The organism is Dyadobacter sp. CY347 (assembly GCF_021502655.1).
Taxonomy (GTDB): Bacteria; Bacteroidota; Bacteroidia; order Cytophagales; family Spirosomataceae; genus Dyadobacter.
Map to the genome: position 1 here is coordinate 1 of NZ_JAKFFT010000002.1, position 57,671 is coordinate 57,671.

The window sequence follows — 57,671 nt, forward strand, 5'->3', positions numbered from 1 at the left end:
TTCCGCGTGGCCTTCAAACCCATACACACACCCCCCCCCCCCCTCCGCTCAGGGTGACAGTTGCTTGTTACTATTATTATACTTCCCTAAGAAGCCTGCTTGTTAGACACAAGCAATGTTCTAACATCTACATTCAGGGCTTCGGCAATTTCAAAAAGCGTTTCCATCGTCGGTTGCATCTGATTTCTACACCATTTTGAAACGGTTGTCTTATTCATTCCTAATTGTTCAGCAAGCCAGTTGTTAGTTTTGCCCTGCTCCGCTAATACAGCTTTGATACGGTTAGTCGCCTTTTTCATTTTTCTGAATGTGTATAATTATTCGATCCCAAGTTACACACTGTGAAGCACATGCAGTTACCAAGATAATTGCATAAATCTCACATCAACCGACCAACTCCAACAAACTTCCGATAATATATCCGACTCGCTTTTGTTCTGAAAATTCAAGATTTGCACTTATCCACTCGTCGATGTATTTATTTTCGAGAAGCATGGAAAATTCGGTTTGTAGGTAGGATTTCACTTTTGGGCTTGCATTGTTGAACTCTTTCCAAATGGATGATCGGTTATTCAGAATGTAAACAATATCTTCAAAGTCAGTGCTGGTTCTGCCGTCGTTATTTCCTCGGTTTTTAAACGCTTCTAATTTGGAGGCTAGGAAATATTCGGGTTGGAATATTTTGATTATGTGTTTGTCATCGAGAGCATAGCGGATTGCTGTGCTGTAACCATCAGGATACCACTTGTTTGAAAAGCCCAGGATTTTATCGTCAGTTGGCATAACGTCAATAATTACTCCTTTCGCTTTGTAGCGACAGATAATACCTGATTCAGCATCATTTGAGAAGCCTTTTGACCTAAGCTTTTCTTCAATCCTGGCATAATCAGCGTAGTTAAGAATTTCAGTCAGAATGTCAACGTCATCTGTTGGGCGCATTTCCTCGGCTACGCGATCTGCATACAGGGAAACGGTTGCTCCACCAACAAATACAAATTCACCAGCCATTTCTTCCAGCGCATTATACACAATTTTCAGGCGAACTATATTTTGCTGGTGGCTCATAGGATCGCCTTTTCAAGTTCTGCAATAGCAAATTTTTTCTCTCTTGCTTTCCCCACACGAATGATGTCGATGCCTGCTAGCATTTTATAAAGTTGCTCGTCTTGCAATGCCGCAGCTGCTAATCCCTTGTAAAGTGGTTGAATAGCCTGCCCACGCAAATCGCCATTTTCATGCTCCCAGACATAATCTATTTCAGATTCGAAATGAGTCTGATAAAATGGATGGGAATGCGCGGTGGCAATTCCAGTTACTATTGCTCCCGGTCTTTGTGGGAAAACGTAATGCAGACCATACTTTATAAACTCCATAATGCTTAGACGATGAACTTTCTTCTTGGTCACATCTATCAGGCCAGCAAGATGACTTCTATTTAAAGATTCTGCTATCTCCGACACGCTTATTAATAGTGAGGCAGATAGGTCACGATATTGCCAGGATTCTTTTTCGGCAAGAAGAATTTTAAGTAAAATGACAATGTCCTGAGGGCGCATTCCATTATGTGCTTTCATAATGCAAGATAAATACTTCGTTCTTTGTTTGCAAATCGCGAACAGCGAACGAGATATATAGAACTATAAAAGTGTCATTACAAAAAAAAAGCGCTGCCGAACCTAAGCTTAGCAGCGCCGCATTCATTTAAAATAAACTCAAAACCTCAATTATACCCCGGATTCTGCTTCAACATCGCCGATCCATTCACCACACTCATATCAATCTGATACTGCGGAATCGGGAAGTAATTGTTCTTTCCATTGATAAATTTCCCTCCGGCGAGGTCGCTGGTGATCTTTGATTCGTAGCTGAAAAAGCTGTTCAGGGTTTTGTCGGCTTGGTTCCAGCGAACGAGGTCGAAGAAGCGGTGGCCTTCCATGGCTAGCTCTATGCCGCGCTCGAAATAGATGGCTTTCAATACATTATCCTTTCCTTTTGCAGCAAGTGTGCCCGCTGGATAGGGCTTTACGACGTAATTGGCAGCTGGCGTTGTCGAAAATCCGTCCATTGGGTTTTTGTTGTCAATGTATTTGTAAAGCCAGCCGGTTTTGTCTGCGGCCCTTGTTCTTACGCGGTTTACATATTCCTCGGCTTTGACCAGACTTCCTGCATTGGCCTCAGCTTCTGCGGCCATTAAAAGCACATCGGCAAACCGGATCAAAAGCACATTAATGGCGTTTCCAGGTGCCCAAGAGCTCAGATCAGCATAAAGGTCCTGCGTTTTTTGTCTGTGAATGTTCTTTTTAGGAGCATAAGGACCACCGTACTTTTGGTCGCGCACCCAGTTCATGCCCGGGAAAAGGCCCCAGTCGTGGTAAGGGATGTCGCGGCGGCCGACGGTCCAGTCGAGGCGTGGGTCGAGCGGGCCAGCATCGGTTGTGAATGCGGTTGAGGATGTAACGCCAAGGTCATTTTTTACAGCGTGGCTATTGAAATCATCCACATAAGGCAGTCCGTTCGCGTCTGTGCGATAGCTGTTTACTAGCATTTGGGATGGCTGGAAAAATCCGCAGCAGGCGAAAGGCGCGCCCGTTCCGTAAGGGAAATTGAGCATGCCGCCCATATTCGCATTGGTAATGTCAAGCGTTCCATCATTAGCCACCATCTGGATCGCGAAAACCGATTCCGCATTGTTCTTTGTAGCCGCATCAAAGTTGTCTTTGAACGAAACCAGATTGTATTTTAAGCCATTGGAAGTGACGCCGCTGCTGATTACGGTTGCAAAAAGCGTTGCCGCTTCTGCAAATTTGCGCTGATACAAATATGTTTTGGCAAGATAAGCGCCTGCTGCCCATTTGTTTGCGCGACCAACCAATGTCTGCGTCGGAGGCAATTTTTCATAAGCAGCCTTGAAATCCGCCTCGATCATCGGCCATATGTCCTTATCATTGGGCTGATTAAAATCCGTCGTGGTTTCGTCGATCCAGGGAACCATGTTCCACATTTTTTTCAGCTCAAAATAATAATGTGCACGCAGGAAAAGCGCCTGTCCTTCGATATTGGCCTTATTCGCTTCCGGAATGTCGCTTACCAATGCCAAAACTTTCAAAACCGCATTAGCGCGTGAAACTCCTTCGTAAAGCGCGCGCCATTTGGTGTTGAAAAAGCCGTTATCCGCGCCGGAAGCGAATGTTGCAATCGCATTTATAGGCGTCTGGTCACCGCCGTCGCTTCCTTTATGGGCGTCGCCGCCCGGAATGGAGCCGTAAACCCAGTTATCCGGCGGCGCTTCCCAGCCGCTTCCCCCGTTGAAATCGCCCTGTCCGTCCAGCGCCGCATAAGCGCCGGTCAGCAATCCGTCGACGCCCTTCTGGTTGGCAAGCACTTCGTCGCCCAATGCACCTTGCACAGGTTTATCTAAAAAATCGTCCTTGCAACCTTGCATCACCGAAAGGCTGGTCATCAGACAAAAAGCCATGATATATTGAAATCCCTTTTTCATGTCAGTCTCTGGTAAATGTTAAAAAGTAAGATTAATGCCCACAGTGTATTGTTTCGAAGAAGGATAGGAGCCTTCGTCAATGCCAAATACGGTCGGGTTGCCATCTGCATTCCGGCTCACTTCGGGATCAAGGCCCGAGTATTTTGTGATCGTAAACAGGTTGGTGGCCTGCACATAAATCCTGAATTGTTGTGTTTTGATCTTTTTCAAAAACGCAGGAGCGAATGTGTAACCCAGCTGGACATTTTTCGCACGCAGATAAGAGCCGTCTTCTACGAAATACGAGTTAGGCACATTGATCGTGCTGAACGAGCTGGAATTTTCCTGGATCGGCGCCTTAGCATTGTGATTCTCGGGTGTCCAGGAATCGTAAAGCGCTGTTTTGCTCTTCGCACCCGATCTGGATGAATTGAAATCGCTCCACCAAAGTGTCTGGTTCCAGATCTGATTGCCCTGCACGCCATAAAGGAACAAGCTGAAATCGAATTGTTTGTAATTAAAACCAAGATTCAGACCATAGCTGAAATCCGGGTTAGGGTTGCCCAAAATCGTGCGGTCGGCGGCTGTGATCTGTCCGTCTCCGTTTGTGTTTTGATAACGGAACCGTCCCAATGCAGCGCCATCCTGGAACACCGCATTAGCGTCGCCGGTCTGTGCAACAGCCTGTGCATTGGCCGCAGCAATTTCTTCTTCCGAATTCCAGAAGCCAACCACTTTATAACCGAAAAACTGTCCTATTGAGTTACCAACCTGGTTTCTTACAATGGAATGTCCGTCAAAACCGCGTCCTTCCAGATCAAAATAATTGGTGCTGTTGGTCACCTTCAAAATTTTGTTGTTGTAAGTCGTAAACGTCAGCGTAGCATTCATTTTCAGGTCTTTGGCAAGATCAAAGTGGGAGGTAAGCTGCAAATCGACCCCTTTGTTCTTCATCTGCGCAATGTTCACAAACGGAACCTGGCCGCCACCCGCTGTGCCGATCAAAGTTGGGTTATACAAAAGATCCTTCACGTCCTTAATATAGTAATCCGCGATCACGTCCAGTCTGCCTTTGAAGAATGTGGCATCGATACCAAAGTTTGTACTGATATTTTTCTCCCAAACTGCATCCGGATTTCCGATCTGACTTTTTTCAAAACCTTCCAATGCGCCCGTTCCGCTCGTTCCCGACAGGTCATAATAGGAGCTTCTGCGGTTCGAGCCATAAGTTGTGAATGCATTTCCAGACCGCACATTGATCTGATTGCCCATAACCCCATAATTCGCACGCAGTTTCAGGTCGTCCAGCCAGGTGATGCCTTTCATGAAATCCTCCTGCGAAACCCGCCATCCCGCGCTTACGGCAGGGAAAAGGCCATATCTTTTATTGATAAATTTCGACGAACCGTCGCGGCGCATCACAGCGCCGAAAAGATATTTATCATTATAGATGTAGTCCAAACGGCCTATTAACGAGAACAATGCATCGGCTGAGCGGCTGCTGGAATTGCTTCTTGTGCCCGATCCTGTTCCCAGGTTCATGTAATTGGGATCAAAAGAGAAATAACCCTGCGTGTCGCCGCCTATATCGTAACTCTTGCCATTATACGCTTCTGTTCCCGCGACCACGGTCAGATCATGCTTTTGCATGGTTTTGTGGAAAGTCACCAGATTGGTCCAAGTCCAGTTGAAGCCAGAGTAAGCGCCTTCGGAATAGGTGTTGGTGTTGCTGTTTTCCTTGTTTTCATAGGTTGGGAATGCAAACGAATTCCAGCGTCCAGAATAGTTTTCACCTCCGAAACTCGTGCGTAAGGTGAAATTTTTGAACAAATCCACTTCTGCAAACACGTTACCAAACAAGCGGTTGTCCAAACCTTTATCATAACGGGTACGATCCCGCATGGCCACCGGGTTAAACGCGTCACCCATTCCAGTCGCACGACTTCCTGCATAGTTGCCCATAATATCGCGCACAGGAATGATCGGCTGCATACGGAATGAAAACGCAATCGCAGATCCGCCATCAGAAAGCAAGCTTTTCGGATTATCGGAAACAGAAAATGCAAGGTTTTCGCCGATCCGGATGTGCTTGCCAACATTATACTGGCTGTTCGACCGGATCGTGTAGCGTTTCAGATAAGTGTTGGTCAGGGCGCCTTTTTGATTAAAATAATTTAATGAAAAAAGATAGCTTCCCTGGTCGCTGCCGCCGCTTAATGAAATATTGTGGCTCGTTGAAGGCGCGCGTTTGAAGATTTCGTGAAACCAGTCTGTGCCTTCTTTATTTGCTTTTACGATCTGGTTAAATTTATTAAAATCATCCACCGAAGTGTATTCGGGATTCACATAATACAGATCAGGATTCGTGCCCGGATCGCCTTCCTTAGCGCCTGTTGGCAGAATGTAATCGGGCAAAACAGGATTAGGGCCCGAGCCATATTGATCATCTCCCACGGTCGTTCCTTCATTCCGCTGCACCTGAAATTTCAGTTGCGCCTGTTCCATCGGCGATAATGTGTTCCAGACATTACCTTTTGGCGGCGTCTGCATGCCATACCAAGCGCTGTAACTCACTTTTACTTTATCTTTTCCTTTTTTGGTCGTGATAATGATCACCCCGTTCGCAGCACGCGAACCGTAAATGGATGCAGAACCCGCATCTTTCAAAACCTGCATGGAGGCAATGTCGTTGCTGTTCAGGTCGGCTATAGAAGTTGTGGGAACGCCGTCTACAACATATAAGGGCGAGTTATTTCCGAATGTGTTCAAACCCCGGATGCGCACCTGCGGCGTTTCGCCCGGCTGGCCGGAGCCGATAATGGTCACACCAGAAGCCCGCCCTTGCAACTGGTTAGCAACTTGTCCGTCAGGCGTTTGCTTTAATTGTTCCACATCCACAACCGAAACGGCACCGATCAAATCCTTCTTGCGTTGCGCACCATAACCTGTCACAACCAACTCAGAAAGTGTGGAAACGTCGGGCAAAAGTTTAATGTCCACTGTTGAACGCGAGCCCACCATTGTTTCCTGCGCCGTGAAGCCGATGAACGAGAAAATCAAGATCGACTCATCCCCAGCCACATCAATGCTGTAATTTCCATCCAGGTCCGTCATTGTTCCGTCGTTCGTTCCCTTCACGCGGATCGCAACGGACGGCAATGCTTCGCCTTTTTCGTCGGTAACCTTCCCTTTTACGGGCCGCAACAAATATTGCGACTGAATTTGCGCAGCCTCACGATCCATTTCCTGTTTCGTTTTCTCTGTTACGCCGATCATTTTACCAACCTGCCGAAATTCCAGCGAAGTCTGCTTTTCGATCATTTTCAGGATCTCCGGCACGGGCATGCCCATGGCGTAAAGCGTGATTTGCGGAGCATTGCGGACGAGCTTTTCGTCGAAGGCAAAAGTGACCCCGGTCTGTTGTTCAATTTGCCTGAAAACTGTCTTCACCCTCGACTGCCGCACATCCATATTGACGTGCTGAGCCTCGCTGGTGCCGGCCATCAAAAGGGCCGCAGTCAGCATGTTAATGCCCAAAATAAGCGTCGAAATGCGCATAAGTTTTTTGAATAAGGGGAGTCCCTTATGGTAATAATTCACCATATTTGTTTGATGTTTAATGGTTAAGCTGTTAAACCGAGCCCGTTCTGACTATTGATGGTTCGAAGCATTGCATAGCAGAGGGACATTCATTGGCCGGGGACATTCGCAGTGTTCCCGGTTTCTTTTTGTGAGCCCGCCTTCCTGGAAAGCCAGCTGCATTTTTGGTGCCTCTATTTTATTACAATCGTGCTGTCGTTTAATTGTGAATAATTGAATTTTTTGGAGAAACCCAACACTTTCAAAACATCGCCAATGGGCTGATCGTCGAGGGTCAGGGATATTTTTTCAGCGGATAAATCTGCCTTTTCGATGATAATGTGCTGTTTGTATTTTCTTTCCAAAGCATTAAACACCTCAGATAAAAGTTCGTCTTCAAACACCATTCTGTTGTCTTTCCATGGCGCTATGGCAGGCTTACTGATCTCTGTAACGTGTATTTGAGTCGTTTTTTCCGGAATGGTGGCTTGCTCGGCAGGGAGCAGCATTAATGCAGGGCGTTCAGGTTTGTCGCGCATGGTTACCCCCACTTTCCCGGTTTTGACGGTCACTTTAATGTCTTTGTCGTTGTGATATGCCTTCACGTCGAACGATGTGCCGAGCACTGTAATATTCAAAGTTTTTGCATGGACGATGAAGGGCTTGTCCGTCATGTGCTTTACATCGAAGAACGCCTGGCCTTCTTTTAAGATAACTTCCCTCGTTTTTCCTGAAAATTGGCTTGGGTAGGAGAGGCTCGAACCTGCATTGAGCCAGATGGATGAGCCGTCAGGCAATGCGATTTTCAATGTTTTGCCCAAAGGAGCCTGCACGAGTCTGATCCCCGTTTCAATGGGTTTGTGCTGATTGGTCCAAAAGATAAAACCGGCAATCACAAGCGCCGCCACAGCGGTTGACCACGAAACGAGGCGCTTAATAAGGGTGAAATCAGCTTTTTTGCGAACAGGCTGTTGCAGCGCTTTCATGTTGGCCAGCATACGCGCCTTTATCTCATTCGCTGATTCCGGATCGCGGGTAAACACGGTTTCTGTCTCGGGCACCTCCGGATTCAGGCTGTCGTACCACTTATGCAATATCTCTTTTTCCTCTTCCGAGGCTGTCCCGTTAAGAAACTTTACAGCAAGCTGTCTGATGTATTCCTGTGTCATTGCAAAGCAGATAAACCCTTTGCATAACTTAGAGGGGATAATGAAGTAAAACCCCTTAGTTGAAAAATAAAAAATTTTGAATTTTTATTGAGCCAACTTAAAATTTGGCAAAAAGCAGTATTTGCAGAAGAAGGTGCGCGACGCTGCTCAGGTTCGAACGCACCATTTTCAATGCTTTCGTCAAATGCGCCTCGGCTGTTTTGGGAGAAATATTGAGCTCTTCGCAAATGTCCGGTAAAGACCTGTCCTGCAATTTATTATATTGAAAAACGAGCCTGCATTTTTCCGGGAGACGGTTTGTGAGGTTCGTAATAATTTCCAAAAGCAATTTATTCTCAATTTCCTGGTCAATGGAAACCGAGGTGACCGCCTGTTGTTTGATCGTGGATTCCAGTTCCTGCTCCTGTTTGGATTTCGCAAGATAGCGATACACTTCATAGCGAAGCATTGCCGCCAGATAAGGTTTGAGCGACTGAATTTCCAAAGTCTCGCGTTTCATCCAGAACAGCATAAATGTATCCTGTGTAATCTCCTCGGCCACTTCCGCGGATTTGACCATGCGGTGCGCGGCATAAAAAAGCTTGTCCCAATGCCGGTTATAAATTTCATCGAATGCGCCTTCCTCGCCCTCCTTCATCAAAGCGGCAAGCTCGTCATCGGAAAAGTGTCGGAAGTCAGTCATGGTAAGGATTACAGTTAGCAGCGGTTACAATGCTTTATCAAATATAAAATAAATAAACTATCAGTGAATGGTGATTTAATATAAATACAATATTAAAAATGGCTTAACCTGCGCTATGGAGGATTATTTAACATAAATGCATGGAATAGCAATATTTTATTTTGGACTGCCACCAATGTTTCAGGAGCATGGTGCCCTAAGCATAACGTTTCGTCCCTTTCGGATGTGAATGGACTATTCAAAAAATTCAAAATGGACCATTTTGATAGTCCTGTTTGAAGGTAAGTTGGGTTTGTCAAGCAGAAAAAAAGTTGTTAACATGATGACAAAGCGGAGTTTAACATTGGATGTCGACCCGAAGGCTTATGCCGCGGTAAGGGGGCTGGAAAAATACATTTCAGAATCCGGGCTGGATAAAATTCATTACAAGCTTATTAAAATAAGGGCTTCACAGCTCAACGGCTGCGCTTTTTGTATTGACAAGCACACGAAAGAAGCGCGGGAGCTGGGCCTTTCGGAGCAACGCATTTATTTGCTCAACGCCTGGCGAGAAACAGCGCTTTACACAGAAGAAGAGCGCGCCATTTTAGCATTGACAGAAGAGGTGACATTTATTGCTGATAAAGGGGTTTGCAATGAGTCTTATAATAAAGCCGTGGAGCTGTTTGGAGAGCTTTACACGAAGGCAATCGTGATGGGTATTGTGACGATCAATGCCTGGAACCGCATTGCTATTACTGATCATTGGCCATTGAAGTAAGGTTATGCCGCTGATTTGCAGGGTTTGAAAATGAATATGCGCAGGATTCTGGCAACGGGCGTGGCCGGAATCAACATTGAGGACAGCGACCCTAAAACGAACGAGCTGCTGCCGTTGGACTTACAGGTCGAGCGTATCAGTCTGATCCGGAAAGTGGCGGATAAGGCGGGCGTGCGGTTGTTTATAACGGCCCTAATTTTCAAAAAGCAATGCTGTTAGCCATGAAAACATCGTTGAAAAACGTAAAAGACAAGTTTAGCCACAACCAGATCACGGATATGCTGGTTTAAGCTTAGCGATTACGCAACGTGTGGCAAATCTCCTGTTCCATGAGGCGGGAGATTTTGTTTTATACAGAAAATAAAAATTACCTTGTAGCATTATTTAAGACGAGTGCACTCAACTATTTAAGCGTAATGCAAGAGGATATTCTTTTTCAGATCAGCAATAAATTAAAGGAAGTAAGAAAGAACAAGGGCGTTACGCTGCAAGAGATTGCCAATGAAGCCGGTGTTACCAAAAGCCTTGTTTCGCAGATCGAAAATAGCCGCACCATTCCATCGCTTCCTGTTATGCTGGGCCTGATCAAGGCGCTTGATATTGATTTGAATGTGTTTTTTAAAGACATTATTTCAACTGCCCCGGGCGACAATGTGCTCATCCGCCGCAAGGAAGAATATCAGCCTTTTACCAAAGAAAATGCAAAGGGCTTTTATTATCACCGCATTTTTAGCAAACAATTCAAAGATAACCACATTGACGTGGTTATCCTCCGGCTCGAAAAAGACGCCAAACGACCAATGGTCCGCACGAATGCTTACGAGTTCAAATACGTGCTGCAAGGTTCGGTCGAATATACAGTTGGTAAAAACAAATATGTTTTGAACCAGGGCGATTCGATGTTTTTTGACGCCAATGAGCTCCATAATCCCAAATGCATTAATGGCGACGAGGTGCTGCTGCTCGTGATTTATTTCTTCAATGAAGCTTAACTTTTTCGGCTTTTTGGATTAAATGTTAAATATTAATTAACATTTACTTAACTTTATTTCTCAGGCATATCATTAGGTTTGTGCCATAGGAAGGTCGATTTGATCGTCCATGATGCTTTCACGCACTTTTCTAATTAAAGAAATCACCTAAACCCTCCTTTTTACAATTCAGTATTTGTTCACCAATATATAAGCAAGATGTTAATAGAGCTGGTTGTTTTTGACATGGCAGGAACCACTGTTAAGGACAAAAATTTTGTGGGGATTGCATTTCAGCAGGCGATGCAATCGCAGGGTTATGACATTGCCATTGAAGATGTAAACCCTTTAATGGGATACGAAAAGCCGCTGGCTATCCGGATGATGCTGGAAACGCGCGAAGCCGATAAGGACAAAATCACAGATGCGCTGGTTAACGACATTCATACGCATTTCGTGAACGGCATGATCCAGTTTTATAGCACGACCCAGGAAATAGGGCCATTGCCAAATGTGGAAGAGACTTTCGCAACATTGCGCGAGGCTGGCGTGAAGATCGCATTGAACACCGGATTTTCAAGGGACATTGCGGATGTCATCATCGCCAGGTTAGGTTGGGAAACTAAAATCGACTTTTTGGTTGCCAGCGACGAGGTTCCTTATGGACGTCCGTATCCCGATATGATCAATAAGATCATGCATGAACTCCACATTACATCCGCTGCAAATGTTGCCAAAGTAGGTGATACTGAGGTGGATATTAATGAAGGGATCAATGCGGGCTGCAAATATGTGATCGGGATTACAACCGGCGCATTCACGGCCGACCAATTGCTGCCTTATAAGCCCACACACATCATCGACGACATTGCTGACGTGGTTGCCATCATTTCAGAAAGCCCGGCTTATGCTGGTGAAGTTCACAAATAGCAAATTTTAACAGCATCAGGATGAGTAAATCTGCTATTGTTATTGGGGCAGGCATTGTTGGACTGGCCACGGCAAGAGCTTTGGTTACAAGAGGTTACCAGGTTACGGTGATCGAGCGTTCGTCGAAGGCGGTTGGGGCGTCTATCCGGAATTTTGGGATGGTATGGCCGATCGGGCAGCCGGAAGGAACATTATATAACAGGGCTTTGAAGGCCAAAAGCATTTGGAAAGAGGTTTTGACAGAGGCGAAATGTTGGTTTCACGAAGGCGGCAGCTTGCATTTGGCTTATCAGAACGATGAGCTGGAAGTGATCAAGCAGTTTGTGGAAGTGAGTGCTTACCGGCCCGTGAAAGTCCTGAATGCTGCTGAAACATTGGAAATGTCGCCTGCGGTGAATGGAAACGGCTTGTTAGGCTCGTTGTATTCGGCAGATGAAATGATCGTGGACCCGCGTGAAGCCATTGCCGGCGTCGCGCGTTACTTGCAGGAAAAGTGGAGTGTGACTTTTCATTGGGATACGGCTATTTCGCAAATCAATTATCCCAATGTTTTATCAGGCTCCAAAACCTGGTCTGCGGATGAAATTTTTGTTTGCAGCGGGCAGGATTTTGAAACATTATATCCAGCCGAGTTCGCAGCAGCGCCTTTGACCAAATGTAAATTACAGATGCTCCGCCTGGAAGCGCAGCCCAACGATTGGAAAATCGGGCCATCCTTGTGCGGCGGGCTTTCGTTGATCCATTATGACGGTTTCAAAGCCGCGCCTTCACTGGCTGGTTTGAAAGCAAGATATCAGGAAGAATACAGCGAATATCTCAAATGGGGCATTCACGTAATGGCTTCCCAAAACGGTCTGGGCGAGATTACAGTCGGCGATTCGCATGAGTATGCGCTCACATTTGACCCGTTCGACCGCGAATTTATCAATAAAATGATCCTCGATTATCTGGGCACATTTGCGCAGTTCAAATCGCCTAAGGTTTCACAAACCTGGAACGGGATCTATCCAAAAATGACCAATGGCAAGACGGAAATCATCTTAAAGCCCGAACAAGGCGTTACCATCATCAACGGACTCGGCGGAGCAGGCATGTCGCTCTCTTTTGGCCTTTGCGATGAGGTGATCGGCGGAACTTATAGTCAATCCTAAACCCTTAATTTATGTTGCTCAGAATTTCGTTACTAGTATCATTTGCAGCGTTTTCCGGTTTTTCTTTTGGTCAAAAAATGGATAAGCCCAAAGGCATTGAGCACGTGATCGTGATCGGTGTGGATGGGCTGAGCCCCGATGGGATCAACAAAGGAAAATCGCCGGTGCTGCACGATATGATCGCCAATGGAAGCGTGAAATGGAATGTGCGGACGGTTCTTACTTCTGCAAGCAGCCAGAACTGGGCATCCATGATCATGGGCGCGGGTCCTGAGCAACATGGCATTATCAACAACGACTGGGAAATTGACAAGCATACATTACCGGCCATTGTGCAGGAAAAAGACGGCCGTTTTCCCACCATTTTCAGTATATTTCATAAGGCAAATCCCAAGGCCGAAATTGGTGTGGTGTATCATTGGGATGGTTTTGGAAGGTTATTCCAAAAAGATGCGGTGAATTACGACAAGCGTTTTGGCACCGAAGATTCCACGGCAACTGATTTTATCAATTATATTAAAACCAAAAAACCGGCATTGGGTTTTGTGCATTTCGATCACGTAGACCATGCGGGCCACCACGGCGGCCACGGATCTGCTGAATATTATCAGTCCGTTGCAAAAGCCGATTCGCTAATCGGGAAAATCCTTTCGGGTCTGAAAGATGCAGGGATTATGGATAAAACGCTCGTGATTGTTTGGGCGGATCATGGAGGAGTGGGCAAAGGTCACGGCGGCGCGACGCCCGAAGAAGCCGAAATTGCGGGAATTTTTTATGGTAAGGATATTAAAAAAGGCTATAAAATCGAGCAGGAGGTTTACACTTATGATCTTGCTTCCACCATTGCATTCGTGCTCGGCGTGCAGCAGCCTTACGCCTGGATCGGGCGTCCGGTAAAACCTGCTTTTGAAGGTTATAAGGAGCCGGAAAATCTTTGGAAAAGCCAGAAATAAATCAATTTAAGATCATAAGCATTTCATAGTCAGTCAAAAATGGCCAGTCACAATAGAACGGAGGGGGATGTCAACTTATCGGAAGCACGCCGTGACTGGTATGCTGTCATGAGCGACCCCGAAACGCTTTCCTATCTGGAAGAAGACGCTGAGCATTTCCTGCACCAGTCGCTCTCGACGCCTTGTCTGGATGTGCTGGCTTCCTGTGAAGGAATTTATCTGACCGACATTCAGGGCAAAACTTACATGGATTTCCACGGTAACAATGTGCACCAGCTCGGTTACCGGAATCATTATATCATTGAAAAATTAAAAGAACAGCTCGACATCCTGCCTTTTTCGCCAAGGCGCTATACTAATGTGCCTGCGATTGAGCTGGCGAAAAAACTGGGAAGTCTGCTTCCTGGCAACCTTAACCGCGTGCTTTTTGCACCGGGAGGCACTTCGGCGATCAGTATGGCGCTGAAACTGGCGCGGATCGTGACGGGGAAGCATAAAGTCGTTTCGCTTTGGGATTCATTTCACGGCGCTTCGCTGGATGCCATTTCTGCGGGCGGTGAACTGGATTTTCGCAAGGATATGGGCCCGCTGATGCCTGGCGTGGAGCGCATTCCGCCTCCTATGACTTACCGCGGACCATTTGCCAATGCCGGAAATGGCGATTTGGCTTATGCAGATTATCTGGAATATGTCATTGAGAAAGAAGGCGATATAGGGGCTTTTTTAATCGAAACCATCAGAAATACAGACGTTCAGATTCCTTCGCAGGCTTATTGGGACAGGGTCAGGGAAATTTGTACAAGACACAAAGTTCTGCTCATTCTCGACGAAATCCCGATCGCATTCGGACGGACGGGGAAAATGTTTGCATTTGAACATTATGACATTGAACCGGACATTATTTGTCTGGGAAAAGGCCTGGGCGGAGGCGTCATGCCAATGGCCGCCATTGTCGCCCGCGATACGCATAACATTGCCCAAAGCGTCTCGCTGGGGCATTTCACACATGAAAAAAGTCCGCTGGGGAGCGTAGCCGCATTGGCAATGCTCGATTATATGGAGCAAAATGATATCCTGGAAAAAGTGCAGGAAGATGCCGTTTTCATGGCAGCCGAATTACAGAAATTGCAAGATAAATTCCCGCTTATCGGGGACGTGAGAGGCGTGGGATTGTTGTGGGGAATTGAATTAGTAAGAGACAAAGACACCAAGGAAAAAGCCGTAAAGGAAGCAGAAATTGTGATGTACGAATGCCTGAAAAATGGTTTGAATTTCAAAGTTTCGCAAGGGAATGTGCTGCAATTATCGCCACCGCTGATCATCAGCCGTGAACAATTGCGCGAAGCCTTGCTGATCCTCGAAAACGCCCTTGAGAAGGCCTCCGTCTTTGTGTAACTCATAAAAACCAGTGCTATGCGTTTACAAAAAGCATTGCAGCGTTCCAACGCGCTGTTCATTGCCTGGGCCGTCATTGCCTCTTTTGGAGCTTATTTTTGCATGTATGCCTTCCGGAAACCCTTCAATGCAGGCCTGTATCAGGGACTTGAACTGGGCAATGTCACTTATAAGGCCGTTCTGATCATTGCGCAGGTTGCGGGTTATACGCTTTCCAAATTTGCCGGAATAAAAGTCATTTCCGAGTTGAAACACAGCTCCCGCATCAAGCTGATTATTTCCTTAATCCTCGTTGCGGAAATCGCATTGCTTTTCTTCGGACTCGTTCCTTACCCTTACAATTTCATTTTCCTTTTTATCAATGGCCTGCCGCTCGGGATGGTTTATGGTGTTGTGTTCAGTTTTCTGGAAGGACGAAGGTTTACCGAAATGCTCGCAATGGGGCTTAATATCAGCGTTGTTGTAGCCTCGGGAATCTTGAAAACCACTTACATTGAGCTGCATACCATGCTTCCGGGCATTTCGGAGTTCTGGATGCCGGTGTTTATGGGGGCGTTGTTCCTGCCGTTTTTCTGCTTTTTTGTGTGGATGCTTTCGGTGATTCCGGAGCCTACGCCTGAGGACATTCAATTGAGAACGGAGCGGAAGCCGATGACGAAGGAAGATAAGCGCGTTGTAATGGCGCAATTTGGCTTTCCGATCGTTTGTCTGGTTATTTTCTATGCGACGCTCGTTGTCCTGCGTGATTTTAGGGACAATTTTACCATTGAAATCTGGAATGAAATCGATGCAAATTGGGGAAGCAGCGTGTTTACGACCACAGAAATGATCACGGGCGTCGTGGTGCTGGTGATCATAGGAAGCCTGGCGTTTGTGCGGGATAATGTGAAGGGATTCCGGCTTACAAATCTGATCCTTTTCGCTTCCGTGATGCTGATGGGGGCGGGGACTTTTCTTTTTCAAAAAGGAGCCGTAAATGGTTTTTACTGGATGCTGATGGTGGGGTTAGGGACTTTCCTGGCATATACGGTTTTGCAAACAGTGGTTTTTGAACGGATGATCGCGTTGTTCAGGATGAAGGCCAATGCGGGCTTCTTTGTCTACATCTGCGAAAGCATTGGTTACCTGGGGAGTGTGGCTTTGCTGCTTTATAAAGAGTTTTTTATGAAAGATCTGAGCTGGTCCAAAGTGCTGATGCAGTTTACATACATTCAATTTTTTCTCGGTTTCCTGCTGCTGGCATTTGCCAACATTTATCTGGAAAAGCTCCGGGCGAATCAGGGGCAAAAAGCCGATGGCCTCGCAACGGCCTGACATTGATACACCCGAAAAGGCACAAAAAAATGCGAACCGATTTTGTAGTAAAAATCAGTTCGCATTCATCATTGATATCATATTTCTTACTCGGTCTTTGCTTTGATGAGGATATACTCAATCTTGCTGCCATTGCCGAATGCTGATATCTGGGAATATTTTTCGTAGTTATCCCACCTTTTCAGTTGCTTGTCATCAATGTTGGGCTTAATGTTCTCTTTCAAATTAAGGATCCCAAGTATAACGCGATCTTCAAAATCATAATCCGAAAGCTTGTTGAGCTGGATCTGATCGGCAATTTCATTGATATATATGATCTCCACTTTGCCTTCGCGGTAAATCATTTTCGGGCATTTTTCGCAGCCGGCTACTTCATCTTTGTAATAACTGTCCAATGTTCCTTTGCCTAAAACAGCTTCCACTTCCTCCACGTTGCGAAGCGCAACCTTCGGCAAATCCAGCTCAACGGTTACGGGCGCATTTTCATCGCCGTCACTGAGCACAAAGAATTTAATAAAAATGGCAATCAGGATGATCACAAAGGCAATGAATTTCCAATTTGCCCATTTGCGCTTAACAGTAACTTGTTCCATGAGGATGGCTTGATTTTTTAATGAACCTAAATGTTTTCAGTCACACAAAGAATATCATGCCAGTTGCATATGAATAATAATATTGAAACACCGGAGTCAAATTACGGGCAACTCACCATTGCCGAAGCGACGGCCATTCAGGAGAAGTTGCGGGGCCTGGTGAAGCTTACGCCCATGGAGGGGGAGATCAAGACGATTGCCGGGGCAGATATTTCTCTCGACCTGTACAGCGACGCGGTTTATGCCGGAATGGTCGTTTTGAGTTATCCTGATCTACAACCTATTTCCTATTCATTGATCAAAACCACGAATATTTTCCCATACGTGCCTGGTTTCCTGGCCTTTCGCGAGATTCCGGCACTATTAAAGGTTTACGAACAGCTGACCGTTAAGCCGGATTGCACTATGTTTGACGGAAACGGCATCTTACATGCAAGACGAATGGGCATAGCGTCGCATTTTGGCGTGCTCACCGACTCCATCACGCTGGGTTGTGCGAAGAAGAAGCTCGCTGGCACGTATGCGGATCCCGGCGAAACAAGAGGGGACCATTCCCACGTAACCGACAAGGGTGACACGATCGGCTTTGCGCTGAGAAGCAAGAATAATGTGAAACCGGTTTTTGTTTCCCCAGGTCATAAAATGAGCCTGAAAGACAGCATGGACATTACCATGCAATGTCTGGGCAAACACCGGCTCCCGGAGCCGACCCGAAGGGCGCACGAATTTGTGAACCGGTTCCGGATCGGCGAGCTGAAAGAGGGATTCCACGAACTGGAACAACGGAGTTTGTCCTAGTTAAATGTCTTGTCAATTTCGTCCAGGAGGTATGTTTTTGAATCTGAATCGTATTCCCAGAACATGACGCCTGCGAGTTTTTTATCCAAAACATACTTACATTTTTCTCTTACAGACTGCTCGTCATCATAGCTCAAAACGTCGCCGGTCTTAGCATTCAGCAGGTAAGGTGCTTTTGCCGCTTCGTCGCGATATTCTTTGAAGCCTTTTTTGTTTACCATGCTGTCTTTGATCATGGTATAGCCATCCACATAGTCCTGCTTAATGTGCTTCTGGCCGAAACCCTTGTCCAGCTTCGCAACGCGGAACATACGACCGTAAAAGGGAAGGCCTACCACCAGCTTGTTCATCGGAACGCCGTCGGCAGAAAATGCTTTTACAGTGTTATCAACCGAATGGCTCGCTTTATAGATGTCAGATGGGTACAATGCGGCATGGTGAACCACCGTGTCGCCCTGGAAAAGGTCGTATGTCATCAAATTGACGTAATCCAAAAATGCAGCCGCTTTACCCATTTCGACCACTTTGAGGAACGGTGTAAAGCCGGGAACCGCAGTAGTAAGCAGCTTTTTCTTGCCTGATTCTTTTTCGAAAACATCCAATTCCTTGCGGATCGCTTCGAACATTAATGTAAAGTTCTGCTTATCCTCTGGTCGGTAAACGTTACCGTCTTCGCCCGGCATTCCCGGATATTCCCAGTCAATGTCCACGCCGTCGAGGTCGTATTTTCTGATAATGTCAACAGAGCTTGCTGCGAAAATCTTTCTGGAAGCTTCGGTCAGAACTGCGTCGGAGAAATTTTCACTCCACGTCCAGCCGCCTAGGGAAATGAGGATTTTAAGATCGGGATTCTTTCCTTTCAATAATTTGAGCTTACGGAAATTTGTAGAATCGGTTTTTTCATTGGTCAAAAACGCTTTTCCTTTCTGGACATCTACAAATGCATAATTAATGTGCGTCAGCTTGTCAACTTCAATGCGTTCTGTATTGACAAGCCCGCGAAATCCGCCTACGTACCCAATCACAACCGGCTTTGTAGTGGTGCTATCGGTTGTCGCAGCAGTTTCATCTTTTTTTTCTTCGGATTTGCAGGCCGTTGCCAGCATTAATGGCGCAACAATGCATATGGCTGCCAGAGGTGATCGCAGGGTTGTGGTAAATTTTGAAAAAAGCATGGGATTAGGTTATGGTTGAAGCGATAAAGTAACTATTACTTCAAAACTTCTCCTAATGTGATTTTTACTTGATTACCACGTTAGTCCTCGTGTAGAGCCTCCATTTTCTGTAAGGCCTTCTGCATATCAATGCCTTTGCCTAAAACACCTTTAAAAAGGTCGCCTTTTTCTTCGACCCGTTTCAGCATGTTTTTAATGGTAAAATCTTTTGGACTGAGACCGTGTTTCACCTCGCTCCATTCGAGCGGCGCGGATACGGTAGCGCCTGGCTTTGGACGTACGCTATATGCGGATGCGAGCGTTTGTGCGATCCTGTTTTGCAGAAAATCGACGTAAATCTGGTCTTTTTTACGCTTTGAAAGCGACCGTTCCAGGGTTGTAAGATTGGGAAGCCTTTCTACGACAAGCGTTGCCAGGATCTCAGCGAAATCGCGGCTTTCGTCGTAGGTGTATTTTTTACCAAAAGGAATGTAAACATGCAGCCCGCTGGATCCGGAAGTTTTACAGAAACCCGTCATACCCGTCTGATCGAGCAATTCCTTGATCACCAGCGCAACATCCACAACATCTTCAAATGTGTTTTTATCCGACGGATCAATGTCCATCACAATGTAGTCCGGATTATCGAGCTTGTTAATGGTTGAATTCCAAGGATTCATTTCAATACATCCCATATTGGCAATGTAAAGCAATGTTTCGAGGTCATTGCAAATGAAATAATTGACCATTTTCCCGGTCGATTCCGCCAGGATTTCCTCCGTTTTGATCCAGTCCGGAATATTATCTCCCGCATCTTTTTGAAAAAATCCTGGCTCGGTGATCCCATTCGGGTTGCGACGAAGCGATAACGGACGGTTTTTTAGATATGGGATAATGTAAGGCGCGATCTGGCTGTAATATTCCAGCAATTCGCCTTTGGTAATCTGCTCGTCCGGCCAATAGATTTTGTCCAGGTGCGTCAGTTCCGCTTGCTTTTTCATATCACGATGCTTTTCGTTTCGGCGCGCTCAAACTTTCTTTCAACTGGGCCATAAGATCCTTGCTTTTTGAATGCACGATCTTCATTTTCGGCGCTGTTGGTTTTTTGCCTTTCGCTTTCGCCATGATCAGTTTCAGCAGCGACTCATTATATGTGTCTTTGTAATTTGAAATGTCAAAATCGGTGGTCAGCTGTTCGATAAGTTGCACAGCCATAGCCATTTCCGCGGGTTTGATCTTCACATCAGGAATGGTAAGCTCTTCCGTTTCGCGGATTTCGTCCTGAAACCTTATTTTATTCAAAATCAAAAGATCACCAGCAGCTTTGATCAAAACCAAACTTTCCCGGTTCCGCAAAACATATGTTCCCAGGCCGGCCTTTCCTGTTTTTTTCAATGCATCACGAAGCAATGCATACGGTTTGCCGCCTGATTTTTCGGGTTGGAGATAATAGGGCGTTTCGTAGTAAATGCTGTCAATGTCCTTTTCATTGACAAATTCAGCAATTTCAATGATCTTGGTTTTTTCGGGGCTAGCCTTTTCAAAATCTTTATCATCCAGGACAACATATTCATCTTCAACCTTATAGCCTTTCACAATATCATCCCAATCCACTTCCTTGCCCGTATTCGCATTTACGCGCTGATACTTAATGTTAGCGTGATCTTTTTTGTCCAGCATATCCAGGTCCAGCTCGGCCTGCTGCGTCGCGCTGAACAATTTTACGGGAATGCTGACAAGGCCAAATCCGATGGCCCCGGACCAAATTGCTCTCATATCTTTTGTCGAAAATGATCAATTATTTTGAGAGACAACACGTTAAAAATCCGTGCCGGGTTATTGCCCGAGCCAGGTTTTAAAAGGGCCCATCCGCTCACGGCTGATCAGGATATCGTTATCGTTGCAGTTTTCGAGATGTACTTTTAGTCGGCTGTTGGAGTAAGTGAACACATCTTTGATAGCGGAAATGGAGCTGATGTATTTCCGGTTAATCCTGAAAAACTGCTCAGGCGCGACCATTCCTTCAATCTCATCCAGAATGTAGTCCAATGCAAATTTCTTTCCCTGCCGGGTTTGCAGCAAAGTGATTTTGTCTTCGCTATAAAAGAATGCAATGTCTTGAATGTCAATGGTCTGTATACGTTCGCCCAGTTTTACCAGGAAGCGTGTTTTGAATGTTTTGGTGGGAGTTTGGATCAGGCTCCGGATTTGTTCCAGGGAAATGCCAGCTTCTTTTTTGCCTGATCTGAATTTATTTAATGCCTGCGTAAGCTCTTCGGGATCAATGGGTTTTAATAAATAATCAATGCTGTTCAGCTTAAATGCTTTAATGGCATATTGGTCGTAAGCCGTGCAGAAAATGATCGGTGCGGTTACTTTCACTTTATCGAAAATTTCAAAACTAATGCCGTCTGCCAGCTGAATGTCAACGAAAATCAGATCGGGTTCGGGATTGTGGTTGAACCAGCTTACGGCAGCTGATACCGTATCAAGGCTTTCAAGAACCTGCGCTTCGGGTAAATGCTTACTTAGCAGCTGGGTCAGGCGCCTTACGGCTGGTTTTTCGTCTTCTATGATCAGCACTTTCATATAAAAAGCAATGGTAATTTTACAACAAAATGGCCCTCAGCATTGCTCACCTCGATTTTCTCCTGGCTCAGCAGCTCATAACGCTTGCTAATGTTCGCAAGCCCCACGCCTGTGGATTCGTCCGGCAAGCTGCTTTTAGGTTGTAAGTTATTTTTGACGATCAAATGATTGTTAATCAGTCCAATGTCAATTTTCAATGGCATTTCCATAGAAGCAACATTGTGCTTGATAGCATTTTCCAATAATAATTGCAGGGATAGGGGCGGTAAGGAGGCGCTTGCATTTGCATCCACCCGGATATGATATTGCAGGCTTTCTTCAAAACGGATCTTTTGTAATGAAAGATAATTTTCAGCAAAACCGAGTTCCTGTTTCAGCGACACCAGCTCTTCCTGCTGCACTTCGAGCACGTAACGATAAATGCCGGAAAGCTGCCGGATAAACTTTGCCGCCGTGTCCGGATTTTCGTAAACCAGGTTACTCAGCACATTAAGCGAATTGAATAAAAAATGCGGATTAAGCTGATCTTTCAAGGACTGATATTGCTGCGCAAACCGCTCCGTTTTCAACTGCTCCGACTCAATTGCCGCCGTGCGCCATTCCAACAGGAAAGAACGGCTGATGAGGATGAACAAAATCACGAAGGAGATTTTCATTGGGAACGCAGTCCAGCCTACCAGTCTTTTCCAGGGAATGTTGTTTAATGTAAAGGTTTTGGTAACAAAGAATTGGAATAGGAAAATGATGACAATGCTCGCACAGAATACATACAAGAAATAGCACAAACTCTCTAAAAGCAGCCTTTTGACGGGATATTGGATCCAGGAAATGGTCCTGTCGAAATAATCTTCCATCAAAAATCCGCCGTAACTCAATGTGGACGACATGATGAATGAGATCAGGATTTCCCGTACTAAATTCCCGTAACCTTCTCCGGTAGCAATGCATTCGGCAAAGGAGCCGATGGAAATCACCATAGCAATCAGCAAGTTGGCTCCCAGAAAAGCCGGAGAGAAATTCCAGAATTTTTTTGAGCCGCGCACGGGGATTTTCATCGATGATTGAAGGTCAGAAAGGGTTAATTTAAATCGCTATGCGCATTATTGGCAACTTTTTGCCATTTGCTCGGCCAGGCTTTTGCCCCAGGTCGGCAATAAGGCCGCTTTGAGCGCCGGCTCATCCTGTGAAGCAAATATAGCCAGACTTTCTTTCGCATAGCCGCAAGCTTTTTCCGTCCCCGAGCCGAAAAATTTGGCCATTCCATATTCCATTTGGGCTGTCAGCGCCATAGCACGCGGATTTTTCGGATCCATAGCCCGTGCTTTCCCAAATGTCTGCAGCACCCGGCCCGACAAGCTCTGACCGCGGCTTACAGCATCAGCATTGAGTTTTGCCATTAATACAAAACCCTGTAAAGCAACGATTTCTGAATTGTTTTTGGATAATGCCTCCGCCTTCTGGGCCAGCTCGTCCGCTTTTGCCAGCACTTCGTCTTTTTTATCCAAAGAAAGCGATTTATCCATCCCCTGGAATGTATAAGCAAGTCCCTGATAATAAACCGGCTGCCACTCAGCCGGATTCAGTTCCGCAATCCGCCCGAATGCATTGGCCGACTGCTGCAAAAGGGGCAGGGAATCCGTTTCAATGAGTTTTGCAATTTCCTTTTTCATGGCTTTTTGATAAGGCGAATCCTGCGATGATGCGGTAAGGATGGTCAATAGGAACAAAATGGTGGTTTGGGTTAGCTTTTTCATGTTGTTTGTTTTATAAATTGTTTAGTTGATTGGCTTTTTTGTCTTTGGAAAGCGTAATGAACAGCCCTGCAAAAAGGAAGCGCTCAGCACCCTGGCCCACGGCCCTGCCTGCATACGAACCCGACTCATCCGGCTGCGAAGCATATTGATAGCCGAACACATTTTGCCTTCCCAAAACATTGGAGCAAGCCACGTGCAGGATCACATTGGGCTTGGGCAGATAGCTTATACTCAGGCTCAGATCGCTATACGCTGTTGTTTTGCGCTGCATTTCGCCGGGCAGGTTAGGGTCATTATACGTGTGGCCGCTGTTCCAGGTCCACGATGTTCCCAGCAATGATTTCATAGCTGTTACGAAATGTTTCACCACAACTGAACCATTGTGTTTCGGCGCAAATGACGGTTGTACTTTCGTTTCATAGGCAGCAAACCTGCGCTTGCTGTCCACAAAACTGTATGTAATCCAGAAATCGGTGTCCTTGATCGTTTGCTTGTCGCGCAGGAAAAAATCAACGCCTCTTGCATAGCCCGCACCATTTAGAGCAATGTTCTTTGGATCGTTTGCCGCACCTTGGTAAGTCACCAGGTTGTCGTAATCTTTGAAGAATGCTTCCGCGCGGAATGTACGTTTGTTATTGACAATGAAGTAATTAAGAATGTAATGCGTTGCCGCGGAATTTTTCAGATTGGTTTGGCGCACCCGCAACTTTTCTTCTGCCAGTTGTTTGAATTTGCCCGCTGCGAAGGAAAATTGTCCCTGGTTATCCAATTTGTAGGCCACTGAAAATCGCGGCGTGAACCAGGTTTCTTTTGCTAACGTGCTGTATCCGCTCCGCAGGCCGCCTACCATAATGAAACGGTTGCTGAAATAGTAAGTGGCTTCTACAAAATGATTGAACTGATTATCCGTAAACTGCCTTTTCAAATTCTGGTCCGGCAATGCTTCGGAGTAAGTTTTGGCATAGTATTCCAAGCCATTTTTGAGGGAAAATTGCGGAGAGAAATCTTTAACGGCAACTCCTTTGGAATGAAAGATCCCATTAACCTGCCGGATACCATCTGCATTGAGCTGAATGGCATCCCGGTTGTTGGATAGCGCAACGCCGCCGTAAAACAGCCAGCCCTTGTTTCCCGAATGCCGGAAGGATACATTGCCATAGTTGTAATGGTTGTCGAGTTTGACGCGGTCGCCACGACCAGCATTGCCCAGAATTTTCTGCCAGATCACCATATTACTGCCCTCGGTATGAAAATAGGCTTTAATCATACCTGCTTTCCCAGTCACTGGGTTTCCCCATTTTTGGCGCAGCGAAATCTCCGCATCCCAGTTCGACGGCGCTTGCTCCCAATCAAAATTTTGGCTGACAAGCGATTGATAAGGAGCCAGATTGTAATAGTTGGCTGAGGCTGTCAACGCGCGGTTATCCTTTACCAAAGTCTGCGTGTAACCGCCACCGAGCGACATAACGCTCACATCTCCCTGGTTTCTGAGCGGAAGGTCCAGTGTGTTCAGTGCCAAAGCCGATGACAGCGCCTGCCCGTATTCTGCGGAATACCCGCCAGTGCTGAAAAAGGATCCTTTGAATAAATTGGCGCTAAAACGGTTGCGGGTAGGAACATTGGAAGTGGTGCTGCCAAATGCGTTTCCTACTTGGAGGCCATCTATAAAAATGGCGGTTTCCGAAGCATCGCCGCCGCGGACAAACAGTCGCCCATCGTTTCCGACCGTGGAAGTGCCTGGTAATGTGAGTAATGCAGCCGTAATGTTGCCCATGGCGCCGGAGGTTGTCACAATGTCAAGCGGTTTAAGGACAACGGATTTTTTCTCATCGCCGGCTTCCATTGCCCCCGCCGAGATGGTGACAGCATTCAGCTGATTAATGCTTTCAGCAAGCGTAATGTTGGCAGTTATGGGTTGTCCTTGAAGCTCTAAAACCCATTCCTGACTTTTAAAACCAACTGCCTGAACATTCATTGTGTGGCTGCCAGCTTCGGTTGTAGTGAAAATGAAGCCGCCGTCAGCGCCGGAAGTGGTCCCGTCGTAAGTCCCTTTCAGGAAAATATTTACGCCGGGCACCGCATTCCCTTTGTGATCGGACACCCGGCCGGAAATGGTTGTCTGTGCCATTACAGCCGATGCCAGAATTAGAAGTAGAAGTGTAAATCCGATTTTCATTAGTGCCTTGGTTTGACCCAAAGTTGTGCAGAATGAAAACCGTTGAAAACACAAGGTTACCGGAGTTCAGAACAGGGCATATGAAGTGCGGAAATTGTGAACCGAAGTGACTTTTGAACCGTATGATTTTGCGGAAATGCGGATGCTGATTGTATGAGCAAAACGGGTTTATTTGATATTTTTTCTACATGAGGTGAAAATTTTTTTCAAATTCTGCAAAAGGGTGAATGTCAGCATTTTGTTCATTTCATTTTAGTGGAATCTTACCCATTATTGGCGTAGAAATAACCTGGATGCCGGGTGGGCTGGCTTATCTGGCATGCTTATTTATTCAACCTCTGCAAAACAGTTTACATCGACTAACTCTTAATTTCGAATATAACATGATCGCTACACTTGGTAATAACGCAATAAATACATTGAAGCCTGGCGCAGTTCTTACAGTTTCTGACGCTCAAAATGAAATCGATGCGCAGAGAGAAGTAGCAGATTTTCTGCAAATGAGCAACAGAACCGACCTTAGTTATTTTTCCATTTCAAAAAATTATTTCCTGTTGTATTCGAAATCTGATAGTCCTGTAAGTGGCATTGCTTAAAGTAAAAATTATCTTTTAAAGAAGTCATGGTACAATCAGGTACATTTCAAATGCTGGGCCAAAAGCTCATTAATATCATCATTCACAAAGAAGACGTAGTTAAAATAGCACCGATACAAGAAGGACCCGGTTGCATTATTTATCTGAAAAACAAAGTTCCATACGCAGTGAGCGAAAGCGAGCGCGAAGTTTATAAGAAGTTGGACTGGATCGTTGCCTGAAACGCGATCATAGTGGTGAAGAGTGAGCGAGGCTTCGAAAAGAGGCCTCTTTTTTTGTGCCTTACGGGTGAGATAAATCCTATTTCTCCGAACCTCCCCGGGCATATCCGCGTTATACCGGCCTAATGCTACGTCACATCACTCCATAATGTCCAAAAAAACATATTTCTTTCTCATCTTGATTCTAGGCAGCTTAACGGCGCTCGGGCCTTTTTCGATTGACATGTATCTGCCCGGTTTCCCGGCGATCGCCAGGGATCTGCATACGACGGCAGCCAAAGTTTCTCTCTCATTATCAGGCTTTTTTGTAGGAATTTCGGTGGGGCAGCTTTTATACGGGCCGCTGCTCGACAGGTTCGGGCGGAAAAAGCCGCTATTCATCGGGCTTGTGGTCTACATTCTGGCTTCGGTAGGATGTGCCATGGCCAATAGCATTAATGACCTGATTTTGTTGCGTGTCATTCAGGCAATCGGAAGCTGCGCGGCTACGGTTGCTTCTGTTGCAATGGTCAGGGACTTGTTTCCGGTGAAAGACAATGCAAAGGTTTTTTCGCTGCTATTGCTCGTTGTTGGCGTTTCTCCTATGATCGCCCCTACGGTTGGCGGATATGTAACGGATGCATTCGGCTGGCATGCGGTGTTCTGGATCCTGACAGGCATGGGCGTGGCGATTCTTCTGGCAACAGTGCTTTGGCTGCCTGACAGTTATAAACCCGACAAAACGCTTTCCTTAAAGCCAAAACCGATTCTGCTCAATTTCCTGCAAGTGATCCGCGAGCCCCAGTTTTACACTTACGCGCTGACTGGTGCGATTGCATTTTCGGGACTGTTTGCCTACGTAGCAGGCTCTCCGTTGGTTTTTATGGAGGTTTTCCACACAGATGGCAAAGTGTACGGATGGATCTTTGCTTTTCTATCCATTGGGTTTATTGGATCAAGTCAGTTGAATACACTGTTTTTGAGAAAATTCACGAGTGAGCAGGTCGTCAATACTGCATTGATTTGCCAGGTTATTGTCAGTTTTGCATTTCTGGCCGCCGCATTGTCTGGCTTGCTGACGCTTCCGGTCGTGATCGTTTTCCTGTTCTTTTTTCTTTGCTGCATTGGATACACTTATCCCAATGCCGCCGCGCTGTCATTGGCTCCTTTTACGAGAAATGCAGGCAGCGCATCCGCATTAATGGGCGCTTTTCAAATGGGCGCGGGCACATTGATCTCCATCGTGATCAGTATTTTTGAAGAACCTTCTGTGATTCCCATGGTGGCTTCAATGGCCGGATCATCACTTCTGGCGCTTTCCATGCTCGTTTTTGGCAGGCGCTTTATCAAGGGAAAAGTGGAAGTGCAGCAGGGCGCAGATGCAGCTATGATACACTAAATACCAGTTTTCCTGACTTTATTTGTGTATGGATTATTTTAAAAACCTCCTCAATTTACTCAAAACTGAAAGGGAAGAAGACAGGCTTTCTTACCAGCGGTTAACCGAAAGATCTTCTGTTTCCGAGCGGCGCGCGAGCGGATTGAGCTGGTATCCCATTGCCATCAGAGGCTCAGAAATGAGCCGTGGTGATTATCTGACGGTCGAGGTTGAGCGCACGACGCACCAGGACATATCCCACCAGCTACGGTTTGGAATGCCGGCGGTTTTGTTTTCCAATCATGAACCTAAGAAGGATAGGTTGGAAGGCATCATCACGCATCAAAGCGGTAACAGGCTTAAAATCACACTGCGCACGGACGAGCTCCCCGAATGGTCGCGCGATGGAAAGCTGGGCATTGACCTGCTTTTTGATGACAATAGTTATGACGAAATGCAAGGTGCCATTAAGGCTGCAACTGCATTGCTTGAAAATGAGAAAGAGGGGCGTCTGGTTAAAATCCTGACCGGTGAAAAATCACCTTCTTTTAATCAGGAACTTCCTAAATTAACGATTCCGAGGCTGAATAGCTCACAAAATGAGGCTGTTAACAAAATCCTTTCCGCTTCTGATCTCGCCATCGTGCATGGGCCTCCGGGGACAGGAAAAACGACGACATTAGTTCAAGCCATAAAAGCTTTGATCAAGCAGGATCACCAGCAAATCCTGGTTGTTGCGCCGAGTAATACGGCTGTGGATCTACTCAGTGAAAAGCTGACAGACGAAGGGTTGAATGTGCTCAGGGTCGGAAATCCCGTGCGCGTTTCGGAGCGGTTAATGTCACTTACGCTTGATAGCAAGCTGACGGGACATGCGCGTATGAAGGACATTAAAGCGCTGAAAAAGCAGGCAAACGAATACAAAAACCTGGCACACAAATACAAGCGCAATTTCGGAAAAGCCGAGCGCGACCAGCGGAAGGCGCTTTTTGATGAAGCGCACAAGATCATGAAAGAAGTGGGCAGTGTGGAGCAATATGCGATCGAGGATATTCTGAGCAAAGCGCAGGTCATCACGGCCACATTGGTTGGCGCGAACCATTATACGGTCCGCAATTTGAAATATAAAACTGTGGTCATTGATGAGGCAGGCCAGGCTTTGGAACCGGCTTGCTGGATCCCGATTTTGAAAGCTGAGAAAGTGGTGCTGGCAGGTGATCATTTTCAATTAGCCCCGACCATCAAATCGAGTGAGGCGGCTAAGAACGGTTTGAGCACAACATTGCTTGAAAAGTGTGTGTCGCTGCATCCGGAATCGGTAACGCTGCTGGAAGAGCAGTATCGTATGAACGAGGCGATCATGGGTTATTCTTCCAAAATATTTTATCAAAACAAACTCAAAGCCAATTCCTCCGTGGCCGATCATCTGGTATTCCCGGCGGATTCACCTTTGGCGTTCATTGATACGGCGGGTTGTGGTTTTGATGAAAAACTGGAAGGAACGAGCTCCACCAATCCCGACGAAGCGTCGTTTTTATATAAACACCTTACTCAATATGTTGCTGATCTGACGCAGGTTAAGGACTTCAATGTGTCCGGCTTTCCCAGTATAGCAGTCATTTCGCCTTATAAAGAGCAGATTGGTTTACTAAAAGAACAATTGGTTCATCACGCTGTTTTACAGCCTTTTATAGAAAAAATTTCAGTTAACACCATTGATAGCTTTCAAGGCCAGGAGCGGGATATTGTTTACATCAGCATGACCCGCAGCAATCCTGAGGGAGAGATTGGGTTCCTTTCTGACATTCGACGGATGAATGTGGCCATGACGCGGGCGCGTAAAAAACTGGTCGTCATCGGCGACAGTGCTACACTTTCCAGCCTGCCTTTTTACGCAGATTTTATTTCCTATGCAGAGGAGCGCGGAGCCTATCAAAGCGCCTGGGAATTTGCTGATATTTGATAGTTTGAAAAATGCTTTTGACATTTAGATGCAACCCAATTATATTTAAAAGCATCTTCACCGAAAGTTACAAGCAATCAACAAACGTGTTTCTGCTATCCTATGCGCAAACTTTACGTTTCTGTCATTCTATTCTCTTTATTAGTCATCAGTCAAAGTATTGCGCAGAACACTGGTTCTAGTGGGATTAAAGGCATTATTAAAACAAAAAATGGCGAACCGCTGCCATTTGCTGCCATCGTTGTAAAAGGCACGTCCATCAGCACGATCTCAAATGAGGAAGGCCGTTATCAACTGGACCTGAAACCCGGCTATTATGAGGTCATTTTCCAATATTTAGGTTTCAAAACGGGACAAAAAGGGTTTACGGTCGAGAATAAAATGGAAACCTTCGACCTGACCATGGAAGAACAGGCCCTGAACCTGGGCGAAGTGCGTATCGGAAGCCGTGACGAAGATCCTGCCTACACCATTATGCGCCGTGCCATTGCCAAAAGCCGCTATCATTTGCTCCAAGTCGATAGTTATGTGGCCAAAGCCTATTCCAAATCTTCCATAGTGATTACAGACCTTCCTTTGGAATTTTTGTATAAAAAAGAATTGAAGGAAGTGGAAAAGGAGACAAATTTCAAAAAAGGCGTTCCTATCCTCAATGAAAGCGTTTCCGAGGTCACGTTCAAGCAGCCCAATACGTATAAACAGAAGGTTATTGCTGCCCGAAACAGCCAGGATAAAGATTTTGCGAATCCCAATGCTTACTTGCTGACAAGCTTTTACCAGCCTGAGGTGGTTAAAGCCGTTTCCCCGTTGTCGCCGCGCGCATTTGCTTATTATAAGTTTGAATATCAGGGAGCATTTCGCGAAAATGGCATTGAAGTGAATAAAATAAAAGTCACCCCCAGGTCGTACGGCGAAGGCGTTTACAAAGGGACCATACACATTATCGAAGATGAATGGAGCATTTACAGCCTTGATCTGACGACCGTTAACACGGGTTTTACTATTGATATAAAACAGGTTTACAGCCCGGTTCAAGGCGTATGGATGCCTGTTAATCAGCAATTCCATGTTCAGGGAGGGATTTATGGTTTGAAAGGAAAAGGTGATTTTGTGATCTCACAATCATTTTCAAACATTAAGATCAATCCCGCATTCAGGCCGGACATTGTAGTGGTGGACGACAAAAAGCAGAAAGACGAAGCAAAAAAAGTGAAGCTTACGGGCCGGGAAATCAAGACGCAGAAATTGGAGGAAGTGGTCAGCAAGCAAAAAGAGTTTTCTGCCAAAAATCTGCGTAAACTGATGAAGGAATACGAAAAGCAAGACCTGAAAGCAAAAGAGGAGAAAGGGGAGGATATAGACCTGAACTTCACCAGAAATGATACAACAGTTGTGGATTCCATGGCCAGCATGCGCAGCACGGCATTTTGGGATTCGATCCGGACAGTTCCTTTGACGACAGCCGAAGTGAAAAGCTATACGCGGCTGGACAGCATTGTGGTCATGACCAAAGGCACGCAGGAACAAAAAGACAGCCTGAAAGTCGCTAAATCCGATACGTCCAAAAGCAATAGAAAAAGCGGAGGGCTGGGTTTCATCGGTGATATTTTTACCGGGCACAGTTTCAGGTTGGGCAAGAAAAGTCCGTGGCGACTGGATTATGTGACCCCGCTGCTCGGCGCGCAGGTCAACACGGTCGAAGGATTTGTTTTGAATGGCGGTGGGTTTAAACTGCGTTACAGAGGCGGTGATCCCAAGCAAAATCAGGAAGGCTTAGAGATTGGTTCTAATGGTGTAAAGCGATTTTCAGTTCGGCAGGGGCAGCAATTATCCTTTAATGCGCTTACCCGTTACTCGTTTGCGCGACAGAAATTAATGGTTTTTGGCGGAATTGATTACGGCTGGAAACGCAACAAGTTTAACTTGTCGGGCGGTCAAACGGTTTCTCAGTTTAACAGCGAAAATCCGATGCATCCGCTTTTGAACTCCATTACAACCTTGTTCTTGGAGCAGAATTTTATCAAAGTCTACGAAAAGAATTTTGTCCGGCTTGACTTTGCAACCAACCGCGAAAACGAACATTTCGAGCTGAGAGCCAACATTGAATATGCAGACCGTAGTCCGCTGCGCAATTTGCAAAATACAAATCCATACCGCTGGATCGACTGGAAACGCAGGGAATTTACTTCAAACATTCCCTTCAACGAAGAGTTGACGGACGAAAGTGGCACCGCATCAGTGGAGATGAAAACGCATCAGGCATTAACACTAGGAATCGCGGCATCCTACAAACCCTGGCAGAAATATCGTACGAGAAGTGGTAAGACCTCTTTCTACGACGATGATTCGCCAAAATTATCGGTGAATTATCGGAAGGGGATCAATAATGTGTTCGGAAGCGATGTTAAATACGACTTTTTTCAAATCGGCATCCAGCATGGTTTCGAAACGGGTGTAAGAAGCAAATTAAGCTATAAACTGGCCGCCGGGCAGTTTATAGGCGACAGCGTCACTTTTCCGGACTATCAGCATTTTGCAGGCAACCGCTTCTTTTTCCAGCTAGGCGACCCTGTCAGCACATTCAGAATGCTCGATTATTACCGTTACAGCACATCCAAGCATTTCTTTGAAGCCCACGTCCTGAGCGAGTTCCGCAAATTCCTGCTCACCCAAATCACCTGGTTCCGCATTCTCGGCATCAAGGAAAATTTCATGCTTCATTACCTCGCCACACCCGCTTCCCGCAACTACACCGAACTCGGCTACGGCCTCGACGTCGGGATCCGCTTTCCCTTCCGCATAGAAGTCGTAAGCAATTTCGAGCGTTTTAAGTATAGAACCACTGTGTTTAGGATTGGGACTACTATGAATTTTAATTTGGGGCGGGATTAGGTGAAATGGCAACTTTTTAGGAATCCATTCCTAAAAAGTCGGGTTTTGGAATTTCTATTACAGTGTTCATTTACTAAATTCAAAAAGCTTCTGCGCAATTTCAGCAGCGGATGGCAGCATGGCCTCGTACATCTTGGGTAAGTGATGCGAAGTGTTATAGGTTGCAATGCCGATTGGTTGAGCAGCGCTTTTTAGCGAATATTCGACTATTGTCCTGTCTTTGCTTTTACAAATAATGATCCCAATTGATTCGTTTTCGTGAGGAAGCTTAACAGTATCATTTAAAACAGCCAGGTAAAATTCCATCTTTCCTTTGTGCTCTGGCTCAAAGTCTCCGATTTTCAAATCTATTGCGATAAGGCATTGCAACTTTCTGTGATAAAGCAATAAATCAACCCAAAAATCCTTGGCATTAACCTGAATGCGATATTGGTTCCCAATAAATGAGTAGTCACTTCCCATTTCTAGAAGGAACTTTCTGATATTTTTGACGAGTGCTTGCTCTAACTCTTCCTCGGAATGTTCATTTGCTAAATTTAGAAAATCAAATGTATAAGCATCCTTAACCGCAAGCAGAGCTTGCTTGCTTAATTTTTCAGGTAGGGCTTCGTCAAAATTCGTCTGGTTTAGCAGATATTTCTCAAAGGTCTTGTTTTCAATTTGATGAATCAAAACGTTCTTCGTCCAACCGTGCTTCTTCGTTGCGAGGATATAAAATTGCTTTTCCTGGCTATTTTTACACTTAGAAAAAATGGCTAAATGTTTGGACCATCCAATTTCTCCAACCAATGGTTGGAGATTTGTATCTGCGTGATAATCAGTATAAAACTGAACCATATACCAAATGTTGGATGTGGAAAAGCCACCAATTCCCGGAAACTCCAACTGCAGTTCTTTGGATAGCTTGGAAACGATGGATTTGCCCCAGCTCTCGGACTGTTTTTCAGCAATAGACTTGCCGATTTCCCAATAGAGGTTAATCAATTTAACATTAACTTCTCGAAGCGCTTCGTACTGCGCGTGCCTGATTTTTTCTTTGATGTCAAGAATGAATTCTTTTTCTAAAATGCTTAAAGTCATGCCCATTGGTTTGTGATTTTGCATTGATACGCAATCACTGGAACTTGGTCACCTCGAAGTTTAGAAATTTACGACTTGTAACAAGTCGTCTAAATCTCCAGCCAATGGTTGGAGATTTATATTTATTTGATAATGAAAGCTTAACATGAAAAATTCTATGTCAGAAGTGATGCCAGAATTTACCGTATTGCAGACTTCCTATACCAGCGCCTCCCACAAGATCTCTGCGGGATGAAGGGCTTTGCGGCCGGTGCCGTCGTGGATCTGGTGGCGGCAGCTGGTGCCGGGGGCGGCGATGATCACTTCTTCGGGTTGCTGACGGACTGCGGGGAAAAGAACGAGTTCGCCGATTTGCATGGAAATGTCATAATGCTCCTTTTCATAACCAAACGATCCCGCCATGCCGCAGCATCCCGATGGAATGAGCTGGACGTTGTAATTTTCCGGCAGGGAAAGCATTTTTTTGGTTGGTATCATGCTTGAAATGGCCTTTTGCTGGCAATGTCCATGCAATTTGATCAACCGCTTTTCCTTGGTAAACTGATCTTTTGAAATGTGTTTTAACTCAATTTCTCGCGAGATGAACTCGTCGAACTGCAATGCGTTTTGCGCTAGTTTTTTGGATTCTTCAACAAGCTCATCGCTAACCAAATCCGGATATTCGTCTCGGAAAGTCAGGATCGCAGACGGTTCGATGCCTACCAGCGGCGAGTCATATGAAATGATGTCTTTAAGCAGGTTAATGTTCTCCTCGGCAATTTTTTTCGCATCCTTCAAAAGTCCTTTCGAAAGTTGAGGGCGGCCGGAAGGCGCATGATTTGGGATAATCACTTCATAACCCAGCTTTTCAAGTGTCAGAATGGATTTTTTGCCAATCTCGACATCATTATAATTGGTAAATTCATCACAGAACAGATACACTTTACGACCACCCGTCGATTTGCCGGCTTTTCGATGATCATACCATTTTTTCAATGTGGTGCTATGCAGCAGCGGCATGGTGCGCTCAGGGTGGAAACCAACAACGCGATTGGCGATTTTACGCAAGGGTGCATTTTTAAAAACCAGATTATAAGCCCATGGAACATAGCTGGCAATGCCCGTCATTTTGGAGAAATTTCCAACCAGCCATGAACGCAACGGAATGCCGTTGGCATCATGATATTGCTGCAAAAATTCCATTTTCAATTTTGCCACATCCACATTGGAAGGGCATTCTCCTTTGCAGCCCTTGCAAGCCAGGCACAGGTCGTAAACTTCCTTAATTTCCTTATTATCAAAGCGATTCTCTTTGGGAGAACGTGTTAACATTTCTCTGAGAATGTTAGCGCGTGCACGCGTGGTGTCCTTTTCGTTTCGGGTTGCCATGAAACTCGGGCACATTGTCCCGCCGCTCATTTGCGTTTTGCGACAGTCGCCGGAGCCGTTGCACTGCTCCGCATGCTGCAAGATATTTTGGTCGTGAAAACGGAAGTATGTCTTGAATTCAGGCGTTTGCTGATCAGCTTCGTAGCGCAGGAAAGTATCCATTGGCGCCGTATCCACAATTTTTCCGGGATTGAAAATGTTGTTGGGATCCCATACCCTCTTAATGTCTTTGAAAAGCTGATAATTGTGCTCGCCAACCATTTTTGGAATAAATTCCCCTCTTAACCGCCCGTCGCCGTGCTCTCCGGAAAGTGAACCATCATATTTTTTGACCAAGTCAGCAATTTCCTCGGCGATCATCCTGAATTGCCTGTGCCCCTCGCTGGTTTTGAGGTTAATAATGGGCCTGAGGTGAATTTCGCCCGTTCCGGCATGGGCATAATGCACTGCAGACATCCCGTGTTTTTTCAGGATTTCATTAAAATCCCGGATATAATCGGGCTGGTCGTAAACATCAACAGCCGTATCCTCGATCACTGCAACGGCTTTTTCATCGCCGGGAATGTTGCCGAGCAATCCCAGACCAGCTTTTCTTAATGTCCAGATTTTCTTTGTATCGTCACCAAAAAGCAAAGGATAATGAAAGCCTATGCCTGCTTCCTGCAACTCTTTGGTCATTTCAGCTGAAAGCGCTTCCACTTCCTCTTTCGTTTCCCGGGAAAGATCCACAACCAAAATGGCAGGAAATTTCCCGTCTGGTTTATTCATGACAAAAAAGGCATTTTTCTTCTGTTCTGCATTCGTAGCGGCACATTCCAGGACGTAATCATCAATGAGCTCAACGGCGTGCGGCTGATATTTCAGGGTCAGAATGGTTGCCCTTAATGCTTCATCAATGGTGTCGCAATGCACGCAAACGAGGCCTTGCGTTTTAGGCGGCAGCGGGACAAGGTTCAGTTTTATTTCTGTCAAAAAGCACAATGTTCCTTCCGAACCTGCGATCAGGCTGCACATATTAAATGGCTGTGCAGGCTCACCAAGGGCATTTTGGGTTGCATAGGGTTCGGTATGCAGCAACATATCCAGCGCATAGCCCGTGTTCCTTCTGCCAATGCTTGGTTTTGGGAAATTTCTTCTTATTTCATCCTGATTGACAGGTGATTGAAGTATCTCGTTGGTTTTGAGATAGATCTTATCCAGAAGCGTTGCACTTCCGTTTTTCTGCTGCGCTCCTGCAAGCAGATTTTTAAAGTCACCGCTTTTAATATTTTTAAATTCCGCATCCGAACCGTCCGCCAGAATCGCTTTCACCTCTAATGTATGCTCCCGTGCGCTGCCGTAAACAATAGAATTGGAGCCGCAGGAGTTGTTTCCCACCATTCCGCCGATCATGGCGCGGTTAGCAGTAGAGGTTTCCGGCCCGAAATAAAGTCCGTAAGGTTTCAGGGCCATATTGAGCTCATCACGCACCACGCCTGGCTGTACCCGGACCCATTTTTCGGCCGCATTTATTTCGAGGATTTTTGTAAAATTCCGTGAAACGTCCACAACGATGCCGTTGCCCACAACCTGTCCCGCAAGTGACGTTCCGGCGGTCCTTGGAATCAGCGAAATCCGCTTTTCCGTTGCATAGCGGATCAGTGTTTTGATATCGGCTTCCGACTTGGGGATGGCCACAGCGAGTGGCATCTCACGGTAAGCGGAAGCATCGGTTGCGTACAGGGTCCGCATCGTATTATCGAAATGCAGTTCACCCTCAAGTTGTTTGGCAAGAAGACTTAAATCACTGTTAGTTACAGGAAGCGGCGCGGTCATGGTGTTGGAAAAGCGGAAAATATCAGCCTCAAAGTTACGAACAACCAACAAGGATTTCCAGCAAAAATTTCACAGATGTATTTCGAAGCCATCGCTGGAAAATTAAAGCCGGATTAAAATAAGTCACCGAATGTTGCGGCTTTTGTACTTCTCAAATATGGCGTTTGTATTATAATTGGATAATGTAACTTTTTGGCTTTAAAGTTGATTTATTTAAGCAAATTTCAAGAAATCGATATTGTATTATCCGACCTTTTTATATTATTTTGTATGACCGTCATTGAATAACTTTAACTTTTTCGCAGTAAAATTCATAAAAAAGGCCAAAATAAGTGAGCTAAGCCATTTTTGATTGAAAGTTTATGCGAATGTTAAGATGATACAAGAGGCGGTGACCAGATTTAACTATTTTACTTAACAGACCTATGATGAATTTATCCTTTCAAGTGTTTCGTCGACACGGATTAAGCAGTACCAAACACTTTGCGACGAAAGAAAGATTACCGGGACACGGCACAGGGCTTTTCGCCTTCCTGATGATCTTGATCGGTTTAAGCACAAATGTTTTTGCACAGGACGTGAATGTATCCGGTAAGGTTACAGACGCAAGGACCGGTGGTGTACCAGGAGTTACAGTTACATTAAAAGGAAGTACGAGGGGAACAAATACGGATGTGGACGGAAACTATCAGCTTAGTGTTCCGGGAAATGCAACATTGACTTTCAGCGCCATTGGCTACGAAACTCAGGATGTTCCGGTTGGTAACAAATCAACATTGAACGTGACACTTGCTGAGGACGTAAAGGCTTTGGAAGAAGTTGTTGTAGTAGGTTACGGAACGGTTAAGAAAAAAGATGCAACCGGCGCGGTTTCCGCTTTGGGCTCGAAAGATTTCCAGAAAGGGATCGTAACTTCTCCTGAGCAATTGATGCAGGGTCGCGTTGCGGGTGTGCAGATTACCCAGTCAAGTGGTGAGCCTGGCGGTGGTATTAACGTGCGTATCCGGGGAACGTCTTCAGTATTGGGTGGTAACAACCCGCTTTTCGTTATTGACGGTGTGCCTTTGAGCGGTGATAATACTTCATCAGGTGGTGATAACCAGGGTGTTGGACGTCAGCCAGCGAAAAACCCGCTTAACTTCCTTAACCCGGACGATATCGCGAGCATGGACATTCTTAAAGATGCGTCTGCAACAGCGATCTACGGTTCACGCGGTGCAAATGGTGTTGTTTTAATCACTACAAAAAGAGGAAGAGGAAAAGGATCCCTGGATTATGGGTATTCTCTGGGTGTAAGCAATATCACAAAGAAATATGATCTTCTTAATGCAGCGGAATACAAAGCAGCAGGCGGACAGGATCAGGGTTCAGATACTGACTGGCAGGACCTGCTTTTCAGAACTGCACTAACACATCAGCACAACTTGTCTTATGGTGGCGGTGACGCTTCGGGTAACTATCGTTTCTCACTGGGTTACATGAACCAGGACGGTATCGTGCAGACTTCCAATGTTAAACGTTACAGCGTTGGTTTCAGCGGTCAGAAAAAATTCATCGGTGATAAATTGACAGTAGGAAGCAACCTGAACTTTGCAAACACGCAAGATACAGGTGTTCCAATTTCTGAAAACATTGGTTTTGAAGGTGATTTGATGGGTAGCATTCTGAAAGCTAACCCTACACGTCCAGCGTACAGAGGCGATACATTGAACCAGTCTACAACTACGGAGCCTAACCCGCTTGCATTTGTTAACCTTTCAAAAGATAATAACAACACGCTTCGCGCGCTAGGTAACATCAATGCTGAACTGGAAATTTTCAGCGGTTTGAAATTCAAAACGGTTCTTGGTTTTGACAAATCAATGTCCACAAGAAAACAGGCTTATTCACGAGATCTGGTTGTTGCAGGTATTGGTGGTATTAACGAATCAGACAAAATTGGCCGCGTGTATATTCGCGATGTGGAAAGTAACAACCAGTTGATGGAAAACTACTTTACTTATGACAAGGAAATCGGAAACGTTACATTGAATGCGCTTCTGGGTTATTCTTATCAGAGCTTCGAAAATGGAAGCAAGAACGTGGCTGCTGCCAACTTCCGTACCAATGACCTGGATCTGATGATCAACAACCTGGGTATTGCAGGAACTGTTGGTGTTAAAGATGCAACATCGCTTTCAAGTGTTGGTTCTGTTATCCAGAATTCAAGCTATGTAAAGGATGAGCTTCAATCTTACTTCGGTCGTGTAAACCTTGGTTTCGGAAGCAAATACTTGTTCACTGGTACATTGCGTGTTGATGGTTCTTCTAAATTCGGTGGTAACAATAAATATGGTTACTTCCCGTCAGGAGCGTTCAAATGGAAATTGGTTGAAGAGGATTTCGTTCCTAAAACTGTCTTCACAGATCTTTCTCTTAGAATTGGATATGGTGTTACAGGTAACCAGGCAATCCCTCACAATGTATACGACAGACGTGACAGATACAGCGATTACGCGATCAACCAGGGTGCTGATGGCATTACAGGTGGTGGTTTGAACGCAGTAGCTTTCAACAACCCGGATCTTAAATGGGAATCAACTGCTGCATTCAACCTTGGACTTGACTTCTCGATCTTGAAAGGAAGATTGAGCGGAACACTTGATCTTTATAACAAGAGTACAAAAGACCTTCTTTTCAAAGTAGTCGCGGCTCAGCCTGCACCGAACCCATTTGTATTCCGCAATCTTGACACAGACATTCAAAACCGTGGTATTGAACTGGCTTTGACTGGTGTGATCGTGGATGGCAAGAAATTCAGCTGGGAAATGGTCGTGAACGGATCTTATAACAAAAACCTTGTTAAAAACCTTATCGGAACATATGATACAGGTGAGATCAACGGTCAGGGTCTTTCGGGTGCATTTGCACAGCGTTTGGCAGAAGGCCAGCCTTTGTTCGCTTACTTCCTTCGCGAGTTCGGCGGATTTGACGACAACGGAAACTCACTTTATCCAAATGGTGACTTCCAGCAATTCCTGGGTGGAAAAAGCCCGCTTCCAAAAGTTAACGCCGGTTTAACCAATAACTTAACTTTCGGAGCGTTTGATATGAGTCTGTTCTTCAACGGTGTTTTCGGACATTACATTTACTCAAATACTGCTAACGCATTCTTTACACAAGGTTCGTTTGCCAACGGACGTAACGTAACGAAAGATGTTATCGGCAATAAAGAAGGTGCTCTGAATGCTCCTGATGTTTCGACACGCTTTCTGGAAAAAGGTAACTTTATTCGTTTGCAAAACCTTTCTCTTGGATATCGTGTTCCGATGAAAGCGAACAAAGTCCTGAGCAATGCAAGACTTTTCGTTACTGGTCAGAATTTGTTGACATTCACCAAATACAGCGGACAAGATCCTGAGGTGAGCACAAACAAATCATTGAACGATATACCCTCCTTCGGAATTGACTATACCGCTTATCCGAGAGCAAGAACGTGGACAGTTGGTGTTAATGTTTCATTCTAATTCAAAATTCATTATACAATGAAAACCAGTCAGATATATAAAATAATGGTTACCGGGGTTTGCATGGCGACGCTGTCGGCCTGTACTGACCTTGTTAACGACGAAAAAGATTCAGTAGTGAACGAAGTTGCCGAAGGTGGATTTGCCCCGGTAATTGTGGTTGAAGCCCTTTCGTCTGCATACAAAGATCTTTCTACTTACTCAGATCAGGCGGGTATTTACGCGCTTGGTCAGCACACAACAGCAGAAATGATCCCGCCGACACGTGGTGTTGACTGGGGTGATAATGGTGTGTGGCGTACATTGGACCAGCATACGTGGGATGCTTCACACTCTTACATCCTGAGCGCATGGAATAACCTGAACCAGAGAGCTTATAAAGCTACTGAGATCATCGCTTCCAATCCTACGGCAGTTCAGAAGGCAGAGGCACAATTCCTGAGAGCATATAATATGCACTGGGTTATGGATTACTGGGGTTCAGTTCCGGTCAGGGAAGTTTCACAAGGTGTTAATGATCTTCCAAAAGTGTTAACGCGCTCGGAAGCATTTGATTACATCATTAAGGATCTGGAAGAAGCACTTCCTAACCTGCCTAAGAAAGGGCCATCTGTAAACAACGGGACCGCTTCGAAAGCAGCTGCCAACTTCCTTTTGGCTAAAATGTATCTTAATAAGGCAGTTTACAAAAGCACTACACCAGAAGGGCCTTACACATTTGATAAGGCGGATATGGACAAAGTGATTGCTTACGTAGATGCAATTACAGCGGACGGATACGCATTAGAAGCGGATTACTTCGCTGCATTCTCCGCATCTGCTAAAACCGAGCCGATTTTCAACGTTCAGGAAGGAACTGCTCAGAACCGCTGGATGATGACATTGCACTATGGCCAGAACCCATCGGGATGGAATGGTTTCGCTACACTTGCTGATTTCTATGACACTTTTGAAGCAAAAGATACGCGTATCGGAAAGCCTGCGAAAAAAGATGGAACTGAGTTTTCAGGTATCAGCTATGGTTTCCTGATAGGTCAGCAGTATGACGAAAAAGGTAAGGCGATCATTGACACCCGTACGCAAAAGCCATTGCAGTTCACGAAAGATGTTCCTTTGGCTGGTGCAGCTACGGATAAAGGTATCCGTGTAATTAAATATCACCCTGCAAACTCAGGTAAATATCTTTTAATGCGTTATGCAGATGCTTACCTGATGAAAGTGGAAGCTATGATGAGAGGCGGAAATGCAGCAGGCGCTTTGACACAGGTCAACGCACTGAGAACATTGCGCGGAGCAACAGCATTGGCATCCCTGACGGAGGCTAATCTGTTTGACGAGATCGGTCGCGAATTGTATTGGGAAGGTGGTAAAAGAACTACTGAGGTTCGTTTCGGTAAGTTTACAACCGGCACAGGAACATCGGTTAAAGAAGCTTATACAGTGCTTTATCCAATCCCGTCTGCCGCCTTGGTTTCCAATGCAAACCTTGAACAGAATCCTGGATATTAAGTTTTAAATCATATTTTTTGACAAAAATGCTCGATCATTTCGGGCATTTTTGTTTTATTATTGGCGTACAAATTGACCATAATGTAATGACCCGTTGCTTACTTCTATTTTTAGCGTTCTTTGTTTTTAGTTGTAGTTCAAAAGATTCATCTGAAAAAGCCGCAGACCAGCTTTTTCAGACATTGAAGGAGAATGAAGCGAAAATTTTAATGTTGATTGATGGGAAAGAATTTTATCCAAAAGAAAGCGTTTTTTCAGGGCAGGTGCTGTTGTCCGACAATATGATGAATGTCACATTAACGGATCAGTTTGAGGGAAAAACGATCATCAATCTGGGAGGGGAAAAGTGGTACGCTGCCAAACCCATTACCAAAACAATCACCGCAAACGGTCCTGTTGAAACAAGCATTAAAATGGGAAAGATCGTTGACAAGATTAATATGATCGGCGAAGGTTACATGATGGCCGAGGGTGAGATTACCGCAACAGCGTTTGCAAAGGACAAAATCGTTTTTAAGATCAAAGGGAAAGTCGGGAAATACAGCGACTTCCAGCAGCCCGACAAATATATACCCGCAGAAGGCTTCATCGTTTATAAAAAGCCAGCGATCAGTTTAGGCAACATTACTGAAAAAGAAGTTTTCAGCTCCTCGATATCGAATTAAATGATCACAAAATATAGAGGCGCCGTGCACGCGGCAGTCGTTTTTACTTTCCTGTTCTTGATTTCTTCCTGCAAGGATTCCAGCAAACCGGACGGCTTATTTGAGGAAATGGACGCGTCGGCAACGGGCATCGATTTCGTCAATAAAGTAGAGGATAAAGAGGATATCAACATCTTCAATTACCGGAATTTCTACAATGGCGGCGGCGTTGCGATCGGGGACATTAACAATGATGGCTTGCCCGACATTTACTTCACCGCCAACATGGGCGATAATAAGCTCTATCTGAACAAAGGCAACTTCAAATTCGAAGACATTACCGACAAAGCCGGCGTTGCGGAACCAACAAAATGGAGCACGGGCGTGGTGATGGTCGACATTAATGGTGACAATTTGCTGGACATTTACGTCTGCAATGCAGGTTACCAGAAGTTTGTCAACAAGCAAGGAAACTCGCTATACATTAATAACGGCGACCAGACGTTCACAGAATCGGCCGCAAAATATGGCCTGAACGAAACCGGTTACACCACACACGCAGCATTTTTGGACTATGACCTGGACGGCGATCTCGACGCCTACATTCTTAACAACAGCTTCATTCCCGTAAACACGCTCAACTACGCCAACGACCGAAACATGCGCGCGAAAGACTGGCCTGTAAAGGACTTTCTGAAAGGTGGTGGTGATAAATTACTGCGGAACGACAACGGAAAATTCGTAGACGTGAGCCAGGAAACAGGCATTTACGGGAGTTTAATTGGCTTTGGTCTGGGCGTGACAGTGGGCGACATTAACGGCGATCAATATCCCGACATTTACATCTGCAACGACTTTTACGAAAAGGATTATTTGTATATCAATCAAAAAGACGGCACATTCTCGGAAGAGCTTGAAAAGCGCGTAAAACACACCAGTTTGGCCTCCATGGGCGCAGATATGGCGGACATTAACAACGACGGCTATCCAGAACTTTTCGTCACAGACATGCTTCCGCGCGACGAATACCGTTACAAAACGACCACTTCTTTTGAAAACCATTATCTCTTCAATCTTAAAAAAGAGAAAGGATTTCACAACCAATACATGCAGAACAGCCTGCAATTTAACAACCAGGATGGTACATTCAGCGAAATAGCGAATTACTCGGGCGTTGCGGCGAGCGATTGGAGCTGGGGCGCGTTAATGTTTGATGCTGATAATGATTCCAAAACGGACATTTACGTTTGCAACGGCATTTATCATGACATTCTGGATCAAGACTTTATCGATTTTTTTGCCAATGAAGTGACGCAGAAAATGGTGATGTCGGGCGAAAAGGAAAATATGCAGAACATTATTGATAAGATGCCTTCAAACCCTGTTCCTAACAACTTTTTCCACAACGAAGGAAATTTGCAGTTTAAGGAGCGCGCGGATGAGTTTGGGTTGGGTGAAAAGTCGTTTTCAAATGGCGCGGCTTACGCGGATCTGGACAATGACGGCGATCTGGACCTTGTTGTTAACAATGTGAACCAGAGGTGTTTTGTATACAAAAACAAAAGCGAGGCGAAGCCTGAAAAAAACCATTATATCAAGCTCAAACTGGCTGGCGAAGGCAAAAACACTTATGCAATTGGTTCCAAGATCGAGGTTTTTGCGGGTAAGCAGGTTTTTAGCAAGCAAGTAAACCCGGCGCGTGGATTTCAGTCCAGCACGGAATATCCGATCACGATTGGCTTGGGGAAAATCGCTTCCATTGATTCCATTCGCATTATTTGGCCAAACAGAAAAGTGACCAGCCATCCGAAAGTTGCTGCTGACACGATGCTGAACTTCAAGATCAATAACTTGGGAGCGGACTTTGCCAATCCAGTCCAATCAAAGACAATGTTGCTTACGCAAGTTGCCAGTGATGGTTTTGATGCGCATCAGGAAGATAAATACGAAGATTTTTATCACGAACGCAATATACCGATGCTGCTGTCGCAGGAAGGTCCGAAGGCCGCAATCGGCGATGTGAATGGCGACGGGCAGGCGGACGTTTATGTTTGCGGCGCGAAAGGGCAGGGCGGGCAATTGTATCTGCAAATAGGCGCTTCTTTCGTGAAATCAACGCAAAAAGTTTTCACAGATCTGGCTGGTTTTGAAGACACAGCGGCCACGTTTTTCGATGCAGACGGTGACGGTGATCTCGATCTGGTTGTGGGCAGCGGTGGAAATGAAACATTGGTTACCAGCCCGGATTTGCCTACGAGGCTTTATTTGAATGATGGGAAAGGCAATTTTGCCATCAATACGCGCGCATTACCGCCCAATTCCATGAACACCGCCGTGATCGTGGCGCATGATTATGACAATGATGGCGACATGGATCTTTTCGTGGGCAGCCGCAGTGTGCCGCGTGAATATGGATCAAGTCCGAGAAGTTATCTCTATCAGAATAACGGAAAGGGTGTTTTTAAAGAAGTAGGGAAGAACATTGCACCGGAACTAGCCAAATTGGGCATGGTGCGCGATGCTTCCTGGGCGGATGTGGATGGCGATAAAATTAAAGAACTGATCGTTGCGGGCGACTGGATGGCGCCGGTGATTTTGAAATATAATGGGGGAAAGTTTGTGCAAATGTCCTCTGGCCTCGAAGCTTATGCAGGCTTTTGGGGATGCCTGAAAGTGGCTGATATGGACGGAGATGGTGATCAGGACATTGTTTTTGGCAACATTGGCGAAAATTTTTCACTGAAAGCATCGGCTAATGCACCTTTGAAAATCTGGATTAATGATTTTAATAAAAATGGGACCATTGAAAAAGTGGTGACCAAAACGGTCGACGAGCGCGATATGCCGATTTTGTTGAAACGAGAGTTGACCACGCAGTTTCCGTTCTTGAAGAAGGAGAGTTTGAAACACTCCGAATATGCCAACAAATCGGTGCAGGATCTTTTTCCCAAAGATTTGATGAAGTCGGCCGTTGAGAAATCGGTTAATTACCTGAAATCTGCGGTGGCCGTGAATGATGGGAAAGGTCGGTTTACATTAAAAGAATTGCCGCATATGGCGCAGATATCCTGTCTGAATGCCATAGAGAGTGCCGATGTAAATGCAGATGGCAAGCCGGATTTAATCGTTGGCGGCAATTACACGCATTTTATTCCACAACTCGGCGCACTCGATGCTTGCCGCGGCAATGTGCTGATTAACAAGGGGAATATGCAGTTTGATCTGCTGCTGAGCACGCAAAGTGGCTATGCCGTTGATGGCGAAGTGAAGCAGATCAGTCCGATCAACATTCAGGGTGCGCCTTACCTGATCAATTTGGTAAGCAATGCCAAGCCCGTTCTTTTTAAGATTAATAAGCCGCAACCGGCCAATTTGTAATTCATGCTTTTTCAAAAAATACTTACCAACATTCTGCTTTTCACTTTATTCCTGGCCGGTTTTTCCTGCTCCAAGGAAAAGGATATTGCCGAGTATGATTTTGACCTCCTAACCTCCGAAAAAACCGGAATTGACTTTGCCAACACGCTGAAACCAACCAAGAATTTCAACATTTTCTATTATATGTATTTCTATAATGGAGGGGGCGTAGGCGCGGGTGATCTGAACAATGATGGTCTGATCGATTTGTGTTTTTCAGCTAACCAGGAGCCCAACCGCATTTACCTGAACAAGTCGGGCATGAAGTTCGAGGATGTGACGGAAAAGGCGAATTTTCAAGGGAATAAAGGTTGGTCTAATGGTGTGTCGATCGTGGACATTAACCAGGATGGCATGCTGGATATTTACATTAGTCAGGTTGGAAATTTTGAGTCCATGAAGGGGCATAACCTGCTTTTTGTATGCCAGGAAATTAAAAATGGTGTGCCGGTTTATGCTGAGAAATCAAGGGAATATGGGCTGGATTTGGTTGTTTTTGGGACGCAGGCTGTATTTTTTGATTATGATCTGGACGGCGATCTCGATATGTTTCAGCTGAACCATTCCGTCCATCAGAACGGGACATTTGGCCGCAGGGCGCTTTTTGAGAATGTATATCATCCGCTTGCTGGCGATAAATTGTTCAGGAATGATAATGGGAAATACATTGAAGTGTCCAAAACGACCGGCATTCACAGTTCCGCGTTGGGTTATGGCCTTGGTTTAGGCGTTGGCGACATTAATTTCGACGGCTATCCAGACATGTACATTGGCAACGACTTCCATGAAAATGATTATTTGTATATCAACCAAAAGAACGGCGCGTTCCTGGATATGACCGATTCGTCGCTCATGCACACGAGCCAGTTTTCGATGGGCGTGGATATCGGGGATTTGAACAATGATATTTTTCCTGAAATCGTCTCGCTGGATATGCTTCCTTCCAATTATGAGATCCTCAAAAAGTCGGAAGGGGAGGATATGTACAGCATTTTCAAATACAAGATCCGGCAGGGTTATAATTACCAGTTTGCACGGAATAACCTGCAATATAACAATGGAAATGGCACATTAAGTGAAATTGGCATGTATTCCGGCGTGCATTCCACGGACTGGTCCTGGGCAGCGCTTTTTTCCGATTTCAACAATGATGGCTTAAAGGATCTGTTCATTTCCAATGGCATTCCAAAGCGGATGAATGATACGGATTACATCAAATTCGTGTCGGATGATGTGGTTCAGGAGAAGATCAGGAACAAGAATTTTAACGAGAATGATCCTGGATTGGCGGATAAGCTGCCTGAAATCAAGCTTAATAACAAGTTTTTTGCCAACAAAGGTGATCTGGCATTCAAGGATATGGATGGACTAATCCGGAATGATCAGGTTTCCTATTCCAATGGCTCTGTTTACGCAGATCTGGACAATGATGGTGACCTGGACATTGTGACGAATAACATCAATGAGAAGGCATTCATCTACGAAAACCTGAATGATAAAAAGGTGGATAGAGGTGATTTCTCGCGTGTTTATCTAAAAGGAAAAGCGGGTAATGTGAATGCGATCGGCACCAAATGTCTGGTTTTCAAGAAAGATAAAGTGCTGAGTTTTGAGAAATTCCCGGTTCGTGGTTTCCAGTCGAGCATGGAAGTGCCAATGAACATTGGATTGGGCAAAAAAGCAGATGTGGATTCCATGTTTGTGATCTGGCCGGATAACCGTTTTCAGGTTTTGAAACAAGGCGATTTAAGGGATTCATTGTTATTGGTTTACAAAAATAACCTGCCCGTTTTTGACTATCAGAAATTCAAAACAAGCCGGGAATCGAAGGATTACACATATGAAGACATTGCCGCACAACTGGGTGTGAATATAAAGCATGAGGAAAATAACTTCGTAGAATTTGACCGCAACTCGCTCATTCCGTTTGAAGTAACCGCCGACGGGCCAGCCCTGGCCATTGCCGACATTAACCATGATGGATTGGACGACATTTTCGTTGGTTCGTCGAAAAGGCATCGCAATCATTTGTTCCTGCAAACTAATGCGGGCATTTTCAAAGAATCGATGCAGCCTGCGTTGCTGAAAGACAGCACTTATGAGGAGATTAGCGCAGAATGGGTGGACGTGAACCGGGATGGACATTTGGACCTGGTTATTGCAACAGGCGGCAATGAATACTCCAACAACTCTGAGTTTCAAATGCCGCGCATTTATCTCAATGATGGCAAGGGAAATCTGAGTGCGAAAGCGGATGCATTTACCAACATTTACGTGACCGCTTCCTGCGTTGTGCCGTTCGATTTCACGGGCGACGGCATTGTGGATCTGTTCATTGGCGGTCGCGCCGTGCCGCTTAATTATGGTGAAATTCCCAAATCCTATTTGCTGAAAAACGATGGTTCGGGCAAGTTTACGGATGTGACGAGCCAGTATGCCAGGGAGTTATCTTCGATTGGTTATGTGAAAAATGCGAAACTGGCCGATCTGGACAAAGACGGCGATCAGGATCTTTTGCTGGCATTGGAATGGGACGGGATTGTGATGATGCAGAATAATGGAAAGAGCTTTTCCAAGAAAATGCTGACCGACAAAAAAGGCTGGTGGAATTTCGTCATGCCTTACGATTTTGATGGGGACGGCGATCTGGACATTCTGGCTGGAAACCTGGGTTTGAACAGCAGAATGAAGGCCAACGCGGAACAGCCTGTGAAAATGTATATCAATGATTACGACGGCAACGGCCGAAAAGAACCCTTGCTAACTTATTATCTGAATGGTAAAGAAGCCCTTTTCCCGACCAAACTTGAAATGGAAAAGCAGATGCCGGTCATACGCAAGAAATACATTTTTGCAACCGATTTTGCAAAAGCCGGCCTGGGCGATCTGGTAGGAGAGGACAAGCTGAAAGAAGCGCAGGTTTTATCCGCCGATTACTTCCAGAATGCAGTTTTGGTGAATGATGGAAAAGGGAATTTTGAGGTTAAACCATTGGGATACAAAGCACAATGGACCCCATTTTACGATGCACAGATCATTGACGCCAATGGTGATAAGCTGCCCGATGTGCTGATTATGGGCAATTTTTATAACTGCAACATTCAAATGGGCCGCTATGACAGCGATTTTGGAACTGTCCTCATCAACCGCGGCAACTGCAATTTTACGCCTGAATCATTGAAAGGTTTACAGGTCAAAGGGCAGGTTAAACACTTAAAAAACATCAAATTGAAAAGTGGCAATGCGATCGTGGCTGCTCGAAATGATGATAAGCTGGTTGTGATCCGCAGAAAAAGCGATCCGGTCAAAAAGTAAAATTATAGGCAACGGTTGCAATCGGCGTTGCGAAAATATTCAGCTGATAACTTTTGGTAACAGCATTCTCCGTCTTGAAAAACACGGAATAGGCGTTTTTACGCGCGTACAGATTGTAAATCGAGAATGTCCAATGTCCCTGCCACCTGCGGTTTTTCATACTCGGATTGTAAATGTTCCAGGCAAAATCGAGGCGGTGATAATCGGGAATGCGCTTGTTGTTTCGCTTGTCGTAAAACGGGTAGACGTTGTTTTGATAATTGATAAAACCAATCGGCTCGGAATAGGGCCTTCCGGTGCTGTATGCAAAGGTGAAGCCAAAAGAATTGTGGCTGTCGACCGTAATGTCGAGTGAAGCGTTGAATGTGTGTGGTTTGTCGTAATTGGCTGGATACCAATCTCCCCGGTTCACTTTTTCAATCAATGCGGCGTCTTCATCCACAATGTTCAGGGATCTTGCATAAGTATAATTTGCCCAGCCTTTTAGCTTCCCTTTTTTCTTGGAAAGCATCATTTCCAGCCCGTAGGACTTGTTTTTGCCCTGGACCATTTGTGTTTCGGGATATTGCTGCAACAGAAAGTCCGCGCCGGGCTTGTAATCAATGATGTTTTTGGCATTGCGGTAATAACCTTCCAGCGTAATCTCATAAATGTTGTCATCAAACGACTGGTAAAATCCAGCGGTAAACAGATGGCTGATCTGCGGCTTAATGTGCGTATCGCTTGTTTTCCAGCGCGAAGTCGGGATCGGCGTGGCCGTGTTGGAAACCACCTGAATGTATTGCCGCATGAGATTATAGCCGAATTTCAGGGAAATGCGGTCGTTCAGGGCATAACGCAGTCCTACGCGTGGTTCCGGCCCGCCATATGCTTTGGAAACTTTTCCCTTGTTGTAAACCGTCGAGTCCACAACCGAAAAATCGTCTCTCGGCTGTCCTGGCAGATAATTTCTGACCACAGCCTTGCCCGTCGCCATGAAGAATGAATAACGTAATCCGAGTGAAACAGCCAGTTTTTTGGAAAAATTAATCTCATCATCCGCATACCAAGCCACTTCGTTGGCGTGCTCGGTGGGTGTGCCGATGTAATTGACGCTCTGGCTCAATCCCGGCTGCAAAGTCCCCGGGGCGATCACATATTGGGTGCCGATAAATCCGGTTTCAAACTTGTGGTTAGACAGCTGATAGTTAATGTTGGACTTGATCTGACGCTGTTCCACAGCGGATTCCAGTTTTACCACATTGCCCGTTTCCTTTTCTTTTGTACCAATGTCCGGCGCGTATTTGGCATAAATAGCTGTCGTTTGAATGCTAACCTCCGGACTGATCACGTGCAGCCAGCGCAGCATGCCATTGGTTGTAATGTGCCTGTAATAAGTGTCGGTTCCGACAACATTGGGCAGGTTGGTGAGCAAGTCTGTTTTGAAATAATCATTGCTATAATAGCCCATAAAAGTGAGCGTATTCTTGTTATTGATCTTCCAGAAAGACTTCGCAGAAAGCTCCCCAAACTTGGCGCTGATACTATTAAGCTGTTTATCAAGTTTTGGTAATATAAAATCATTGAATGCACCGCGGCCGGCTACATAAATGCCCAATTTTCCTTTAATAATCGGCACATCAACCATTAACCGGTTCGAAACAAGGCTTATTCCACCTTCCAGCCGCAACTTTTCCAGATTAGGGTTTTTGGTAGAAATATCCAGAACAGAGGCAACACGTCCGCCAAAACGCGCCGGCACATTGCCCTTGTAAAGATCCAGGCTATTTACTGTGTTGGGCGGAATGACAGAAAACAGTCCAAACATGTGTGTAGGATTGAAAATGGGCGTGTCGTCCAGTAAAATCAATGTTTGATCCGTTGTTCCACCTCTGATATTAACACCATTGGAAGCCTCGCCGACGCTGGAAACACCCGGCAGCATTTGCAGGCTGCGCAATATATCCAGCTCGCCAAAGGCCGATGGCAGCTTTTCGAGCGTCTTAATGTTGATTTGTAATGAGCCAAGAATGGGCGCCCGAATGGTCTGGTCAAATCCTTTGCTGGTAATGATCACTTCTTCCAGCTGACTCGATGTTGTGGTCAGTAACACATCGAAATGCGCTTTTTGGGTGCCGCTTTTGATAAAAACCTTGAATGCCTCGTAACCCACGTGCCGGATCACCAGCACATGGTCGCCATTGGGCAGGTTAATGGTGAAATTGCCCTTCGCATCCATCTCCGCCGCCGACCAGCTTTTACGGTAATCGATCACAATGCTTGCACCCGGCAAAGGCGCAAGCGTGGCCGAATCACGCACGGTGCCCGTGATTGTGAGACCCTGCGCGAACGTGGGAGTAATGTTAACCAATAAGAACAGCAGCGCGTATAATGGCTTCATTCACAGATCATTTATTGCGTCCATTTCCAGTCTTTTGGCAAAAACGGCGTGCGCGACCGGCTTTTTTTACAAATCGCCAGCGGGATGTAAGGCCGCCCGGCTGAGCGCTCTTCCAGGATCGGGTCGCGATTGTGGATCGTTTTGAAAAGCTGGTTCAAAACGGCCGCATTCTTGATGTTTTTCCGCCAAAGCATAGTCCTGTATTCCGCAACGGACGAAGCCGTGAAGAACCCGATGATCAGTTCGTTTTTGTCTTTCTGGTTGGTGACATTTCCCTGGATCGGCGCAGGCGGCGTGTCGGCGAGCGTTCCTGAGTTACTGGCCTGATCCTGAATGAGTTTTAAAAAGCGGTAAGCATTGGGTGTGAGCGAGTTTTGCTGCAAGCTTACCAGGCATGGATTGGATTGCAAAAGCGGGATTTGCGCCACGAGTTTGTCCTTTTGTCCTTGTCCGTTGGTATAAATGTCTGAGAAAATGGTGATGTCTTTGCTGTAAAAAATGTCCCAGCAAAGGTCCTCGCAAGTGTAATCGTAAATGTCGTTGTATTTCAATGTCAGGTCCGTAAAGCAGTCGCCATCTACGCCATTCTCAGCATCAAAAAGATAGTATTTTCCCTGGTTGCAGGTTGTGCACGTTTTCTGCAATTCCCAGAGCGTCCATTGCCAGCGGTAAAAGTTCTTTTCGCCCGCCGGATCATCAAAATCTAGATAAATGTCGTTGCTGGGCGTGAATTCGCCATAATATTCAGAAAGCTTCGGGATTCCTTTTGGATTGAAAACATCGTAAGCACGCTTCACCGGGGAAACCGGCGGCATGATTTCGGCAGAGGATTTGTAATATTTTCCATTCTCCGTCAAAAATTCCAGCTCATAAGCGTCGCCTACTTTTCCTTTAAAATTCGCAGGCAACTGATAAATGCCCGGTTCAGTTTCGGCAAGGTTCAGGACCTGCGAACCGTTTATAATCACCTTTGCCTTCGCTTTTTCGAGCGGCAATGTGGAAAGGCCCTTGGTCCAGATCGTCTGTGTAAATTCAGAACTTTCGTTGGTTGCCTCCGGGTTGGTTTTGGACAATGAAATATACTGCGGCACATCCAGATCCGTAATTACGCCGTCCACCACAATGTACTCTTTTGCACTCTCGAAATTAACGCTATAAGGCTCCACACAGGCTGTAATGCCGGTTATCAGGAAAGTCAGCAGTAATGAAAGCCTGTAATTCATGATTATTGAATAACTATTTTCTTTGTAAAAACCTGACCATTCACATTTCGCAACCTCACCAGATATGCACCGCTGGAAACACGTAAATCAAGGTTCAAATCCAGCACTTTACCTTTGCTATGCTGCCCTAAGGCATCTTTGTAAACTAAAACACCCGCAACATTATAAACCTCCAACTCATACAAGCCCGTTTCGGGAACGGTTACTTTCACTGAAATTGGTGATCGGGTCGGATTTGGAAAAACGGTCAGAACATCATCTTTAACATTCGGCTCGGAGCCAGTGATCACGTCGAGGCCGTCGCGCGTGACTGCAATGTTGGCCGTTGTACTGCAATCCCAGTCAAACTGCACTTTAAGCTGCTTGCCTATCAAGTCATAATAAGCGGTGTTGTTCTTGAATTCTGAGCTGAGATATACAACCGGAATGGCCTGACCGTTGAGTGTTACGGTAGTAGGATTGGAGGTTACGTTTTTTATTTCAAATGTTAAATGTCTCTTGGGTAGCGATTTATCAAAGCTTTTTGTCCGCTGAACCGTTACATTAACCTGATCATTGGAAACCTTTCCGCCAAATTCTACGAGATCATATTTTAGTTTTGCAAGAGAATTAGGGTCAACGCCATCGTCATGAAACATGGTAAATGTTGATGTCGGAACTGAAATGTCCTGGTAAAACCGCACCGTCAGGCTGTCTGAGTTATAATAATCGGTGGATTTTTTGGTCGTGGAAGTAGACATTGGAATAAAACTGCCGCCTCTCGCGTAAACCGGAATGTTATCAACTGTGAGTTTTGGGAAAATATTCGTGTTGCCATTGTAGACTTCGTTATTCCAAAAATTAAACCATTTTCCTGGCGGTAACACGACTTTCCGTGACGGCATTCCATGCAGCAAAACAGGGGCAACAAGCAAATTTTCACCAAAAAAATACTGGTTATCAATGTTCCCAAGCGCCCTGAGATTGTTAAAATAATCCATTGGCAAACAGATCGGCCGTCCGGTAACGCTGTTTTTCCAGGCTAGTGAATAAATGTAAGGCAGGAGCTGGTAACGGATCGTTGCATATTTTTTGACCGTGCTGTAAAATGGCTCGCTGAGGTTGAATGGTTCAATATTATCACGCTGGCCGGCGACTTTCAAAATCGGCGTGAATGTGCCGAATTGAAACCATCGCAAATCCAGTTCTTCGTCCTTTTCAGCCTTATCAGACATGGTTATGGCCCCGCCCACATCCGAATGCATATATCCAAACCCGGACATGCCAGCCTGCAAAAGGATCGGGATTTGCAGCTTCAACCCAGCCCAATAACGGCTGACATCGCCGCTCCAAGGCAAAGCACCATATCGCTGCGAGCCCGCCCAGCCAGAGCGTGTCATATGGAAGATTCGCTTTTCAGGAAAGTCTTTCGTGAAGTTGTTGTAAAAGGTTTTAGACCAGAAAAGTGCATACAGATTATGAATTTGAAATGCATTGCCCAGCTCATGCTCGGCATCCATCGGGTGCGGATCCGGCTCTATTTTCTCACTCCACCAGCCCGCCACGCCCTGAATGGCCAATCTTTTTTGTTTTTCCCAAAGCCAGGTTTGCGCAGCGGGCTTGAAAATATCGAGCAAGCCACCTTTAGTAGTGCCTATATCGAGTATGTAAGTCTGGTTGCCCTTGGTTTTCTTTGCAAAAAGAGATTGTGTTTCAGCAAATTTGTAGTTGACAGACTGTGTGCTAATGTAAGGATCTGCAATCAGAATGGTTTTGACGCCCTTATCAAGGAGACTTTTTACCATTCCGGTCGCATTAGGCCAGTTTTTTGTATCCCAATCCATGTTACCGCGCACATTCGTACCGCCATACCAATGCTGATCCAACGCCAACGCATCCACCGGAAATCCCTGATCTTGAAGCTTGGTAATGGCCACCGTCGCGTCGCTATCATTTTTATAACCCGATTTTGACTGAATGTAGCCAAAAGCCCACCGAGGAGGCAGCGGCTGCCGACCCGTCAATTGCGTATAACTGGCCATAATTTCATCATTATTATCGCCGTGTATCAGATAATAGGCCCACTTCCCGTTGCTGGCAGCTTCCACACGCAGCAATGTTGAGTCCACAGCGCCCACATACATGCGCATGGAACCTGGTCTGTCGCTGTCGAAGAAGAGGCCATATTTGTGGGACGAAACAATGAAAGAGACATTCAGGCTTTGGGATAGGCCCGTCGACTGGTCAAAATATTCATATTCCCAGGAGTTATAAAAATCAAAGCCTTTCCTCGCCAGATCCGGGCCAAACGGCCGGCCACCTGCGCCGTGAAAAACGTCTTTTGGATTAATGTTAAATGTATAACTGACCGAATCCTTTGTCTGCACAAAACCGCGCGTTTCCTTGATCTTAACTGCATTACCCGACTTTAATGCAACATGCAGCGGAAACTTGTCGATTGCCAGCGTGCACTTTTCAGTCCGTATTTCAATGTTGTCTTTGGTTTCAACAACATTCAATGCACCGGTTGAAGGTGAAAGAATTACGGAGAAAGAACTGTCCAGCGAAGGGGCGTTTCGGGATGCTAGCAGCTGAACTTTAAATATTTCCGGGGAGAATGCCTGAATGCGCAGCACACGTTTTGTTCCAATAATATCAATGCTGCCTTTTCCCGTCTCAAAACTTACGAAATTGCCCGCTCCCTGCCCAAAAGACAGTTTGCTCACAACCACAAGAAGTAAAATAAGGCAGTATTTGTATCGCATAAACTCAAAAGGGACCACACCCAGCGCTCCCTACTAAGTTAGCTTAATAAAACAAATTTTCCTGGCTATTGTTTAATTTGTGGAGGTGATTAGTTGCAGTTTTCGTATTTGAACTTTGTGATTTGGGTCACAATATTGCCAGGATAGTCTACTGTAAACGTCGATGTTTCCGGAAGGCCATTTGCATTATATTTCCATACGGTATTTTCAATGTACGGCTCGCGATCCGGATAGGTTATTGTTTTCTTAACCATATTATTCTGATCGCCTGTTGTTCGAAGCACGGCAATGTTATCTGGAATTCCTTTATAACTGGAAGGAATCAATAATTCCGGGTTTTTGTGATTATCAAATGATCGTCTTTCAGAATACACCAGCTTTGACTGGTAATGGCTCTCAACCAATGTTATATTGTCATCAACATATTCTATAACTATTTGTCCATTACCATATGAATTTTTGATCACCCTGCCTTTTTCATCATACTTGATATATTCAGTGTCAGCAAATATCTTTTTCCCTTCTTTGAAATAAGTGATTGATTCTGAACCGTTTTCAGATTTTTGCGATATAGACTGGACAAGGCCTTGCGAATCGTATTCGTAGTTTTTGCTAAGCTCCGTTTCATAGGTTTTTGGAGCATAATTGTCTCCCTGGACAACAGTTGTTGTTTTGTTGGAAGATGATTGTACGAGCTTATTATTGTAATTAAAGGTTGTAATGTCATTTACCTCAATATTGCCTTTTTTATAGAATGGGTAATCATTATATGAGTAGTTCCCTTGTTGGAGGGTTAAGCTATGTCTCCTAATTTCTGTCAGGAAACCATCCGCATCATACTTAAACGTATAGTTTTCGTCTTCACTGGATTTTGTGGGAAACGCTGATGAAGGACCTCGCTCAGCAATTTGAACAACTGTTATTTTGCTAAGGTTGCCTTCCGTACCATATTGTAAATTCGATTCATAAGTATAGTTGACTGTGTCAGCATAGCTAATTTGCTTGGCAGTATAGGACTTTCCAACAAATCGGCAATTTGCAGATGGTTGAACCTCATGATCTTTTTTACTACAAGAGAAAAATAAAGCCAGAAAGGCAAGGGAAGTAAATGTTGATTGATAGAAGCGCATTTCTGTGTTTTTATGAAGACAATATTAATTTGAAATGTTTAACTATAACTTGTAAGTCGCTGAAACATCCGCCTCGATCATACGCAACCGGTTAATTATTTGAAGGGGCTGTTTATTGACAATCCTGGTAGTTGTAGGATGTTGTTTTTGTAGCCGTAGAGCCGGATTGTATATAGGTAGTAACCGCCGTGATAGGATACCCGGAAGCATTATATTGATAGATCGTCTTCTGTTCATAATCAGGCCGGTTGGGATAAACGGATTTGCTGCTGGTTAGGTTATTGCCTCCGTCCGTAAATTGTAAAATCCTCATTTCTTCAGGAATACCTTTGAATTTTGCGGGAAGAAGTTTATCCGGATTTATGTTGTCGTCATAAGTTCTTGTTTCGAGGAACTGTTGTTTCGACTGAGATGTGCCTTTATAAGTGATTAGATCCCCTTTAGTGTCATATGTGAAGTCATATTCGACGTCATAAAACAAAAGCTTAGTAAGCTGTCCTTTGTCATCATATGTCATTGTTGGAGTCGACGCCTTAATCCCATTTTTAAATGGTGTTACTGTAGTGCTGCTGCCAATTGTTTCTGTAATTGTTTTAATGACCCCATTTGGTTCATAAATGTATTCTTTCTTGACATCAGCATTAACTTTTACATCCAGATTTCTTTCACTTTTAAATTCGACAACACTGGTTTTAGTTGAGCTTCGCAGTAAATTTGATTCGTAGTTAAATTTGGTAACTTCCTTGGCTATGATTTTTCCATGCCGATAAGCAGGATAATTATCATATAGAAAAGTGTTTTTTATTCCGCCTTCCTGTAAAGTCAATGTGGTTAAGGTCATCTCGGCAAGAAATCCCTCTTCATTATATTTAAGAATGTATAGTCTGGTTTCGGTGACATCTGTGTTGATCGCCTCGGTATACATATCCATACTAATCGTTCTTCTTGTCGCTGATGCCTCAACTAGATTCCCTGCGTCGTCTTGTTTAAAGTTAGAAACAAACGTCTCACTATAAATTTCACCAGGGCGGGATTGTTTCATTTCATAGTTCTGACCAATATACC

Annotated in this window: 40 protein-coding genes and 1 pseudogene (1 of these 41 running past the window's edge); 19 read left to right on the top strand and 22 right to left on the bottom strand. The window is 45.3% G+C overall.

Features of this window, described 5'->3' with window-relative positions:
* Positions 1–86: 86 nt before the first annotated feature.
* The 7 genes from L0659_RS00745 to L0659_RS00775 form a co-directional block, all read right to left on the bottom strand.
* Positions 87–299: a helix-turn-helix transcriptional regulator gene (locus tag L0659_RS00745; protein WP_235123604.1), complete on the bottom strand. Its 213-nt coding sequence runs from the start codon at positions 297–299 to the stop codon at positions 87–89.
* An 85-nt stretch (positions 300–384) separates the two neighbouring features.
* Complete coding sequence (locus L0659_RS00750; RefSeq protein ID WP_235123605.1) at positions 385–1,065, bottom strand: nucleotidyl transferase AbiEii/AbiGii toxin family protein; 681 nt, start codon at positions 1,063–1,065, stop codon at positions 385–387.
* Positions 1,062–1,574, bottom strand: coding sequence for a hypothetical protein (locus L0659_RS00755; protein WP_235123606.1), 513 nt, complete (start codon positions 1,572–1,574; stop codon positions 1,062–1,064). Before L0659_RS00755 ends, L0659_RS00750 begins: the two co-directional genes overlap by 4 nt.
* Positions 1,575–1,720: 146 nt before the next feature.
* Positions 1,721–3,499, bottom strand: a complete 1,779-nt coding sequence (locus L0659_RS00760; protein ID WP_235123607.1) for a RagB/SusD family nutrient uptake outer membrane protein — start codon at positions 3,497–3,499, stop codon at positions 1,721–1,723.
* Between the two features lie 18 nt (positions 3,500–3,517).
* Entirely contained in the window at positions 3,518–7,036 is a 3,519-nt protein-coding gene (locus L0659_RS00765) for a TonB-dependent receptor (protein ID WP_235123608.1), read from the bottom strand.
* 215 nt (positions 7,037–7,251) lie between these two features.
* Positions 7,252–8,226, bottom strand: a complete 975-nt coding sequence (locus L0659_RS00770; protein WP_235123609.1) for a FecR family protein — start codon at positions 8,224–8,226, stop codon at positions 7,252–7,254.
* A gap of 97 nt (positions 8,227–8,323) precedes the next feature.
* Entirely contained in the window at positions 8,324–8,908 is a 585-nt protein-coding gene (locus L0659_RS00775) for an RNA polymerase sigma factor (RefSeq protein WP_235123610.1), read from the bottom strand.
* A 319-nt stretch (positions 8,909–9,227) separates the two neighbouring features.
* On the opposite strand from L0659_RS00775, the gene L0659_RS00780 reads away from it, so the two are divergent.
* From L0659_RS00780 to L0659_RS00815, 8 genes and pseudogenes are all read left to right on the top strand, one after another.
* Entirely contained in the window at positions 9,228–9,668 is a 441-nt protein-coding gene (locus tag L0659_RS00780; protein WP_310590675.1) for a carboxymuconolactone decarboxylase family protein, read from the top strand.
* Between the two features lie 12 nt (positions 9,669–9,680).
* Positions 9,681–9,887: pseudogene (locus L0659_RS00785) on the top strand (isocitrate lyase/phosphoenolpyruvate mutase family protein); the annotation flags it as partial.
* Between the two features lie 197 nt (positions 9,888–10,084).
* Positions 10,085–10,660, top strand: coding sequence for a helix-turn-helix domain-containing protein (locus L0659_RS00790; protein ID WP_235123612.1), 576 nt, complete (start codon positions 10,085–10,087; stop codon positions 10,658–10,660).
* A 198-nt stretch (positions 10,661–10,858) separates the two neighbouring features.
* Complete coding sequence (locus L0659_RS00795; protein ID WP_235123613.1) at positions 10,859–11,569, top strand: HAD hydrolase-like protein; 711 nt, start codon at positions 10,859–10,861, stop codon at positions 11,567–11,569.
* Positions 11,570–11,589: 20 nt separating this feature from the next.
* Entirely contained in the window at positions 11,590–12,720 is a 1,131-nt protein-coding gene (locus L0659_RS00800) for a TIGR03364 family FAD-dependent oxidoreductase (RefSeq protein ID WP_235123614.1), read from the top strand.
* Between the two features lie 77 nt (positions 12,721–12,797).
* Positions 12,798–13,673 carry an alkaline phosphatase gene (locus L0659_RS00805; RefSeq protein ID WP_235123615.1) on the top strand — a complete coding sequence of 292 codons (876 nt, stop codon included), beginning with the start codon at positions 12,798–12,800 and terminating at the stop codon, positions 13,671–13,673.
* 39 nt (positions 13,674–13,712) lie between these two features.
* The gene (locus L0659_RS00810) at positions 13,713–15,068 is read left to right on the top strand and encodes an aspartate aminotransferase family protein (RefSeq protein WP_235123616.1); all 1,356 of its coding nucleotides are present in this window, start codon (positions 13,713–13,715) and stop codon (positions 15,066–15,068) included.
* 18 nt (positions 15,069–15,086) lie between these two features.
* The gene (locus L0659_RS00815) at positions 15,087–16,382 is read left to right on the top strand and encodes a DUF5690 family protein (protein WP_235123617.1); all 1,296 of its coding nucleotides are present in this window, start codon (positions 15,087–15,089) and stop codon (positions 16,380–16,382) included.
* Between the two features lie 86 nt (positions 16,383–16,468).
* Here the strand turns inward: L0659_RS00815 and L0659_RS00820 are convergent, their stop codons facing one another.
* Entirely contained in the window at positions 16,469–16,975 is a 507-nt protein-coding gene (locus L0659_RS00820; RefSeq protein ID WP_235123618.1) for a hypothetical protein, read from the bottom strand.
* Positions 16,976–17,044: 69 nt separating this feature from the next.
* On the opposite strand from L0659_RS00820, the gene nfi reads away from it, so the two are divergent.
* On the top strand, positions 17,045–17,773 hold the full coding sequence (nfi, locus tag L0659_RS00825) for a deoxyribonuclease V (RefSeq protein ID WP_235123619.1): 729 nt from the start codon (positions 17,045–17,047) through the stop codon (positions 17,771–17,773).
* Here the strand turns inward: nfi and L0659_RS00830 are convergent.
* From L0659_RS00830 to L0659_RS00860, 7 genes are all read right to left on the bottom strand, one after another.
* Complete coding sequence (locus L0659_RS00830) at positions 17,770–18,948, bottom strand: glycoside hydrolase family 18 protein (protein ID WP_235123621.1); 1,179 nt, start codon at positions 18,946–18,948, stop codon at positions 17,770–17,772. The genes nfi and L0659_RS00830 overlap by 4 nt on opposite strands.
* Positions 18,949–19,028: 80 nt before the next feature.
* Complete coding sequence (ligD, locus tag L0659_RS00835) at positions 19,029–19,928, bottom strand: non-homologous end-joining DNA ligase (RefSeq protein WP_235123622.1); 900 nt, start codon at positions 19,926–19,928, stop codon at positions 19,029–19,031.
* Between the two features lies 1 nt (position 19,929).
* Positions 19,930–20,703 (bottom strand): Ku protein, encoded by a 774-nt coding sequence (locus L0659_RS00840; RefSeq protein ID WP_235123623.1) that lies wholly within the window; start codon positions 20,701–20,703, stop codon positions 19,930–19,932.
* A gap of 60 nt (positions 20,704–20,763) precedes the next feature.
* The gene (locus L0659_RS00845) at positions 20,764–21,516 is read right to left on the bottom strand and encodes a LytTR family DNA-binding domain-containing protein (RefSeq protein ID WP_235123624.1); all 753 of its coding nucleotides are present in this window, start codon (positions 21,514–21,516) and stop codon (positions 20,764–20,766) included.
* On the bottom strand, positions 21,513–22,571 hold the full coding sequence (locus L0659_RS00850; RefSeq protein ID WP_235123625.1) for a sensor histidine kinase: 1,059 nt from the start codon (positions 22,569–22,571) through the stop codon (positions 21,513–21,515). Before L0659_RS00850 ends, L0659_RS00845 begins: the two co-directional genes overlap by 4 nt.
* Positions 22,572–22,616: 45 nt before the next feature.
* On the bottom strand, positions 22,617–23,270 hold the full coding sequence (locus L0659_RS00855) for a hypothetical protein (RefSeq protein ID WP_235123626.1): 654 nt from the start codon (positions 23,268–23,270) through the stop codon (positions 22,617–22,619).
* Between the two features lie 10 nt (positions 23,271–23,280).
* The gene (locus tag L0659_RS00860) at positions 23,281–25,446 is read right to left on the bottom strand and encodes a TonB-dependent receptor (RefSeq protein WP_235123627.1); all 2,166 of its coding nucleotides are present in this window, start codon (positions 25,444–25,446) and stop codon (positions 23,281–23,283) included.
* A gap of 383 nt (positions 25,447–25,829) precedes the next feature.
* On the opposite strand from L0659_RS00860, the gene L0659_RS00865 reads away from it, so the two are divergent.
* The 5 genes from L0659_RS00865 to L0659_RS00885 all read left to right on the top strand — a co-directional run bounded on the left by L0659_RS00865 (position 25,830) and on the right by L0659_RS00885 (position 32,475).
* Positions 25,830–26,042: a hypothetical protein gene (locus L0659_RS00865; RefSeq protein ID WP_235123628.1), complete on the top strand. Its 213-nt coding sequence runs from the start codon at positions 25,830–25,832 to the stop codon at positions 26,040–26,042.
* Positions 26,043–26,068: 26 nt separating this feature from the next.
* Positions 26,069–26,263, top strand: coding sequence for a hypothetical protein (locus L0659_RS00870; RefSeq protein ID WP_235123630.1), 195 nt, complete (start codon positions 26,069–26,071; stop codon positions 26,261–26,263).
* 148 nt (positions 26,264–26,411) lie between these two features.
* Positions 26,412–27,641, top strand: coding sequence for a multidrug effflux MFS transporter (locus tag L0659_RS00875; RefSeq protein WP_235123631.1), 1,230 nt, complete (start codon positions 26,412–26,414; stop codon positions 27,639–27,641).
* Positions 27,642–27,669: 28 nt separating this feature from the next.
* Entirely contained in the window at positions 27,670–29,583 is a 1,914-nt protein-coding gene (locus L0659_RS00880) for an AAA domain-containing protein (protein WP_235123632.1), read from the top strand.
* 102 nt (positions 29,584–29,685) lie between these two features.
* Positions 29,686–32,475 carry a DUF5686 and carboxypeptidase regulatory-like domain-containing protein gene (locus L0659_RS00885; protein WP_235123633.1) on the top strand — a complete coding sequence of 930 codons (2,790 nt, stop codon included), beginning with the start codon at positions 29,686–29,688 and terminating at the stop codon, positions 32,473–32,475.
* Positions 32,476–32,541: 66 nt separating this feature from the next.
* On the opposite strand, the gene L0659_RS00890 is transcribed toward L0659_RS00885, so the two are convergent.
* Together L0659_RS00890 and L0659_RS00895 are read right to left on the bottom strand one after the other, a co-directional pair.
* Positions 32,542–33,555, bottom strand: a complete 1,014-nt coding sequence (locus tag L0659_RS00890; RefSeq protein WP_235123634.1) for a YhcG family protein — start codon at positions 33,553–33,555, stop codon at positions 32,542–32,544.
* Between the two features lie 198 nt (positions 33,556–33,753).
* Complete coding sequence (locus L0659_RS00895; RefSeq protein WP_235123635.1) at positions 33,754–36,738, bottom strand: FAD-binding and (Fe-S)-binding domain-containing protein; 2,985 nt, start codon at positions 36,736–36,738, stop codon at positions 33,754–33,756.
* Positions 36,739–37,163: 425 nt separating this feature from the next.
* Here L0659_RS00895 and L0659_RS00900 point away from each other — a divergent pair, with 425 nt between their 5' ends.
* The 5 genes from L0659_RS00900 (at position 37,164) to L0659_RS00920 (ending at position 49,129) form a co-directional block, all read left to right on the top strand.
* A complete protein-coding gene (locus L0659_RS00900) occupies positions 37,164–40,244 on the top strand; it encodes a TonB-dependent receptor (protein WP_235123636.1) in 3,081 nt (1,026 codons plus the stop codon).
* An 18-nt stretch (positions 40,245–40,262) separates the two neighbouring features.
* Positions 40,263–41,753, top strand: coding sequence for a RagB/SusD family nutrient uptake outer membrane protein (locus L0659_RS00905; RefSeq protein WP_235123637.1), 1,491 nt, complete (start codon positions 40,263–40,265; stop codon positions 41,751–41,753).
* Between the two features lie 86 nt (positions 41,754–41,839).
* Positions 41,840–42,418: a hypothetical protein gene (locus tag L0659_RS00910; protein WP_235123638.1), complete on the top strand. Its 579-nt coding sequence runs from the start codon at positions 41,840–41,842 to the stop codon at positions 42,416–42,418.
* On the top strand, positions 42,419–45,775 hold the full coding sequence (locus L0659_RS00915) for a VCBS repeat-containing protein (RefSeq protein WP_235123639.1): 3,357 nt from the start codon (positions 42,419–42,421) through the stop codon (positions 45,773–45,775).
* A 3-nt stretch (positions 45,776–45,778) separates the two neighbouring features.
* On the top strand, positions 45,779–49,129 hold the full coding sequence (locus L0659_RS00920; protein ID WP_235123640.1) for a VCBS repeat-containing protein: 3,351 nt from the start codon (positions 45,779–45,781) through the stop codon (positions 49,127–49,129).
* On the opposite strand, the gene L0659_RS00925 is transcribed toward L0659_RS00920, so the two are convergent.
* The 5 genes from L0659_RS00925 to L0659_RS00945 all read right to left on the bottom strand — a co-directional run.
* Positions 49,119–51,509: a TonB-dependent receptor gene (locus tag L0659_RS00925; protein ID WP_235123641.1), complete on the bottom strand. Its 2,391-nt coding sequence runs from the start codon at positions 51,507–51,509 to the stop codon at positions 49,119–49,121. The two genes, L0659_RS00920 and L0659_RS00925, sit on opposite strands and share 11 nt — an antisense overlap.
* 11 nt (positions 51,510–51,520) lie before the next feature.
* A complete protein-coding gene (locus L0659_RS00930; protein ID WP_235123642.1) occupies positions 51,521–52,732 on the bottom strand; it encodes a DUF4249 domain-containing protein in 1,212 nt (403 codons plus the stop codon).
* 2 nt (positions 52,733–52,734) lie between these two features.
* Positions 52,735–55,437, bottom strand: coding sequence for a TIM-barrel domain-containing protein (locus L0659_RS00935; protein WP_235123643.1), 2,703 nt, complete (start codon positions 55,435–55,437; stop codon positions 52,735–52,737).
* A 128-nt stretch (positions 55,438–55,565) separates the two neighbouring features.
* Positions 55,566–56,606, bottom strand: coding sequence for a hypothetical protein (locus L0659_RS00940; RefSeq protein WP_235123644.1), 1,041 nt, complete (start codon positions 56,604–56,606; stop codon positions 55,566–55,568).
* A 112-nt stretch (positions 56,607–56,718) separates the two neighbouring features.
* Positions 56,719–57,671: the 3' portion of a hypothetical protein gene (locus tag L0659_RS00945; protein ID WP_235123645.1), read on the bottom strand. It continues 94 nt past the right edge of the window; 953 of the gene's 1,047 nt are visible here — the last part of the coding sequence; its start codon lies off the right edge, out of view; it ends in the stop codon at positions 56,719–56,721.

Bases quoted from the DNA above. Each gene is read 5' to 3' on its own strand.
- L0659_RS00900 (WP_235123636.1), top strand. From the start codon at position 37,164: ATGATGAATTTATCCTTTCAAGTGTTTCGTCGACACGGATTAAGCAGT.
- L0659_RS00775 (WP_235123610.1), bottom strand. From the start codon at position 8,908: ATGACTGACTTCCGACACTTTTCCGATGACGAGCTTGCCGCTTTGATG.
- L0659_RS00895 (WP_235123635.1), bottom strand. From the start codon at position 36,738: ATGACCGCGCCGCTTCCTGTAACTAACAGTGATTTAAGTCTTCTTGCC.
- L0659_RS00755 (WP_235123606.1), bottom strand. From the start codon at position 1,574: ATGAAAGCACATAATGGAATGCGCCCTCAGGACATTGTCATTTTACTT.
- L0659_RS00840 (WP_235123623.1), bottom strand. From the start codon at position 20,703: ATGAGAGCAATTTGGTCCGGGGCCATCGGATTTGGCCTTGTCAGCATT.
- L0659_RS00860 (WP_235123627.1), bottom strand. From the start codon at position 25,446: ATGAAAATCGGATTTACACTTCTACTTCTAATTCTGGCATCGGCTGTA.
- L0659_RS00800 (WP_235123614.1), top strand. From the start codon at position 11,590: ATGAGTAAATCTGCTATTGTTATTGGGGCAGGCATTGTTGGACTGGCC.
- L0659_RS00780 (WP_310590675.1), top strand. From the start codon at position 9,228: ATGATGACAAAGCGGAGTTTAACATTGGATGTCGACCCGAAGGCTTAT.
- L0659_RS00745 (WP_235123604.1), bottom strand. From the start codon at position 299: ATGAAAAAGGCGACTAACCGTATCAAAGCTGTATTAGCGGAGCAGGGC.
- L0659_RS00815 (WP_235123617.1), top strand. From the start codon at position 15,087: ATGCGTTTACAAAAAGCATTGCAGCGTTCCAACGCGCTGTTCATTGCC.
- L0659_RS00930 (WP_235123642.1), bottom strand. From the start codon at position 52,732: ATGAATTACAGGCTTTCATTACTGCTGACTTTCCTGATAACCGGCATT.
- L0659_RS00865 (WP_235123628.1), top strand. From the start codon at position 25,830: ATGATCGCTACACTTGGTAATAACGCAATAAATACATTGAAGCCTGGC.
- L0659_RS00870 (WP_235123630.1), top strand. From the start codon at position 26,069: ATGGTACAATCAGGTACATTTCAAATGCTGGGCCAAAAGCTCATTAAT.
- L0659_RS00760 (WP_235123607.1), bottom strand. From the start codon at position 3,499: ATGAAAAAGGGATTTCAATATATCATGGCTTTTTGTCTGATGACCAGC.
- L0659_RS00880 (WP_235123632.1), top strand. From the start codon at position 27,670: ATGGATTATTTTAAAAACCTCCTCAATTTACTCAAAACTGAAAGGGAA.
- L0659_RS00875 (WP_235123631.1), top strand. From the start codon at position 26,412: ATGTCCAAAAAAACATATTTCTTTCTCATCTTGATTCTAGGCAGCTTA.
- L0659_RS00905 (WP_235123637.1), top strand. From the start codon at position 40,263: ATGAAAACCAGTCAGATATATAAAATAATGGTTACCGGGGTTTGCATG.
- nfi (WP_235123619.1), top strand. From the start codon at position 17,045: ATGAATAATAATATTGAAACACCGGAGTCAAATTACGGGCAACTCACC.
- L0659_RS00750 (WP_235123605.1), bottom strand. From the start codon at position 1,065: ATGAGCCACCAGCAAAATATAGTTCGCCTGAAAATTGTGTATAATGCG.
- L0659_RS00845 (WP_235123624.1), bottom strand. From the start codon at position 21,516: ATGAAAGTGCTGATCATAGAAGACGAAAAACCAGCCGTAAGGCGCCTG.
- L0659_RS00910 (WP_235123638.1), top strand. From the start codon at position 41,840: ATGACCCGTTGCTTACTTCTATTTTTAGCGTTCTTTGTTTTTAGTTGT.
- L0659_RS00850 (WP_235123625.1), bottom strand. From the start codon at position 22,571: ATGAAAATCCCCGTGCGCGGCTCAAAAAAATTCTGGAATTTCTCTCCG.
- L0659_RS00790 (WP_235123612.1), top strand. From the start codon at position 10,085: ATGCAAGAGGATATTCTTTTTCAGATCAGCAATAAATTAAAGGAAGTA.
- L0659_RS00885 (WP_235123633.1), top strand. From the start codon at position 29,686: ATGCGCAAACTTTACGTTTCTGTCATTCTATTCTCTTTATTAGTCATC.
- L0659_RS00820 (WP_235123618.1), bottom strand. From the start codon at position 16,975: ATGGAACAAGTTACTGTTAAGCGCAAATGGGCAAATTGGAAATTCATT.
- ligD (WP_235123622.1), bottom strand. From the start codon at position 19,928: ATGAAAAAGCAAGCGGAACTGACGCACCTGGACAAAATCTATTGGCCG.
- L0659_RS00925 (WP_235123641.1), bottom strand. From the start codon at position 51,509: ATGAAGCCATTATACGCGCTGCTGTTCTTATTGGTTAACATTACTCCC.
- L0659_RS00890 (WP_235123634.1), bottom strand. From the start codon at position 33,555: ATGACTTTAAGCATTTTAGAAAAAGAATTCATTCTTGACATCAAAGAA.
- L0659_RS00830 (WP_235123621.1), bottom strand. From the start codon at position 18,948: ATGCTTTTTTCAAAATTTACCACAACCCTGCGATCACCTCTGGCAGCC.
- L0659_RS00920 (WP_235123640.1), top strand. From the start codon at position 45,779: ATGCTTTTTCAAAAAATACTTACCAACATTCTGCTTTTCACTTTATTC.
- L0659_RS00855 (WP_235123626.1), bottom strand. From the start codon at position 23,270: ATGAAAAAGCTAACCCAAACCACCATTTTGTTCCTATTGACCATCCTT.
- L0659_RS00940 (WP_235123644.1), bottom strand. From the start codon at position 56,606: ATGCGCTTCTATCAATCAACATTTACTTCCCTTGCCTTTCTGGCTTTA.
- L0659_RS00915 (WP_235123639.1), top strand. From the start codon at position 42,419: ATGATCACAAAATATAGAGGCGCCGTGCACGCGGCAGTCGTTTTTACT.
- L0659_RS00805 (WP_235123615.1), top strand. From the start codon at position 12,798: ATGGATAAGCCCAAAGGCATTGAGCACGTGATCGTGATCGGTGTGGAT.
- L0659_RS00765 (WP_235123608.1), bottom strand. From the start codon at position 7,036: ATGCGCATTTCGACGCTTATTTTGGGCATTAACATGCTGACTGCGGCC.
- L0659_RS00810 (WP_235123616.1), top strand. From the start codon at position 13,713: ATGGCCAGTCACAATAGAACGGAGGGGGATGTCAACTTATCGGAAGCA.
- L0659_RS00795 (WP_235123613.1), top strand. From the start codon at position 10,859: ATGTTAATAGAGCTGGTTGTTTTTGACATGGCAGGAACCACTGTTAAG.
- L0659_RS00770 (WP_235123609.1), bottom strand. From the start codon at position 8,226: ATGACACAGGAATACATCAGACAGCTTGCTGTAAAGTTTCTTAACGGG.